This is a genomic window from Leifsonia sp. ALI-44-B (genome assembly GCF_001984125.1).
In the GTDB taxonomy this organism is placed as follows: Bacteria; Actinomycetota; Actinomycetes; order Actinomycetales; family Microbacteriaceae; genus Okibacterium.
In genome coordinates, this window is sequence record NZ_MTQL01000006.1 from 1 (window position 1) to 57,671 (window position 57,671).

Consider the following 57,671-nt stretch of genomic DNA (forward strand, 5'->3'; position numbering starts at 1 on the left):
TCTCAGCGCCGATGGTACTGCAGGGGGGACCCTGTGGGAGAGTAGGACACCGCCGGACTTAACATTGAAAATGGCCACCCAACGTTTGGGTGGCCATTTTCGCTTTAACACCACCAGATAAGACAAACTGGTACTTACACCTCAACAGCGACCACACCACCTCGGGAGAGAGCTATGTCCGATAACACAGACAACGAGCGACGAAACGATCGCACCAACCGAGGAGACGGCGAGCGACGCGCGGGCGGCGAACGCCACGGCGGCAACGCCGGTGGTCGATCTGGCGCATATGGCACGGGCAATGGGGCCCGCGGCGAAAACAACGCCGGTCGGGGTGGGTACGGTGCCACAGGCCGCGATAGTCAGCGCAACGACCGGTCGAGCGGTTCGGGCGGTCGGGACGGTCAGCGAGGCGAGCGTTCTTACGGAGCGCCACGTGACAATGGTCGAAGTGAACGCCCGTCCGGGGGAGCCGGGCGTGATGGACAACGTTCGGAACGTTCTTCCGGCGCGGGCCGAGGCGGAGAGCGCAACGAACGGTACTCGGGCGGTCAGGGCGCGCCCCGATCATCCGACCGCCCTTCGTGGGGTGACCGCGATGGTCAACGCGGGGGTCGTTCGCACAACGGTTCGGACGGGAATCGGTCCTCTGGCGGAAACGGCGCCGGGCAGGGTTCAGGTCGGCCGAACGGTGCCGGACGTGACGGCGCTGGTGCCGGTCGCTCCTACGGCGAACGTGGCGGGCAGGGCACTGGCCGCACGTTCGGCGACCGCGACGGTCAGGGTGCGGGACGGAGCTACGGAAGCGGCTCGCGTGACGGTGGGCGCGGTGAGCGTTCGTATGGCGGCGGTGCACGTGACGGTGGCGGTGCTCGTGACGGGCAGCGCGGTGAACGTTCATACGGTGGCGGCGGACGTGACGGGCAACGCGAAGAGCGGCCCTACAGTGGCGGCTCGCGTGACGGTGGACGCGGTGAGCGCTCGTACGGCGGCGGCGGACGTGACGGTCAGCGCGCTGGAGGCTCGTTTGGTGCCGGTCGTGATGGTCAGCGCGCAGGGGGCGACCGCGACGGTCAGCGTCCCGCTCGCTCGAGCGGTGCACGAGACGGCGACCGCGGACCACGTTCATTTGGTGGTGCTCGCGAGGGGGAACGCTCCGAGCGTTCGTTCGGTGGCGGCGCACGAGGGGGAAGCGGAGAGCAGCGTGGCGGTGACCGTTTCCCCCGTCGCGACGACCGGGGCGGGCGCGATGACGCGCGGCGTTCCGATCGTCCGAGCTATGGTGACCGCGACGGTGGACGTGGGCGCGACGATCGTGGCCGGGGGAAAGACTCCCTGTGGACTCGGGACGGGCGCCCCGCGCGTGGCGACCGCGATGCACGTGCCCAGGAAGAGGAGCTGACCGAAGAGCAGAGAATGGCTCGGGAGCTGCGCTCGGTTCGTACCCGGCACGATGACCCCGACATCCCGGACAGCGTGAAGCCCGACGATCTCGACCGGGTTGCTCGGAACGAATTGAAGACGCTGACCAAGGAGAACGCGGAGTGGGTTGCGCGTCATCTGGTCATGGCCGCAACGCTGATTGACGATGACCCGACGCGCGCTCACCAGCACGCCTTGTCGGCAGCACGTCGAGCCGGTCGCATCGGTGTCGTGCGCGAAACGCTCGCGATCACCGCGTACGAGACGGGCGACTATGCCCTCGCGTTGCGCGAACTGCGCACGTATCGACGAATCACGGGGTCGAACGACCAGTTGCCCCTCATGGTGGACTCCGAGCGTGGCGTGGGGCGTCCGGAGCGGGCGCTCGAGCTCGGGCGCACGGTAGATCGTGCGTCGCTGTCGCCGGCTGTGCGCGTGGCACTGTCGATCGCGATGTCGGGTGCTCGTCTCGACCTGGGCCAGTCCGATATGGCTCTGGCCGAGTTGCAGATTCCGGAACTGGACCCCAACAAGGCGTTCGAGTGGAGCCCCGAACTGTTCGCGGCCTACGCCGAGGTTCTGGGCGAGCTGGAACGTAGCGACGAGGCTGCGGTGTGGCGGAAGCGCGCGATCGTGGCCGCCGAAGTTCTGGACGAGCGTAACGGTGTGTTCGAGTCCGAGACGATGGACGTGTACGAGGAAGAGCTTGACGGTGACGAGGAGGACCTCGACAACGAGCAACTCGGCGACGACGAACTCGGCGATGAGGAAGAACTCGACGGTGATGAGAAAGAGCTCGACGGCGACGCGGAGGAACGCGACGACGAGCAACTCGGCGACGACGAACTCGACGGCGACCACGACTCTGTGGACGAGGACCGTTCCGAGGGCGTCGAAGCGGTCGTTGACATGCAGGGCGCGGACGACGAGTCTGGCGCTGCTGAAACGGGCTCTGAAGCATCCGTGGGCGTGCCGCCCGTGAGTGATGAGGATGATCTGTCGGAGGCGGGGGAGCCCGTCGCCGTGAGCGCGAACGATGCGTCTTACGTCGACGAGAGCGAAGACGACCTGAGCGCGGATGACCTGCGCGACGTTCATGACGGTGACGTTGAGGGCAGCGTTGTCGACGCCGCGGGCGAGAAGGATGAGCGTCGTGCTGAGAAGGAAGACTAAGGCTGTGCGGGCTCCGCTGGATGGGGTTGACGTTGTGCTGGCCGATCTCGACGGGGTCGTGTATGCCGGGGCTGGTGCCATCCCGCACGCTGTCGAGAGTTTGAATCGAGCCGCTGAAACCGTGCGCGTGGGGTACATCACGAACAATGCGTCCCGGACCGATGCGACTGTCGCCGGGCACTTGAACGAGTTGGGGCTGCACGTTGCTCCCGAGGAGATCGTGACCAGCCCTCAAGCCGCTGTGCGGTTGCTCGCTGGGACGGTCGAGCCCGGAGCGACGATTCTCGTCGTCGGCGGCGACGGGTTGGTGCGTGAGATCGAGAAGGCCGGTTATCGCGTGACGCGGTCGGCCGAGGATTCGCCCGCGGCCGTGATGCAGGGATTCGCCCCCGAGGTGGGATGGACCCAGCTGGCCGAGGCCGCCTTCGCTCTGCAACGCGACGAGAAGCTGCCCTGGATCGCGACCAACACGGACTGGACGATTCCTCAGGCACGGGGCATTGCTCCGGGCAACGGAACGCTCGTGTCCGCTGTGCACACCGCCATCGGGCGGCTCGCCGTCGTTGCCGGCAAGCCGGAGGTTTCGATCTTCGAGGAAGCCAAGGTACGTTTCGCGGCGACCAAGCCGTTGTTCATCGGCGATCGTCTCGACACCGACATCCTGGGCGCCAACCGGGCGGGGATCGATTCCGTGCTCGTTTTGACCGGCATCGACAAGGCGAAGCATGTGTTGGCGGCGGACAAGTTCTCGCGGCCGACGTACATCCTCGAGGATCTGCGGCAGCTGCATGAGCCCTATCCGGAGACGCGACTGTCGAAGGATGGCCAGACGGCGACGGTGGGCTCGGCGACCGTGTCGATCGAGGGCAACGATGTCGTGATCGTCGGCGAGGGCGATGGCGGGATCGACCTGCTGCGAGCCGCGTGTCAGGCGATCTGGTCGTCGGGGCGCGCGATCTACGGTTTGAACGTGCCGGAGCGGTTGTACGCCTGACAGCAGTCCGACCTGTCTCGGCGGCGAGGGCTCGCGGTGGTCGTGCCGTCGTCGAGGCGGCGGGCTGGTTGGACGCAGTCGGGAAGGCCTGGCGGTCACAAGCAGTCGGCATGGGCGCGCGGTCACCTGCCGTGGGGATGGCCGGGCGCCCATCCGCTGTCGGGATGGCGGCCGAACGTGACGGGGACTGTTGCGGGCGGGCGGGCGCGGACGGCGGTTCTCCACAGCGCTGAGAGCTGAAATCTGTCCACAGGCGGGCTGCTGCGGCATCCGGATGGGGCGGAAGAGCTACGCTGTTGAGTGTGATGGAGACCAACGAAACCCGCGATGACGATGGACTCGTGTCGCGCCTTCGTTTGATCGAAGACCGGCCCCTGGAAGACCGTGCCGGTGCTTACGCCGCCGTGCACGAGGAGCTGCGCGCAGTGCTCGAAGGGGGCGATTCTCCCGCCGGCGGGGGAGCGTCATGACCGAGCGGCTCGACGTCGCGTTGGTAACGAGAGGACTCGTGCGTTCACGCACTCAGGCAGCCCAGGTGATCAGCAACGGGCTCGTCTCGGTGAGCGGCGCGACCATCCTGCGTGCCTCGCACAAGGTGGCAGAAGCCGACGACGTGACCGTCGATGGCATCGATCATTACGTGAGCCGAGCGGCGCACAAGTTGCTCGCGGCGTTGGACGTGTTCGGTGTCGACGTGGCCGGACGATCGGCGCTGGATGTCGGCGCATCGACGGGTGGTTTCACGCAGGTCCTGCTGGAACGCGGAGCTCGCTCGGTCATCGCTCTCGACGTGGGTCACGGTCAACTCGCAGAAACCATTCGGCAAGACCCTCGCGTGACCGTCGTAGAGGGGTTCAACGCCCGCGAGCTGTCGGCCGAGGCCGTCGAGAAGATGGCCCCCGATGACGAACGGCCCTCGGTGGTCGTCGGCGACGTGTCATTCATTTCGCTGACCCATCTGCTCGGGCCGATAGTTCGCAGCGTGAGCGAAGACGCCGACCTGTTGTTGCTGGTGAAGCCCCAATTCGAAGTGGGTCGCGAGAGCATCCGAGAGGGTGTCGTCCACCGGCCCGCGCTGCGCGAACGTGCCGTGTGCGACGTGCTCTGGGCCGCCTGGGATGAGGGGCTCGGCACCGTGGGCGTGGCTGAATCGCCTCTCGTCGGCAACCACGGCAACCATGAGTACCTGATCTGGCTGCGCCGTGTCGAGGCCCCGCGTCGTTCAGGTGTTGTCGCCCAGAATCCGACAGAATGGTTGGAACGCATAGCAACCATGACAGGAGTGTGAACGCGTGACCGACGCTTCTGAGCGGTACATCCTCGTGGTGTCGCACACCGGCCGAGCCGATTCGATCGACGCCGCCGTGCAGGTGGTCGAACAGTTGCGCGCCGCCGACATCACGCCCGTCCTTTTCGCCGCTGAACGAGACGACATTCTGGAGCGTGTGCCCGACCTGGGATACGTGGCCATCCTTGACCACGACATCGTTCCGTCCGAACTCGAGCTCGTCATCGTGTTGGGTGGCGACGGAACCATCTTGCGCGCGGCCGAGATCGTGCGCGGGTACTCAGCGCCCCTGCTCGGTGTGAACCTCGGACACGTCGGCTTCCTCGCCGAAAGTGAACGCGACGATCTGGCGGATGCCGTGAAACGCGCCGTCGCCCGCGATTACCTCGTCGAGGAGCGGATGACGCTCTCGGTGCGGGTCAAGGTGGGCGACGAGGTCGTCTACAGCAGCTGGGCGCTCAACGAGGCGACGGTCGAGAAGGCGAGCCGCGAACGCATGCTCGAGGTCGTCATCGAAGTCGACGGGCGCCCCCTGTCCTCCTTCGGCTGCGACGGCGTCGTCGTGTCGACGCCTACCGGCTCCACCGCCTACGGTTTCTCGGCGGGCGGGCCCATTGTTTGGCCGACCGTCGAGGCGATCACGCTCGTTCCCCTGAGCGCGCACGCCCTCTTCGCTCGTCCCATCGTCGTCGGCCCCGACTCGCCCCTCGCCATCGAGGTGCTCGAGCGCACCGACGGCACGGGCGTGCTGTGGTGTGACGGGCGGCGCACCCACGACCTGGCTCCCGGAGCGCGTGTCGTCGTGCGCAGGTCATCGACGCCGGTGCGACTGGCGCGACTGCACCAGGGCCCCTTCACCGATCGACTCGTCAACAAATTCGAACTCCCCGTGACCGGATGGCGGGGGCCGGCCTAACGTGATCGAGGAAATCGACATCCGTGACCTCGGAGTCATCGCGCGGGCAACACTGCCGCTCGGCCCCGGGTTCACGGCCATCACCGGTGAGACCGGCGCGGGCAAGACCATGGTGGTCACGGCGCTCGGGCTGTTGTTGGGCGAACGGTCCGACAGCGGTGTCGTGCGGTCGGGTGCGAAACAGGCCAGCACGCAGGGGCGGTGGCTCGTGGCATCCACGGGGCCCGTCGCCGAACGCGTGCGGGAAGCGGGCGGCGAGCTCGACGACATCGACGGTGGACGCGCGGAGTTGTTGCTGGGACGTAGCGTGTCAGCCGAAGGGCGCAGTCGAGCGACCGTCGGTGGGCAAGGGGCTCCCGTCGGCGTACTCGCCGAGGTCGGAGCGCAACTCGTGGTGGTGCACGGGCAGTCCGAGCAGATCCGGCTGAAATCCGTGGCGGCGCAGAGGCAAGCACTCGACCGCTACGCCGGCGCGGGATTGCACACCGTGCTCGATGAGTATCGACACGTCTATCGACGGCTCAACGCCAACAGGCAAGAGTTGGATCTCATCGTCGACGAGCACGATCGTCGGCAACGAGAGGCCGACGACCTGCGGCTGGCCATCGCCGAGATCGAGGCCGCCGCGCCGCAGCCGGGCGAAGACGCCCAGTTGACCGAACGCGCGGAACGGCTGACGAACCGGGAAGAGCTGCGCATCGCCGCGGCATCCGCTCGGGAGAGCCTGTCGGCCGAGACGATCGACGCCGTCGACGTCGTGGCGTTGGTCGATGGGGCGCGGCGAGAGCTCGAACGCGCCTCGGCCCACGACAGCGAACTGGCGGCCCTTGCGAGCCAGATCGAGGGCATCAGTTTTCAGGTGAGCGAGATCGCCGGCGAGCTGTCGAGCTACCTGGCCGGGCTCGACGAGGACGGGGCGCGCGAACTCGAGATCATTCAGGAGCGGCGCGCCGAACTGAACAGCATCGTGCGTAAGTATGGGCCGTCGCTCGAAGACGCCCTGGCGCTGCTCGAGACCGGCAGCGCACGGTTGCTCGAACTCGACAGCGACGATGAGCGCATCGAACAACTGCGGAACGACATCGCCGAAGACCAGCAGATCGCCGACGCGTTGGCCGGCCAGCTCAGCGCGCTGCGCCGAGATGCCGCTGCCGCGCTCGGAAAAGCCGTGAGCGATGAGCTCAGCGCTCTGGCCATGGCCGGGGCTCAGTTGGTGGTCGATGTGACGCCCACCGACGACCTCGGGCCCGACGGGCGAGACGCAGTGGCCATACTTCTCAAGCCGCATTCGGGAACCGAGCCGCGGCCCATCGCGCGCGGCGCATCGGGAGGTGAGCTCTCCCGGGTGATGCTGGCCCTCGAGGTCGTGATCGCCGGGACCGACCCCGTGCCGACATTCGTCTTCGACGAGGTCGACGCCGGAGTCGGCGGAGCCGCCGCGATCGAGATCGGGCGGCGGCTGCAGGAGCTGTCCCGGACGTCGCAGGTGATCGTCGTGACGCACCTGGCCCAGGTGGCGGCATTCGCGCAGAACCACTTGAGCGTCGTGAAGGGCAGCGACGGCTCTGTCACGGCGTCGAGCGTTCGGCAGCTCGAGGGTGACGAGCGCGCGGCCGAGATGGCCCGCCTGCTGTCCGGGTTGGCCGACTCCGAGAGCGGACTCGCACATGCGCGAGAGCTTCTCGAGATGGCGCACGCCGCGACTGCATAGCGGGCCGGCGGTTGTAGAACGCAGACCGGCGAGCGGCCACTGAAGACTGCAGAACGCCGACCGAACCGACGACCCGCGAATGGCGACCGGCACTGCGGGCCGCAGGCTGTACCGACGACCGAGGACCGACGCTCGACGACCGAGGACCGAGGAATGTCGGCTGCAGGGCGACGATTGCGGCAGGGGACGGCGGCCGCGGACCATGTTTTCGGCGGCAACTGAGGCCGCGTGACCCGAACCGGGGGAGTGGACGGTATCGGCGGCGGCCGGTCGATGATATTGTTGAAGCCCGTGGTGAATAAAACTAACGCGGGCACATCGAACGGCATTACCAAGCACATTTTCGTGACGGGTGGTGTCGTTTCTTCATTGGGTAAAGGGTTGACCGCAGCGAGTCTCGGCAACCTGCTCACGGCGCGGGGACTGCGTGTCGTCATGCAGAAACTCGACCCCTATCTGAACGTCGACCCGGGAACGATGAACCCGTTCCAGCACGGCGAAGTGTTCGTGACCGACGACGGCGCCGAAACCGACCTCGACATCGGGCACTACGAGCGCTTCCTCGACATCAACCTCAACCAGGCCGCCAACGTGACGACCGGTCAGATCTACTCGACCGTCATCGCCAAGGAGCGCCGCGGCGAATACCTGGGCGACACGGTTCAGGTCATCCCGCACATCACCGACGAGATCAAGCGCCGCATGCGGCTGCAAGCCACCGAGCCCGCCGCCCCCGGCGAGCCGCTGCCCGACGTCATCATCACCGAGATCGGCGGAACGGTCGGCGACATCGAGTCGCAGCCGTTCATCGAATCGGCCCGCCAGATTCGCCACGAGCTCGGCCGCGCGAACTGCTTCTTCGTGCACGTGTCCCTCGTGCCCTACATGGGCGCATCGGGCGAACAGAAGACCAAGCCCACGCAACACTCCGTTGCCGCCCTGCGCTCGATCGGCATCCAGCCCGACGCGCTCGTGCTGCGCAGCGACCGCCCCGTCTCGGACAGCAACAAGAAGAAGATCGCGCTCATGTGCGACGTCGACGAGGACGCCGTGGTGAACGCCATCGACGTGCCCTCGATCTATGACATCCCGACCATGCTGCACGACCAGAACCTCGACAGCTACATCATCGAGCACCTGGGCCTGCAGACGAACAACGTGGACTGGTCCGGCTGGGCCGACCTCATGAAGGCCGTGCACGAGCCCAAGCACGAGGTCACCATCGGGCTCGTCGGCAAGTACATCGACCTGCCCGACGCCTACCTCTCGGTCACCGAGGCCCTCAAGGCCGGCGGTTTCGCGCACGACACCAAGGTGAAGCTGCAGTGGATCCCGTCCGACGAATGCGAGACGACGGATGGCGCCGCCAAGGCCCTGGCCGACGTCGACGGCATCTGCGTGCCCGGCGGCTTCGGCATCCGCGGCATCGAGGGCAAGCTCGGCGCGCTGAACTTCGCGCGCAAGCAGGGCATCCCCGTGCTCGGACTGTGCCTCGGACTGCAGTGCATGGTCATCGAATACGCCCGCAATGAGGCCGGTCTCGCCGGAGCCTCATCGTCGGAGTTCGACCCCGACACGCAGTTCCCCGTCATCGCGACCATGGCCGAACAGGTCGAGATCATCGCGGGCGGCGACCTGGGCGGCACCATGCGCCTCGGCCTCTACCCCGCCGCGCTCACGGCCGGTTCGATCGTCGCCGACGTCTACGGCTCGACCGAGATCTCGGAACGCCACCGCCACCGCTACGAGGTCAACAACCAGTACCGCCAGCAGATCGAAGACGCCGGCCTGGTCTTCTCGGGCACGAGCCCCGACGGACACCTCGTCGAATTCGTCGAGCTGCCGCGCGAGGTTCACCCCTACTACGTGGGCACTCAGGCGCACCCCGAGCTGCGTTCGCGCCCGAACAACGCGCACCCGCTGTTCGCCGGACTGGTTGAGGCGGCCCTCGAGCGCCAGAAGTCGAACCTGCTGTTCGACGTGAACCAGGACTAGGTTCGAACCACACGAGAATACGCCGCCTGCTCGCTCTGCCACCGTTATCGGTGCCGGCGAGCAGGCGGCTTCTTCGACGGACGGGAACGAGGAGAGCGCGATGGGCGACGAGCAGCACGGCACGGCACCGGTGACGACGGATGGGCACAGCGACACGCCTCTGAGCGACGACCGCGCCGATGTGACGGTCGTGTCGTCCGAGACCGCCTTCACGGGCAAGGTGTGGAACATTCGCCGAGACGTCTTCGAGTATTCGGGGGAGTCGATCACGCGCGAATACATGGAGCACACGGGGGCGGTGGCCGTGCTCGCGCTCGACGACGAGGACCGAGTGCTGCTCATCAAGCAGTACCGGCACCCCGTGCGCGTGCGCGAGTGGGAGATTCCGGCCGGGTTGCTCGACATCGAGGGTGAGGACCCGCTCGTGGCCGCGCAACGGGAGTTGGCCGAGGAGGCCGACCTCGAAGCATCCGAGTGGCACCTGCTGTCGGAGTTCGCGAGTTCGCCCGGCGGGAGCGACGAGCTCATCCGGGTCTACCTGGCGCGGGGCGTGACAGCGACCGAGGAGGCGTTCGAGCGCACCGAGGAAGAGGCCGACATCGAGGTGCGGTGGGTTCCGCTCGACGACGTGGTCGACGCCGTGCTGGCGCATCGGGTGCAGAACCCGTCGCTGACGATCGGCGTGCTGACGCTGCTGGCCGTGAAAGAGCGGGGGCTCGACACGCTGGCCGACGCGCGGACACCGTGGACGCGGCATCCGAAGCTCGGCGACAGTGCCGATCGGTGAGATGACGCTGCGGCGCGAGCTCGACCGGTATCTGCGGCACGTCTCGATTGAACGGGGCCTGTCGCCCAATACGGTGGCCGCCTACCGCCGCGACCTCGGCGCCTACCTCGACGCGCTCGAGGAAAAGGGCATCACCGAACCGGATGGCGCAACCGAAGCCGTTGCCGCCGACTATGCCGCCGAACTGGCCGCGCCGTCGGAGCATCCGCTGGCCTCGTCGTCGTTGTCGCGCAAGCTGTCGTCGGTGCGCGGGTTCCACAAGTTCCTCGTCGACGAGGGCCTGACGACCACGGATGCCGCGCAGCGCCTCGCGCCCCCGAAACTGCCCACCCGGCTGCCCAAGGCCCTCACGGTGGAGCAGGTTCAGGCGCTGCTCGACGCGACGGGCGGCGACGAGCCGCAGGCCCTGCGCGACAAGGCGCTGCTCGAACTGCTCTACGCAACGGGCGCGCGCGTGACCGAGGCCGTGAGCCTCAACGTGGACGACGTCTTCGACGAGGACATCGTGCGGCTGCGCGGCAAAGGCGACAAAGACCGGATCGTTCCGCTCGGCAGCTATGCCCGCCGCGCCATCGACGACTACCTCGTTCGGGCCCGGCCGATTTTCTCCGCACGCGGTCAGGCGACGCCGGGCCTGTTCCTCGGGTCGCGCGGACAGCGGGTGTCGCGCCAGAACGCGTGGCTCGTCATCCGCCGCGCCGCCGAGCGTGCCGGGATCACCGAGGACGTCTCACCACACACGCTGCGGCACTCGTTCGCAACGCACCTGCTGCAGGGCGGCGCAGATGTGCGGGTCGTGCAGGAGCTGCTGGGGCATTCCTCGGTGGCGACGACGCAGATCTACACGCTCGTGACCGCCGACACGCTGCGGGACATGTACACCACAGCGCATCCGCGGGCTCGATAGGGACGCGGGCCCACGCGGTGCCGGGCGTGGCCCCGACTGGGAAGCGCCCCGGCCCGCTAGAATCGGGGGCGGACGGTCTGCTGACAGACCCGACGAACGAGGAAAGACGAGGACTCAGCCAGTGGCGAAGAAGAACACGACTCAGATGCTGGATGGAATGCCCGAGACCCCGACGCTCGGCGCGACCGGACGGCCGCTGAGAGAGTTCGCCGAACCGCAGCCCCTCGCCCAACACGGGCCCGCCCGCATCATCTCGCTGTGCAACCAGAAGGGTGGCGTCGGCAAGACGACGACCACCATCAGCCTGGGTGCCGCGCTCGCCGGCTATGGCCGCCGCGTGCTGTGCATCGACTTCGACCCGCAGGGCGCCCTGTCCGCCGGTCTCGGCGTGAACACGCACGACGCCATCACGATCTACGACCTGCTACTCGGCTCGGCGAAAGACCCCAACGCCGCCATCCAGCGCACATCGACGCCCGGCCTCGACATCATCCCGGCCAACATCGACCTGTCCGCCGCCGAGGTACACCTCGTCAACGAGGTCGCCCGCGAGCAGATCCTCGCCAGCGTGCTGCGCAAAGTCTCGGGCGATTACGACGTCGTGCTCATCGACTGCCAGCCCTCGCTCGGCCTGCTCACCGTCAACGCGCTCACCGCGAGCCACGGCGTGCTCATCCCGCTCGAATGCGAATTCTTCGCCCTGCGCGGCGTGGCCCTGCTCATCGAGACCATCGACAAGGTGCGCGACCGCCTCAACCCGGCGATCGAGCTCGACGGCATCCTCGCCACCATGTACGACTCCCGCACGCTGCACTCGCGCGAGGTGCTCGAGCGCGTGGTCGACGCCTTCGGCACCGATGTGCTCGACACCGTGATCGGCCGCACCGTCAAGTTCCCCGACGCCTCGGTGGCCGGCACGCCCATCACGCAGTTCGCGCCCGAACATCCCGCCGCGAAGGCCTACCGCCAGCTCGCCCGGGAACTGGTGTCCCGTGGCGCCGTCGCCTAGCGCGGCCGACGCCGACACCGGTTTTCGCGTAGCCGTCAGCGGGTTCGAGGGCCCGTTCGACCTGCTGCTGTCGCTCATCACCAAACACGAGCTCGACATCACCGAGATCTCGCTGTCGAAGGTGACCGACGAGTTCATCGCCTATCTCTCGGCGCTCGAGTCCGACAGCGACCTCGACGAGGCCTCCGAATTCCTGGTCGTCGCCGCGACCCTGCTCGACATGAAGGTCGTCGGGTTGCTGCCGCAGGGCGAATTGGTGGATGCCGAGGATGTCGCGCTGCTCGAAGCGCGCGACCTCCTGTTCGCGCGGCTGCTGCAGTATCGGGCCTTCAAGCAGGCCTCCGAGTGGTTCCAGGAGAACCTGCAGCGTGAGGCATCCCGGCATGCCCGCACCGTGCGACTCGAGGAGAAGTACCGCGCGCGCACACCCGACCTCGTGTGGACGCTCACGCCCGCCGACTTCGCGGCCCTCGCGGCTTTGGCCATGGCGCCGCGCGAGATCCCAACCGTCGGGCTCGACCACCTGCACGCGCCGCTCGTGAGCATTCGTGAGCAGGCGGCCATCATCGTGGCCATGCTGCGCGACGGAGAACCGAAGACCTTTCGTCAACTCATCGCCGGCGCCGACCAGAAGGGTGTCATCATCGCGCGCTTCCTGGCGGTGCTCGAGTTGTACCGCCGGGCCGCGATCGGTTTCGAACAGATCGAACCCCTGGGAGAATTGACCGTGCACTGGAGTGCGGAACACTTCAGCGACGAGAACCTGGCCAATCTAGGAGCCGACTATGACAACTGATCGAGACGCGACAGCGGATGTCGCGATGCCCGACGTTGTCGAGCCGTCCGAGGGTGCCGAGCGGCAGTCCGAGACGCAGCTCGAGCCGCAGCAGGTTGACGCCGGAGCGGAATCCGAGTCGGCGCCCGCGCCCGTGACCGATCTGCCGCGCGCGCTCGAGGCCATCCTGATGGTCGCCGACGAGCCGCAGAGCATTGTGTCGCTCGCTACGACCGTCGGCCGCCCGGTGAGCGCCGTGAAGCAGGCGATCGCGGCGCTCGTGCGCGACTACGACGGGCTCATGGCCGGGCCGAAACGCGGCTTCGAGCTGCGCGAGGTCGGCGGGGGCTGGCGCCTCTACGTGCGCGAGGAATACGACCGCATCGTGACCGACCACGTGCTCACGCAGAATCCGTCGCGGTTGTCGCAAGCGGCACTCGAAACGTTGGCCGTGATCGCCTATCGCCAGCCGATCACACGCAGCCAGGTGGCATCCATTCGCGCGGTGAACGTCGACTCGGTCGTGCGCACACTGGCCGGGCGCGGGCTCATCACCGAGCTCTTCACCGACAGCGAGACCGGCGCCATCAACTATGGAACGACCGAGCTGCTCCTCGAGCAGCTCGGAATCAACACGATCGACGAGCTGCCGCCCATATCGCCGCTGCTCACCGACGGAACAGAAGGGTTCGACAGTGACATTCGCTGACCACAACGGCACCGACGACGAGACGGCCGGCCGCGCCGACGACCTGCGGGCAGAGGCCGAGCACACAGACTCCGGCCAGACCAACGCTGATACCGAGCAGAGCGACGCCGAACGCGGCGACGCCCGCGACTACGCCGACGCCGAGGTCGACGTCGAGCTCGACGGCTCGAGCTTCGGCGAGTACTACGACGAAGACGACGAGGAATACGACGCCGAGGCCGCCGAGCGCAAGGCCGCCATCGTCGAGCACACGGGTGTGCGCCTGCAGAAGGTCATGGCGTCGTCGGGTGTCGCCTCGCGGCGCGTCTCCGAAGACATGATCGCCGCGGGCCGCGTGCGCGTGAACGGCGAGGTCGTGCGCGAGCCCGGCCGCCGCGTCGACCCCGAGAAGGACGAGATCCTGGTCGACGGCACCGCCGTGCAGGCCGACACCTCGAAGCGCTACATCATGCTCAACAAGCCCGTCGGCATCTACAGCTCGCTGCGCGACGAGCGCGGTCGCCCCGACCTGAGCCGCTACACCGACGAGTTCGAGGAGCGACTGTTCAATGTGGGGCGACTGGATGCCGAGACATCCGGCCTGTTGATTCTGACGAATGACGGCGATATGGCGCACGTTCTGGCGCACCCGTCGTTCGGCGTGACCAAGATGTACATCGCCAAGGTCGAGGGGCGCATGACGCCGCAGACCATCGCGCGTCTGACCAAGGGCCTCGACCTCGAGGACGGCTTCATCGCGGCCGACAAGGCGCGGCTGCTCGACGCCTCGGCCGACGGCACGAGCCTGGTCGAAGTGACGCTGCACTCGGGCCGCAACCGCATCGTGCGTCGCATGCTCGACGAGGTGGGGCATCCGGTCATCGACCTCGTGCGCCGCCGCTTCGGACCGCTGCACCTCGGCACGCTCGCCCCGGGCCAGATGCGCGACCTGACTAAAGTAGAGATGAGCGAGTTGCTCACCATTTCGCGGCAGGCGGCGAAGGACACTCCCGCCGGTGACGTCGCCGACGCGAACACCGACGACGCGAACACGGATGCTTCGGCCGACGAGTAGACCGCGTCGCCGAGTCTGAGAGACACCATGACCGACACCTCGAGCGCTCAGGCGCGCGACAACGCGACAGCCGAAACCGGCATCGCGCTCGTCGGCGACGGCTGGACGAAACCGGCGGGCCGCACGCGCGGTCCCGTGCGCATCGTCGGGGCCGGGCTGTTGGGCGCGAGCATCGGTTTGGCGTTGCGGGCGAACGGCGTGGATGTCGAACTCGACGACGCGTCGCCGTCGCAGCTGCGGTTGGCCGTCGACTACGGGGCCGGCACCGCGGCGGTCAGGGCTGGCGCGGGGGCCACAAACGGTCATGACGCAGATGGTGTCGAGGCCGACCCGTCGGCATCCGCGTCGGCTGCGGCAGCCGCGCCCGTCGCGATCGTCGTCGTGTGCGTGCCGCCCGATGTCACGGCCGATGTCGTCGAACGTGAGCTGGCCGCGCACCCCGAAGCCGTCGTCACGGACGTCGCGAGCATCAAGCTCGAGCCTTACCGCACGCTGCTCTCGCGCGGCGTCGACCTCACGCGCTACATCGGATCGCACCCCATGGCCGGGCGCGAACGCGGCGGAGCCATCTCGGCGCGCGCCGACCTCTTCTATGGGCGCCCCTGGGTGATCTGCCGCGACCACGAGACCCCCACCGATCTGCTCGCGCTCGTCGAAGGCCTGGCCCTCGACCTCGGCGCGACACCCATCGAGATGACGCCCGAGGAACACGACCGCTCGGTCGGGCTGGTCTCGCACGTTCCCCAACTCATCGCCAGCCTGCTCGCCGCGCGCCTGCGCGATGCCCCCGACGCCGCCGTGCGCCTGGCCGGGCAGGGTCTGCGCGACACCACGCGCATCGCGTCGAGCGCCCCCGAGCTCTGGGTGCAGATCCTCGGCGCCAACGCGGCACCGGTCGTCGACGTGCTGGATGCCTTCGCCGACGATCTCGAGCAGGTGACCGAGGCCCTGCGCCATCCGGATGCCGCCGGCTCGCGCCGCCGTGTCGCCGAAACCATCGCCGCCGGCAACTCGGGCGTGGCCCGCCTGCCCGGCAAGCACGGCCAGGATCGCCGCTTCGACAGCATCGTCGTCATGGTCGACGACACCCCCGGCCAGCTGGGCCGCCTGTTCACCGAGTTCGGCGAGATCGGCGTGAACATCGAAGACCTGCGCCTGGAGCATTCTCCCGGCGCCCAGATCGGGTTGACCGAGATCTCGGTGCTGCCCGAAGTGACAGAACGAACCATCCGCGATCTGGAAGCGCGCGGCTGGCGGATTGCGAGTATCTGACCTATGACCGACATGATCGTGGCCATCGACGGGCCCGCCGGAAGCGGCAAATCCAGCGTGTCCAAGGCGACCGCCGCGCGCCTGGGCTTCGACTACCTCGACACCGGCGCCGCCTACCGCGCGCTGGCGTGGTTCGCCCTCGAGTCGTCGCGCGACACCACCGACAGCCAGCAGGTGATCTCGCTTCTCGTCGACTTCGACTACGAGATCGGCACCAACCCGGGGGAGTACTTCGTGCGCGTCGGCGTGGACGATGTGACCGAGGCCATCCGCGAACCCCGCGTCACCGCGGTCGTCAGCGATATCGCCCGCGTGCCCGAGGTGCGCGCGTTCGTGACGGAGCTGTTCCGCTCGATCATCCGCTCGTCGTCCGCCGCCGGCATCATCGTGGAGGGCCGCGATATCACGACCGTCGTGGCACCCGACGCGCCCGTGCGCATCCTCTTGACCGCGTCGCCCGAGGCCCGCATGGCCCGGCGCGCGGCCGAAGTGACCACCCAGACGGCCGAAGATGTGGCCGCTCAACTGCACAAACGCGACAGCGCGGACTCGCGCGTCGTAGACTTCATGACGGCTGCGCCCGGCGTGACGACCCTGGATTCGACGGACCTCGACTTCGAGGGAACCGTTCGGGCAGTGGTCGATGTGATCAACGGCGGCACCCCGCCGAACAAGGAGAAAAACCATGGCTGACTTCGAAGAACCTCTGGAGTCGGACGACTCACTCGCCGAGCGTCTCGGCACGCTCGACGACGACCTGGCCACGCAGCGGGCCAACGCGCTGCGCTCGGGCCTGTCCGACTACGACCTCGATGACGAAGACTTCGATCTGCTCGAGGCCGTCACCGACGACCCCGACGCCATCACCTACCTGCCGGCGCTGCCCGTCGTGGCGATCGTCGGCCGCCCCAACGTGGGCAAGTCCGCGCTCGTGAACCGCATCCTCGGCCGCCGCGAGGCCGTCGTCGAGGACACCCCCGGCGTCACGCGCGACCGCGTCACCTACAAGGCCGAATGGAACGGGCGCCCGTTCTCGCTCGTCGACACCGGCGGCTGGGAGCCCGACGCCAAGGGCATCGACGCGTCCGTCGCCATGCAGGCCGAGGTCGCCATCGACCTGGCCGACTCGGTCATGTTCGTCGTCGACGCCAACGTCGGGGCCACGAGCACCGACGAGCAGGTCGTGCGCATGCTGCGCAAGGCCGGCAAACCCGTCTTTCTCGTCGCCAACAAGGTCGACGACGTGCGCCAGGAGCCCAACGCCGCTGCGCTGTGGTCGCTCGGCCTGGGCGAGCCCCTGCCCGTTTCGGCCTTGCACGGCCGCGGCGTCGCCGACCTGCTCGACACCGTGCTCGAGAAGCTGCCGCTCATCTCGGCCGTGGCCAAGCAGGAAGTGGGCGGGCCGCGTCGCGTCGCGATCCTCGGCCGCCCCAACGTGGGCAAGTCGAGCCTGTTGAACCGCGCCGCCGGCGAAGAACGTGTCGTCGTGAACGAGCTCGCGGGCACCACGCGCGACCCCGTCGACGAGCAGGTCGAGATCGCCGGCGAGGTGTGGCGCTTCGTCGACACCGCCGGCATTCGTCGCCGCGTGCACCTGCAGCAGGGTGCCGACTTCTATGCGTCGCTGCGCACCTCGGCCGCGCTCGAAAAGGCCGAAGTCGCCGTCGTCATGATCGACGTCTCGCAGGCCATCAGCGAGCAGGATGTCCGCATCATCGACCTCGTGCTCGAATCGGGCCGTGCGCTCGTGCTGGCCTTCAACAAGTGGGACCTGCTCGACGACGAACGTCGCCGCTACCTCGAGCGCGAGATCGAACAGGACCTGGCCCACGTGGCCTGGGCCCCCCGCGTGAACATGTCGGCGCGCACCGGCCGCCACCTCGAGAAGCTCGTTCCGGCCCTCGAGCTCGCGCTCGAGTCGTGGGACACCCGCATCCCCACGGGCAAGTTCAACGCGTTCCTCGCCGAACTCACGGCGGCGCACCCGCACCCCGTCCGCGGTGGCAAGCAGCCGCGCGTGCTCTTCGGCACGCAGGTTGCGTCGCGCCCGCCGACATTCGTGCTCTTCACGACCGGGTTCCTCGACCCGGGCTACCGTCGCTACATCCAGCGACGCCTGCGCGAGATCTACGGCTTCGAGGGCACGCCCATCGTGGTCAACATGCGCGTGCGCGAGAAGCGGAAGCGCACCTAAGCGATGACCCGGGACTCTGGCGACGCGTGGGTGGAAGGCCCCGGCGGCATACGCCGTTGGGGCGTCTACGGCGCTGCCGGGGTGCTGGTGTTCGACCCCGCGCGGGGCGTTCTGCTGCAGCACCGTGCCGAGTGGAGCCACTTCGGTGGCACCTGGGCGCTGCCGGGCGGGGCTCGCCATCAGGGTGAGTCGGCCGTCGACGGGGGGTTGCGTGAGGCGGCCGAAGAGGCTGCAGTTCCGCGCGATGGTGTGCGGCTGCGCTCGGCCATCGTCGTGGACCTCGGGTTCTGGACCTACACGACCGTGATCGTCGACGTCGTGCGGCCGTTCGAGGCCGTCGTCGCCGACCCCGAGTCGATCGAGCTGCGGTGGGTGGCCGTCGACGACGTCGAGGGGTTGCCGCTGCATCCGAGTTTCGAAGAGGCGTGGCCGACGTTGCGCGCGCTGCTCGGCGAACACACGACGCTCGTGGTCGATGCCGCCAATGTGGTGGGGTCTCGGCCGAACGGGTGGTGGAAAGATCGGGCGGGGGCGACATCCGCTCTGCTCACGCGCATCGAGGATGCTGCGGCGGGCGGATTCGATCTGGGCGACGGCGTGATTCGCTGGCCTCGGGTTGTGGTCGTCGTCGAGGGGCAGGCCTCGAGCGTGGCCGAGACGTGGGCGGGCGATGAGGCGCGCGAGGCGTTGCTGCCGGCTGTCGAGGTGCGCGTTGCCGAACGGGATGGCGACCAGGCGGTTGTGGATGTCGTGGGGGAGCTGTTGGCGTCCGGCGATGCCGATGCCGATGCCGATGCCGATGCCGATGCCGATGCAGGCGCGGCTGCGGGGGCGGGCGCAGGCACGAGTGTCGTGACTGTGGTGACCGCCGATCGCGAGCTGGTGGAACGCGTCGAGATGCTCGGGGCGACGACGCTCGGGCCCGGCTCGTTCTTGCAGCTGCTTGACCCTGCCGGGGCTTGAGAGTTAGACGCTGCTGAGGCCTGAGCGCCCAGTCGCGCAGCTTGATCGCCGCGCGAGACGTTCAGCGCGCGTTCATGCGATTGCCGGGCGACACCCGGCTGGGTTTCGGCCTGCGGGGGAGAAGCTGCGAGCATAGACCAGTACTGGTGAACGACGGCGTTCGCACGACCCCGACAACCGTGACCCGTGAGTGGAGCCATCCGTGCAGGAATTCTTCGACAACGTCTTCGTGAGGGCTGGCGTATCCGCCGCCCTCGGAGCACTCGCCGCCGTCGTGATCACCGCGATCGTGGCGTTCGTGTTCCGGCGCATCGCGCGGCGGGAACGCTGGGTGCAGCGCTTCGTTGACCGGGTGCGGCGGCCGTTCCGCATCGTGCTGCTGATCGCGCTCGTGTGGGTGGCGCTGGCCATGGCGGTCAACGACGCCGACTGGCGGGGCTCCATTGATTTCGTGGCGCGCATTCTGATGATCGCTGCGGGTGCGTGGCTTGTCGCATCCCTCGCGCTGTTCTTCGAGGATGCCGGGCTCGACCGTTATCGCATTGACGTGGCCGACAACCGGGTCGCTCGACGCGTGCGCACACAGGTGTTGATTCTGCGGCGCCTGACGGTCGTGGTCATCGTGATCGTCGCGATCGCGTCGATTCTGCTCACGTTCCCGGGCGCGCAGGCCGTCGGTGGCAGCATCCTGGCGTCGGCCGGTGTGGTGTCGATCGTGGCCGGTCTGGCGGCGCAGTCGAGCCTGGCAAACGTATTCGCGGGCATGCAATTGGCTTTCAGCGATGCCATCCGCGTGGATGACGTCGTGATCGTCGAGACCGAGTGGGGCCGGGTCGAAGAGATTACGCTCACCTATGTGGTCGTGCACCTGTGGGACGACCGCCGCATGGTTCTGCCCTCCACCTATTTCACGTCGACGCCGTTCCAGAACTGGACGCGTCGCAACTCCGAGCTGCTCGGTGCCGTCGAGTTCGACCTCGACTGGCGTGTTTCTCCCGCGCAGATGCGAGAAGAACTCGACCGCGTGCTGGCCGAAACCGAGCTGTGGGATGGTCGCGCCTCGGTGTTGCAGGTGACGGACGCCGTGGGTGGCTATGTGCGCATCCGCGTGCTCGTGACCGCTGTCGACGCCCCGACGCTCTTCGATCTGCGCTGCTACGTGCGCGAGGCTCTGGTGACCTGGCTGCACGAGACGAGCCCGGGTGCGCTGCCGCGCGAGCGTGTCGTGATCACCGAGCCCGGCGAGAAGCGGGCGCCGACGCGCGAGAAGAAGAACGTGCCGACCGACGCGCACGGGTTGTTCTCGGGGGATCAGGCGGCCGAGGAGCGCGCGAGCTTGTTCACGGGGCGGATCACGACGATCAGCCCGGAGGAGGCTGCGTTGGCTGCGGATGGTTCTGACCGCGGCTACCGTGCTGAGCGTTCCGAGCGTTCCGACCGTGGCGACGTGTGGGACGACCGGGCGGACGATCGTCGAGAGTAAGAAGCGGGCTGCCCGTTACGAGCGTCGCGGGCAGCGGTCTCCGCTGCCGCGGCGGCAGGTCTCGGTCGTCACGGCCCGTCACCGACCCCGTGAGTCGGGCCGCTTAGGCCGAGACGGGCGCCGGCCACCAGGCCGGCAGGAGCGACATGACGGCCGCCGCATAGGCCTCGGCGTCGGTGTCGTCGCCCAGCGCCCACTGCTCGATGGACGCCATGGTGCCGCCCGCGAAGTAAGCGGCGGCGATCTCGGCCGAACCCGCCGGTGACATCTCGACGCCGGCCTCGCGCCAGAAGTCGAGGGCGATGGCGATGCGTTTGTGCAGCGTCGACACGAGGATGCGTCGGAATCCGGCATCGTTTTTCGCCAGGAACAGCGCGCGATAGGCGGGGCGCTCCTCACTCACGTGGGCGAGGATCTGGCGCAGCGACTCCTGGTAGCTGGCGCTCACGACCGACGGGTGCGCGAGACTGTCGCGGGTGACGTCTACCGTGGCGAGGCGATCGACGATGCGCCCGAAGATGTCGGCCGCCAGCTCTTCGATTCCGCGGTAGTGGCCGTAGAACGTGGTGCGGTGCACATCGGCCGCCCGGCACAGCTCGGCGACGCCGATGTCGTTCAGGTCTTTGTGTTCGAGCAGCTCGAGCAGCGCCGTGGTGAGGGCGCGCAGGGTGCGTGCGGTGCGAGGCTCGTCAGACGGCGGCGTGCCGATATCGCGCAGAGAAATGATGGATGCGGTCATCTCCCCATTATCCGACGGGGCTGCGGTGGGCTCGCCGTGGCCGTGGCCGTGGCCGTGCTCGCGCCGGCGCTCACGCATCGTCAAGGGACGTCACGCGTGCGCGCATCGGTGAACCGGTCTCGACATAGGTCTTCAGGTTGCTGAGCAAGTAGGGCCAGCCTGCCGCAACCTCCTGCGCCCGCTCGAAACCGCCGGGGATGCCCGTGTGGTCGAGGCAGACGCGCGTGAGCCCGCCCTCGTCGGTGACCGTCCACGACACCTCCCCGGCCGGTGCGACCTGTTCGGAGCCGTCGCGCGACCAATGGGCCTCGAACGTCATCGACCAGGAGTTCGGCTCGTCGTAGGAGGTGATCACTCCGGCGATATCTACGGTGCCATCGTGGGCGAGATAGTGGATGGGGCTGCCGACCGCCCAATCGGTGCTGATGTAGCTGTCGAAGAACCACCGCTCGACGCGATCGGATTCGACGATGCTCGCCCAGACCTCGGCGGCGGGTGCGGCGATGACCACCTCGTAGTCGCAGTCTGTCGTCGAGAGCGTGTCGTTCGTGCGCCAGGTCATGCGTCCTCCTGTGGAGCGTGGAGTGCTGCGAAAGTTGCCGTTGGTCAACCATACGGCCGCCTGGAGGTCGCACGGGACGACGGCATGGCCAGTAGTCGGTTAACGCGACCCCCAGGCCGTGAGGAGCTGAGCTTCATCGGCGTCCAAGAGACCCGCCCGCGGGTTGTTACGTGCCGCGGTGTCGGTGTCGGTGTCGGTGTCCTTGTCGGTGTTGGTGTCGGCGTCCTTGTCCGACTCCTCGCCCGTGACCGCGCTGGAGGCTGCCGGAGGAGAGCTTGCGGCCTTCTCGGCGCTCAGGATGTCGGTCAGCGTGTCGGCGAGGGGGCGCAGCTGCATCCCCGCCTCGAGGGCTCGCGAGACGTCGCGGTCGTTCATGCCCCACCAGTCGCGGTCGTCGATCCAGAGCGGGAGGCTGCGCGGGCCGGCCCACGGGGAGACGCCGTGGTCGAGCAGCCAGCGTTCGTCGACCTCCACGACCGGGCCCGTGTAGTCGGCGACCTGGCGCGCGACCGCGAGGTGCTCCGAGAAGGGGAGGCCGGGGCTGGTTGCGTTGAAGACTCCTCGGATGCCGCGCTCGACGACCCTGACGATGAACTGGGCGAGATCGCGCACATCGATGAGGGCCGTCGGCAGGTCGGGGACCGCGGGTGCGAGAACCGGGCGCTGGGCGCCGGTCGGGGGCATCCGCTCGTTGTCGGACGGGTGTGCAACCAGCGTCGTTGTGGACGTGCCTTCGGCCGCGCGCGCGAAACGGGTGGGCCAGTAGGTGCTGCGGCCCGTCGGATCGCCGGGGCCGCCGATCAGGCCGGGGCGGATGAGGGTGCTGCGGTCGGGGCCGAAGGCTGCCCGGACGGCTCGCTCGGCGGCGGCTTTCGCGACGCCGTAGGGCACGTCGGCGGCAGGGGTTGCGGGGTCGGGATCGGGGAAGGTGGCGGCATTCTCGTCGGCGTTGCGTTCCGATTGGCTGGCGTAGGCGCTCGTCGAGGAGACGAAGAGGTAGGCGTCGGCGTGGGGCTCGAGGGCCACGACGGCGGCTCGCACCTGTTCGAGGGAGCGGGAGAGGTCGATCACCGCATCCCAGCGTTCGGCCGATGGCGCGGGAGCAGAGGACTCGGGAGCAGAGAACTCGGAGGGAGGGAACTCGGAGGTAGAGGGATCGGAGGCAGAGGGGCTGCCGCTTGAGGAGGCATTCGCAAGGTTGGGGCGCGGCTCGGATGTCGGGGGCACGACGCCGGCGTAGGCATCCGGCTGGTCGCGGTCGGCGCTGATGAAGCGGGCACCTGTGGGCACACGACCCGACTCACCGCGAGCGAGGCACGTGACCTCGTGCCCCGAAGCGAGTGCCGCCGTGACGATCTCGCCGCCCAACCAAGCCGTTCCGCCCAAAACGAGGATTCTCATGGGGTCAGTCAAGCAAGGTGCGGCGTCGGTCGGGGCCCGGTTCGCTGACGGCAGACCTAGCGCGGCGCGACCGTTGGCGGCATAGTCGGAGCATGGATCACAAGGAACAGCTGCACGGATATCTGAAAGTCAGGCGGGCCGACCTGCTCGGCAAGCTCGACGGGCTCAGTGAATATGACGCCCGGCGGCCGCTCGTGCCCACCGGCACCAACCTGATCGGCCTCGTCAAACACGTCGCCAGCACGCAGCTGGGCTACTTCACCGATGTGTTCCGGCGCCCCGCCGACCGCCCGATCGCGTGGGACATGACGACCGACGCCGATATGTGGGCCACGGCCGACGAGTCGCTCGCCGAGATCATCGAGTTTCACCACTACTCGAACGAGCAGACCGACGCTACCATCCAGGCCCTCGACATCGACGCGCCGGGCCGCGTGCCGTGGTGGCCGGGGGAGCGCGGCAAGGTGACACTGCATCAGATTCTCGTGCACATGACGGTCGAGACGTCGCGTCACGCGGGGCACGCCGACATCCTGCGCGAACTCATCGACGGCTCGGTCGGCAACGGGCCTAACGACCCGAACATCTCGACGACGGATGCCGCGCACTGGGTTCAGATGCACGCCAAGATCGAGCGTGCGGCGCGCGAGGCGGCGGGGCGGGTGGAATAGGCGCGCTCGACGCGGCCGAAGCGGCGGCTGACGGGCCCTCCCGACGAACAGGGCACAACTACCCCTTCCTCAACCACCCGCTCCCTGGCACTCTGAGTGCGAGCCCCGATCGGTGGGCTCATTCGGACCGTCACGTCTAAAGGGGAACGCTGTGAAGAGAAGGTCTCTACAAATTTTGGCCGCGGGGGCTGCCGCTGCTCTCACCCTGGCCCTCGTGCCAGCCATCGCCGCCACCGCGGCTACGACGATCACGAGCAACGGGAACATTTATCACGGCTACGGATACACCATCAAACCGGATGGCACGTCGACAGGTATCGCGAAGTACGCGGGTGCCACGTATTACGACCAGAACATCTCGTTCTCGCCCGACGGCGGCCGCATCGTCTTCACGTCTCAACCGGCGGCTGGTCAGCCGACGAACGTAGTCACCGCCAACGCGGACTACACCAACCGCAAGACCATTTTCAGCGGCGAAAGCTTCAGCACCAACTATCCGCTGGCCCCCGTCTGGTCGCCGAACGGCGAGCGGATCGCCTACGTCGTGAGCTCAGATAACGCCCAGTCGCGGATCGTCACAACAAACCCCGACGGCACGGCCAAGAAGGAAGTCACCAACGTCGCTGATATGCCGAGCGTCTCCCGCTACGTATCGTGGTACCCCGACTCCGACCGCGTGCTGTATGTCAACAAGACGAACCAGCTGTGCACGATTTCGACGACAACCAGCGCGAAGACCTGCGCCAATCTGCCGAGCCAAGCGGTGACGGGTGCTGAATCCAGCTCGCCGTTCCGGGCACCGAAAGTCTCGCCCGACGGCTCCTCCGTTCTCCTGACACTGTGGCGGGGCGAGACCACCCAGCGTCTCGACGTGGCCCGTGTCTCGGTCAGTGGAACAAACTTCGTGAACCTCACCGCGGCCATGAATCTGCACCAGGCCACCGACCCGGTCTGGTCACCTGACGGATCCTCGGTTGCGTTCACGTACGCCCCCGCCGTGCAGGCCCAACCCCAGCAGGTCGCGGTCATGTCGAAGAATGGCACCAACCTGCGCTTGCTGGCGGCGACAACCGGTTACGCGAGCTCGATCGCCTGGCAGCCGAAGGTCACCGCCGTCAACGACCCCAGCGCGCTCGCGGTGACCCGCGTGGGCTACTGCGGCAACGATGGTGGAACCGACGCGTGGCTCAACCTCAAGGCGACGTGGAAGGCGGACCCGAAAGCATCCGTCGCCACCTACCGCCTCTATGAAAACGGCACGCTCATCAAAAACATCCCGAACACGCGTCTCAACGTGGGCACGCTCTCGACGAGCTTCTCGAGCACCCACTGGTGGGCGATGGATGCGAAGACGCTCGTCTACACGGTGAAGGGTGTCACTGCCGCGGGGGTTGAGACAGGGCCGTCGAACACTGTGACGATCAACGTTCCCGCTTTGGATTGTTGAGCGGTTGAATCTCGGGCGAGCCCGGCTGACGCGCAAGGCGCCGGTCGGGCTCGTTCTTGTGTGCGGGATGTGCCGGTCAGAGTGTCGGTCGTCGGTCAGACATCCGCCTTGTCATCTCGTGTCTGCGGGGCGCCTGCTTTGCTCGTATCGGCTGGGGATCGCCGGCTTCCCCCGTCGCCGCCCGTGCCGACCGTTGCTGGCCGACGAAGACGCCGAGAAGGACCAGGATGACGCCGCCGATCTGGATGAGCGTCAGAGGTTCGGCCGCGAAGATCGTGCCGAGGAGCACGCCCGTGACGGGGTTGAGGAGGCCGATGACGCCGACCGTTCCGGCGCTCAGGCGTTTGAGGCCCGTGAACCAGCACCAGAATGCCAGGGCCGTCGCGATCACGCTGACGTAGGCGAAGCCGAGGATGGCTCCCGTGTCGAGCGCCGGGGGAGCGCCCTCGAATGCGAGCGCCGCGATCGTCAAAGCGCCTCCTCCCGCGAGTAGCTGCCAGGCCGTCAGTGACAGGACGGGGATGTCGCTCGCCCACCTCTTCGAGAGTACGTAGCCGAGCGCCGACATGACCATGGCGCTCGCCGAAGCGACGACACCCCAGGCGTTGACCCCCGTGGACGAGGTGGCGACGATGAGGAGCACGCCCAGCATCCCGATCACTGCGCCGGCGACCACGCGGGGCACGGGGCGTTCCGAGGCGAGGGCCCAGGCGAGGCCGATCATGACGAGAGGCCCGGCGGCCATGATGCTCGCGGCGACGCTCGAGGGCAGCAGTTGCGCGGCCACATAGAGCAGCACGAAGAACGCGCCGACGTTGAGGATGCCGAGCACCGCCGATCTCCACCACCACACGCCGCGCGGCCGGCGTCGGGCGAGCAGCATGAGCAGGACGCCGGCGGGGAGTGCGCGGATGGCGGCTCCCCAGAGCGGGCTGTCGGCGGGGAGGAGTTGTTTCGTCACGAAGTAGGTGCTGCCCCACGCGATGGGTGCGACAGCGGTGATCAGGACCCAGCGCCATTTATCTTCCATGGAAGTTAATATACCTTCCTGGGAAGGTATAGTGAACGCATGAGTGTGAAATCGGGTTCCCCGCGCGATGATGCCAAGGACCGTGCTGGGCGCGAGGGGCGTGCTGTGCGCGACGACCGTGCTGAGCTCGAGGTACGTGACGGCCGAGGCGACCATGTCGCCCGCATCCAGGCCGAGTGGGAACGCGAGCGCCCTGACCTCGACGTTTCGCCGCAGGGAGTCTTCGGGCGCCTGCATCGACTCGCGGCGCTCCTGACGGACGAGATCACGGTCGTCTATCGCGAACACGGCCTCACCGAGGGGGAATTCGACGTGCTGGCCGCCCTGCGCCGCGCCGGTGAACCCTTTGAGCGAGCACCCGGCGAACTCGCCCAGCACACCATGGTCACGACCGGTGCGATGAGCAAACGCATCGACCGGCTCGAGGGGGCCGGACTGGTCACGCGCCGGGCCTCGTCCGAGGATGGGCGCGGGCGCGTGGTGGCCCTGACGGTCGAGGGGCGGCGCGTGATCGACGCGGCGTTCACCGACCACATCGCGAACGAGCATCGCCTGCTCGAGGGCATGTCCGCGGCGGATGTTACGCAGCTCGAGTCTCTGCTCGCACAGTGGTTGGCCCGCGTCGATGGCTGAGTACCCGCCTCGTTACAATCTCGAGCGTTTTCCCGCAAGCATCCCGCCCCGACACGCCGACGCGCTAGTGTGCTGATGACATGAGGGGGAGTCATGAGCGCATCTGAGCGCCCGAGCGAGGCCGCACTGTGGCGCGCCGGGTGGCGGCTTGCCGCGGGGTATGTGCCCTACGTGCTGCGGGGGCGTCGGCGGAAACTGGCGATCGTGGTGGGTTTCGCGGTCGCGCTCTTCGTCGCGGCTGCATCCGTCGGATTCGATGTGCTCCTATCGGGTGGGCTGAATGCGGTCAGCGTGGGATGGGCTGCGGTTGCAGCCGGGGGAGCCGCACTTGCTGCTGTGTCCCTCACGATCAGCAGTGCATCAATGCTCGAGTCCGAACTGCAGCCGCTTCCTCGAACGACTTCGCCCGTAGACCGGGCGCGCAGTCGCGCTCTGCGTCGCAACCCCTTCACCGCGCCGCAGTCTGACGATGCGACCCTCATGCGGGTTACCGATTCGCTTCGGGCGCATCGAGCGACACTCTCGGCGGGCGTCGCCGGCAATGGCGTGTTCATCGGTTTGTGGGTCGTGCTCGTTACGACAAACGTTTCGGCTAGTGGCGAGATCAGCGTGGTCGGCTGGGTTTTGGCAGCAACGGTTCTCGTCTTTGTCGGCGTCCAGGTGTTCAGCGTTCGAATGCTCGGTCTCACGGCCTGGCGTCTCAGCGTCATCGAACCCGTCGCGCGCCAAAGATTCGGCCACCCATCCCCAGTGACGAGTGGCTGAACGGATGCCTAAGCGCGCGACTCGAGAAGGGACCGCGATGTCTCGCAGTGACGTGTCGCCGAGCGGTTGGTGGAGCGAGGGTTGGCGACTGATCGCCGTTTACGTGAGACGGGTGTTTCCGCATCCGGCTGGTCGACGGGTTGTGATCGTTGGAGCGGTCGGAGCGCTGGTCGGTGTCGTGGGCGGGTTGCTGTTGAGCGGTCTGTTCGCCCGGATTGACTCGTCTAATTCATCGATCGTCCAGTCGGTCGCAATGGTCGTGACGTTGGGTGTGTTCTTCGGTGCACTTGCGATCACCTGCGCCGCATCCATCCGCCTGATCGGGGCAATGGAGAGGGACACCAGGCCGCGAGCGCTCGAACGCGCCGAGGAACGCCAGGTGCGGATGCTGGTGGTGCACCCCGAGAGGGGCCAGGATGCTGAAGCGGGGCTCATCGACGTTGCCCGAGACCGTTTGCGCATGTCCCAGCGCACTGCGCCGAGAGGGCTCATCGCGGTTGCGCTCGGGCTCATTCTCTACACGTCCTACAACGTGATGCTGCTCGTTCAAGATGACGCTTCGATGTATAACTTGCGCCTCGTGGCGGGTGCCGTGCTCATCGTGGTCGGGGGTGCGAGCCTCTTCCTGGGCTTCCGCTCGCTCGGTCGCTCAACGGCCCGCATCGCTGCGCTCGAGGCGCTCCTCCACGAGAGATCAGCGTCGCCCTCCGCATCCGAAGCTTCTTCGACTACGGCGGAGGGGGAGTCTCGACAGTGACGCAAGATCCAATTTCATCCCGGTCTTCGCGCTTCGAGGGTCCGCATCATTCCAGCTTCTGGAGGCGCGTCCCACCTGAATACCTGGTGGGCGCAATGGTCACCACCGTCGTGCTCATCGTGCTGAACCGCATCAACCCCGATGTTCACCTGTCGCTCGTGGTGCTGCCAGTCCTGCCCCTAGTTCTTCACTACGTCGTGGTTCGCCGAGCCGACCGCCAACGCGGACCCGGGTCTGAGCGACCCAACATCGAGCCGCGGCGCCTGCACGTCAGCCTCGCCCTCGTCGCCTTCTCCGTCGCTGCGGTGACAATCGGCAGCAGCATCATGGTGGGCGTATGGCTTGCGGCGACCTCGTCATCATGGACGGCCAACGCCTCGGCTTGGATGTGGGCGGGCGCCGCAACGTTCGCCCTCGTCATCCCGGCGGCGATCGCGCTCTGGGCAGTGAACCGCCGCGCAACCGCACCCTCGTCTGAGAACCCGAGCAGCGCCCCGGCTTCGGGCGGCAGCCCTCACGATCACAGGATGGTCTGAACCATGACTTCGAGCACAGACGGGCAGCCTCGCAAGCCCGTTACGGGCAAGAATGCCCCGTTCGCTTCGATAGTTCGACCCCCGATCGCCGTGTGGTGGCGCGACGGGTGGCAGCTCACCGCTGCGTCTGTTCGACACACGCTGCGTTCCCCGCGGTGGCAGATCGGTCTGGCCGTTGTGACCGTTGCCGGAGCTGTGGGTGGATTGTTCGGCTGGTGGCTCAGCTCGGCTCTTCCGGGTGCCGGTGACGAGTCCGCCGCATTTTTCGTCGGGCTGTTCGGTTTGTTCACGGGTCTTGTCGCCGCTGTGCTCACCGGTCTCATAGTGAGCCGGCGTGACCGCACCGCGCGGAGGGTGTCGCGTATCGCGCCGGTCGAGAGTCGCCGCGTCTTCTCGGGCGAGACTGACCCGGCGCTCGCCGACCTTCCGACCCAGACCTACGTTCGAGGACTCGTAGCCGATCTGCGCGAGCGCCTGCCGCTCTTCATCCTCATCTACTTGTCCGTTTCGCTGCTGATGCTCCTCGCGGCGAGCTACGGTGTCGTCACGCGAGGCTCACCGATCCTTGTTGTCCTGATGGCATTGATGGCCATCTCGAACGGAACCTCGAGTATCCTCGCCCTCAAGCTCCTGGGCTCCCACGGCCCACTCCTCAGCCGCCTCGGCAGCGCCCGGCTGGACACCACCCAGCAGGGCCCATCTCATGACTAGCGCTCACCTTGACCATCCCACAGCCGCCCCGCGCAACTGGTGGTCCGAAGGCTGGCGCGTCTACGCACGCAGCGTGCGCCAGTTCTTCTCGGTGCGCCGCATCCTGACCCTCCTCCTCGTCGTCGCGGCATCGGCCGTCGTCGGCGGGCTCGTGGGCGCCGGAATCATCGCGCTCGCCGCCAACCCCCGCCTCTCGGCCAGCACCCTCATCCTCATGCTCGCGGCCGCCGCGGGAGGCGCCTCGATCGTCATCGCACTCGGCGTCTGGTATCTGCGCGACCTCCGCGCCGACGCCCTCTCCTGGACCCCGCTCCCACCCGTCATCGCCGCCCTCGAGAAAGCCCCCATCCCCGACGGCTACCACGTGGATGCCGACACCAAAGCCCTCGTCATCTCCATCGTCCGCCGCCGACGCCGCTCCTTGACCTTCGCCGTCACAGCCCTGATGTCCGTCTTCCTCGTCGGCCTGACCTCCGGCATCACCATCCTGTCTCTCGGCGAAGCCATGACACCACGTCAGATCCTCATCTTCCTTCAGTGCTTCCTGTTCCTGTTCCTCGCGCTCTCGGCTGTGCGGTCGCTCGGCCAAACCACCACGCTCCTCGCCCACACGTTCAGCGGCACCATCCCCGACGTCTCTATAAGCACCCCGCCCACGAAAGCAGTCGGATGATGTCACCCCACGTCTCGAGCACCCCAGACGCCCCGCCGCCCAAGCCCACGAGCGCGCAAACGCGACAAGCCGGACGGCGCAGCCTGCGAGCCCTGCTCCCCAACTGAGCCCCACCGTTCACCGAAAGGATCCCTGAGTGACCGACACGCACCGCATCACCTGGTGGCGCGAAGGATGGCGCGTCTACCGCGTCGCCGCGCCCCTCTTCTTCACGCGCCGCCGCGTCGTGACCGGGTTGGTGAGCGTCGTCGCTGTGTCCGCCCTCGTCTACGGTGTCGTGTCGCTGATCCCCGTGCCCGAGTCGGCGCCGCTCTCGTCGGACTTTTTCGCCAGCATCCTCGCCGGTATCGCCGCATTCTTCGTGATCATAGGTTTTGGAGCCACCTGGTTCATTCGCGACAACCGCACCGACGGCCTCACCGCGGGAAGCATGCTCCCGGACGAACTCACACCCCTGCAGAAGGCGCCACCGGCCGCGGGGGAGAGGATCGACCCAGCCCGCCGCGCCCTCTCCATCTCGGTCGCGCGACGCCAACGCCGCAACTACGTTGCCGGCCTGACCATGTTCATGCTGGTCACACTGGTGCAGATCACCGGGTTCGTCTTCGCGCTCACGACCCCTGGCTCCCAACTGTTGTGGCCGCTCACCACCATCGTGGCCGCGCTCGCTGTCGAATGCTGGATCCTCAACGCGCTGGCCCAAACATCCGTGCTGCTCGAAAACGCAACCGGCCACCGCGACCCTCCCGCCGAACCGATCGCGCGGTAACCGGCCCTGGCACACAGTCGCCCAAATTATCCGCTAGGATTATCAAGTTGTCTTCGCCGCTCGCGGTGGATGACTTCGGGCTGTGGCGCAGCTTGGTAGCGCACTTGACTGGGGGTCAAGGGGTCGCAGGTTCAAATCCTGTCAGCCCGACAAAATCCCTGGTGAGAGGGAACTCTCACCAGGGATTCGTCGTTTCTGGATTTGGTCATTGTCTGGTTCACTCGCTCGATCTGATCGAGCCTTCGGTAGACGGAGTGGACAAAGCCAGATCAGGCTCGCCGCCCGTGGGCTGGACCAATATGGCCGCCGACTGCGCGTTCTTCCTCCTCGCCCACGACCGCCACGACGCCCGAACTGGTTGACGTCCACCGCTTCGTAAACTAAGGGGAGAAGATCGCATCCCTCGATCTCCGCCACAGCCGCATCGAAGCGATCGACACCTACGCAGACCACGACCGCATCACGGGCGGCGACACCGAGACGATGATCGACACGGCGTACACAGCCTGGCGCACCGACACCGTCGCCGGGATCACGACCGTGCTGATCGCCGACTCGAACGAATCTGTGCGCGCCCTGAACCAGCGCGCCCGCGCAGACCTCATCTGCGACGGAACCGTGAACGCGGACGCTAGAGTGGTAAGCATGGCGGGATCAAAAGCACCAATTTACCAGGACCCTGACGGGCTCGAACGCGCACTCATCGACCTAGTTAGGGTCGGTGCGCGCGGGCATGCAGCTGGCGTGCGCCAGCTCGCCGGTCGCCTGGTGCGCGCGGTGCCGCCTGCAGTTGCCGATGCGGGTGCCTTCCGCATCGCGGTTCACGATGCGCTGTCTGCCGCGAATCCTTCCAAGGGCCTTCGCTTCGACAGTGGGGCGATCCCAACGGATGCCGATGGCCTGCACTCCCTTCTGAACGTTGACGCTGTTCCTGTTGCTGACGAGTTTGTCGCAGACGAGAGGCTCAGCTCTGAACTGCAGGAGATTGTGGCTGAGAGAGAACGTGCTGATGAGTTGGCACGTGCGGGAGTCTCCATGAGCCGAACGGTCCTCTTTTCTGGTCCCCCGGGTGTGGGTAAGACGCTCGCAAGTCGATGGATTGCTCAACAGCTCGAATTGCCGTTGGTGACGCTTGATCTCGCTTCCGTGGTTTCGAGCTATCTGGGGAGTTCTGGTCGGAACATCAAGTCTGTCCTGGATTTCGCGAAGTCTGGACCCTGCGTGCTGTTCCTGGACGAGTTCGATGCCGTCGCCAAACGTCGCGATGACGACACCGACATCGGTGAGCTGAAGAGAATCGTCAACGTGCTGCTTGTAGAACTCGACCGGTGGCCGGACACGAGTCTCTTGGTAGCCGCGACGAATCATCCCCAGCTGCTCGATGAGGCGATCGATCGCCGCTTTGACCGCGTTCTGAAGTTCCCGCTTCCTGGAAGAGCCGAAAGGCGTGCACTCCTAGCAGGCGCGAACCACGGCGAGGTGTCTGTCAAGGTCATCGAGCTTGCGGCGGCAGCATGGGAAGGCCGAAGCCACTCCGTCATCATGCGCTTCTGGGAGCTCTGTCGGCGAAAAGCGATCCTGCACGATCTAGCGCTTGAGTTCGTCGTCGTAAGCGAACTAATCGAGCAATTTCCGACAAATGAGCTGCGAAACTCCGTGTGGCGGCACGCTCATGACGAGCTGGACATGTCTAATCGTAAGATCGCGACGCTTGCAGGCGTCAGCCATCCGACAGTTGCGACAGGTATCAGGCAAGCAAAGGACACGAAATGACAGATGCCGGGGGAGTGGGCAATGTCGCCCGCCGCCTACTTCTGAACGGAGAAGCTCTCCGACTGGATGTGGAGCCGGCACCGACCGGAGGCGGTCCAAAGTACGAGCCCTTCACCTCTGAACAAGCCCGAGAGTGGCTCCTCCCACAGATACGTTCCGCGCGTGCTGCGATTCAGGAGCTCCCTGAGGTGCTCCGAGCGCCCGACCGCGTTTACGTAGAAGCGAAGCTGCTGCCCAACTACATTGCCCCGAGCTACTACCCAGAGTCTCTCCTTGGTTTCATAGGTGCTGTTCCGGTGGGTTCGCGCGCCGACTCGGGTACGCTCCGCACAGCATCGAAGGTGCAGCAGAGTGGCACGCGACGCCTAATCCTTGCGGTGGACAACACAGCCCTGGAAAGGCTGGAAGAACTTGTCAACTCGCCTGGCACTGGCCGAAGCGCGCTGCAGGCCTTTGCGCAAATACGACGACTAGAGGAATTCGCCTCGCCAGCAGTAAGCACAGTTCTACGAACCAGTCCTGAAATTGACGTCGCGGGGCACGAGAATTCCGTGTGGGAAGCGGTTCTACACCCCCGCGCAGTGCGTTCCGGGGAGCCAGTACCGATTGACGACGAGGCCCTGGATCGTTGGGTCGCTCTCGTTGAGTCGCGTGGCGGTGAAGTGCATCGAGACTTCTTCCGTCAGGTGGGGGGACTCACGTTCGTGCCGATTCGCGCGTCGCGGTTAGATGTGCCGGAGCTTGCACGGTTCAACCCGCTGCGGGTACTTCGGCCGATGCCCGCTATCCGGCCCCGCCCGCGCTTTGGACTCCGAAGTGGAAGCCGAATTACCCCGCCGGCCGTTCCGGGCGCGCTGGCGGATGTGACAACGGTGGCGGTGTTTGACGGGGGTGTCAGTGACACGGGCGGCGGCGGCCTGTTTCCGATATCACTCGTTGATTTGACCCCAGAAGCCGCAGACGCGGACGATCTGGACCACGGCACAGGAGTGACCGGCGCCGTGCTGTACGGGCTTCTGGAGTCGGGCGCGCAGGCACCGCAACCGCCGCTGCCGGTGGAAAGTTTCCGAGTCGTGCCCGCTCCATACAGCCCTGGGGATCTGGACGGGTACTGGATACTTGATCGCATCAAGGAGACCTTGTCCGAGGACCGGCACAAGATCGTGAACCTGAGCCTCGGACCAACACTCGCCGTCGAAGACGACATGGAACCGAACCGCTGGACAGCCGAGCTAGACCAACTTGCGTGGGAACGGGACATTGTCTTCGTCGTTGCGGCAGGAAACGACGGAAACCAGCATCCGGATACCGGATTGCACCGAGTTCAGGTCCCCGCCGATATGGCCAACGCCGTATCGGTCGGAGCTTGCGACGCGCCCGCCCCGGATCGGCCATGGGCGCGGGCTCCCTACTCTTCGATGGGGCCCGGGCGACCGGGTAGCCGAATACAGCCCTTGGGCGTTCAATTCGGCGGAGTCGATGACCGCTTGTTCAACGTGTTGCGCTCCGACGGAAGCTTCCTGGAGGCCAGCGGGACAAGCTTCTCGGCACCGATTGTGACCCACGCCCTCGCGGACCTTGCTAGCAGGCTACCCCGCGTAAACAGCAGTGTGCTTCGTGCATTCGCGGCCCACTTTGCTGAGCGCCACCGCGCATACAAGGCAAGGCAAGATGAGCTTGGATTCGGACGTCTGCCGCTCTCATTCGCTGACGCCCTAGATTGTGGGCCTGACGAAGCACACGTCCTGTTCGTCGATCAGATCGCGCGCGGCGACATCCTCGGCTATCAACTGCCTGTGCCGGGAACCTTTTCGAGCGCCGCGAAGATCTCAGTCACGCTCGCATATGCCTCTCCCGTGGAACCAACCCAGCCGACCGAGTACACCTCTGCATCGCTAGAGCTCACATTGCGCCCCCATCGCAACATCTTCCGGTTTTCGCCGCCACGAGGCTCGACGGAGAAGGCTAGGAACGTTGACTTGACGTCGACCGAAGCACGAACGTTGCTAACGTCGGGGTGGACGAGCAGCCAGGAGCCGGTGACGAAGACGCTTACAAGCGCAGCGAGCTTGAATGAGGCAGATCTTCGAGATTCAGGCAAGTGGGAGACACTGCGACACCATCGAGTCAGTTTTGCCGCCGGTGAGATCAATGACGCACGGCTCGAATTGCGATACTTCGCCCGCCGAGCAGGTGCTCTCGACGGGTCGCCAACCGAAGTACCCTTCGCAATACTTGTCTCTGTCTCGGACCCCAATTCCAGCGGGACGCTCTATGACGAAGTCGCTGCGCAGTTTGCTGCGCTCCGCCCTGTACAGCGGGTTGCCGGACGTGTTCGACTGCGCAGCGGTCGCCAAGACGCCTGGTACTAGGACGGACCCCCGGTATGACGACGACACTGATTCGGGACGAGGCACTAGCCCGAGGAACACTCGGGATATCCGCGCTAGCGATGATGCGAAGCGTCATGGCAGAGCAGCTGCCAAGATTCCCTGGTCTGCGCGATACCGACTCAGTCGACGACTTCGTCAACAGCTTCTTCGAGGACAAGGCCGCCGGTTACGCCAACGTAATCACTGCCCTTCCTGACGACCGGGCCGCCAAACGGGAGACCCGAAAATGGGTCGAACGGTGGCTCGTCGACCTCACACGCAAGCAGCCGTGGGGTGCGCTCCGGAACCGGCTCGAGAAGCGGCTCGAACGTTCCTCCTTGTTTAGTCCGTCAGCGGTTAAGCACTACTGGTTCCTCACAGACGGCGAGGACATCGACCGGCAGGCCAGCGAAGCCGCCCTTCGAGAGATCGCAGCCAGCGCCCAAGTCGAGATATCAGTCGCCGCCGGCGATGGCTCAGTGACGTTGGGGAGCAAGGGGCAGCTAGAGGAGATGCTGCGAAGAGTGCTCGCGGCGGCGGGCCGACTGCATGTGAGCGATCTCACCAAGATCTGCGCAGACCGATTCCCGTCGCTGCTGGAGACGGGGGATGTCCTGACATCCACAATTGATGCGGACTGGGACAGTGTCGAAGAGAAAACCTCCGCTGTTTACAGTTCAGAGGTCACCGAGATAAAGGTCGACGACGAAAAGTTCGCCCAGCGGTTGATGCCGCAGCTCACTAAAACAGAGCTCGCAGTCATCCGTCACGGGGGAGACGCCGCAGCGCTGGTAAAGGAACTTGGCGTCGGGCGAACCAGCGCATACAACGCCATTCAGAAACTCCGGGCTCGGCTGACAGAACTTGCGGGCGACAGCACACGAAGCCAAGGAATTCTCGCTGCCTTGCTCCGTCTCGTATTGGACGATTCGCCCAATGTCCCGTCATTACACAGTGAGGATATGGAGGACTCCAATGTCGTCTGAGGCATCAGAGCGCTGGATGGCGCTCTCCCAACAATTTCCCATAGGCCCGAAGCGGAGGAGCGGCATGCTTCGAAGCGCCGAGTCAACCGATGCTGTTGTCGTTGGGCAGTTGCGGCACGCCTACTGGGGCGACGCTAGCCTTGTGGTGGTCGTCAACGCGATCGACGACGCCGCAGCAGTAGCTTCCGTGCTCCCGGCCACCTTGGAACCTGGGGTCGAGAATAGCAAGGCCGTCGTCATCGAAGATGAAGCTAGCCCTTTGCATGGGTCTGTGGCAGTCTGGCCAGCCGCCCAGGGCCTAATCCCTTTCGCAACGCTCGGCGCGATAATCGCAACGATTCCCAAGCCTCAGCTTCGAGCAATCGAGTCAGCCCCTTCAAACGACACGATCCCGGGCGGGCTTCGTCGAGGCCACGCGGAGCCGGCACTTGAATCTGGTGATGCCCTCGCTCTGGCTGACCTTTTCGATGCGTTTGACGTCCTTCAAAGCGCACCACGGCTGCATCCGGCGGTCTCAGATAGCGCGGGCGTCCGGTTACAGATTCCACTTGGGACCATCATGAGCGCTTTACAAACGTCACAGCCGCGCGCGATGGCAATCCGAATGGGTAAAGAGTCGCTCACAGCCGAGGAGGCCAGTCGCCTCGCTGCGGCAGCAGAAGTCCCTGTAGGTGAAGTTCTCGGCGCGATTGACCCACTACCGACGGACCTCCAGCGCGAATTGCAAGAGCCGCGTTGGCGTTCCCGCATCCGGAACCGAGCAATTGACGGCGACGAGGACAGCGCCCGCACACGCCTTGGATATGAGGCATACCAGCTCGCAGCTCGCGAAACAGGCCAAGGCCGTGAGCTCTGGCGGCAGCGACTGGACACAGTCCTCGCTACAGACAATCGATAGCCCATGCGCGCCTCCTTCGACGACACTCCGGCTCAGGTCGCAGCGATGCTTACCGCATGGGAAGCTCTGGGCGGATCTCTCGAAGACTTGACGCTCGATTCGTTCGCGGCCCTGGAACAGCGCAGCGATCTCACGGTGCTTCGGGTGCCTGAGTTCGTTCCGGCAGACTCGCAGCTTGGATGCTCCGTCGCCGGCGGGTACCGCTGGGAGCCGCCAACACTGGTTGTGACTGAGTCGATGTCCCGCCGTCGCCAACAGTTCACGCTCCTGCATGAACTCGGTCACCACATTCAAAAGACAAACATTGATCTCGGCACAAAAGTTGTCGAGCACCGGGAGCCGGAGGCATTCGAAGATGCCTGTTGCGATGCTTTCGCCGCACAGCTACTCCTCCCGGACGTCCTAGTCAACTCGCTCATCTCCGATCGTGGTCCTACTGTCACCACTGCCCTCGAGTTGTTCGAATCTTCGAACGCATCGCGTGCGGCGATATGCGTCCGCCTTGCCAACCGCCTCCAGTCGCCCGGCGCTGTCGTTGTTGTCGATGAAGGCGGAACAGTGACCTTTGCGGCTGGTCGAGGTGGCCTGTATCCCCCAGCCCGCGGTAGCAACCAGACCGAGAACCCACTCGTGCGCGCAGCACTCGATGCAGAGGGCGAACGCCGGACGTTCGCGCGCGACGACGCGCAGATCTGGTATCGCGATGGCCACACCTCTGAGCGGCTATACGGTCAGGCGGCATGGGCAGGAGACCTGCTGTTCCTCGTCATGGTCGAATACAGCGCGCCGTGGCTGGCCATGTCTCCACCCAGAGACGGTACCGCCCAGTACACGACCGACCGTTGGGACCAGTGCGAGCACTGCAGCAAGTCATTCGTCATCGGCTTCATCTGTCGCAAGTGCGGGCAACCTCGCTGCCCATCTGGGCACTGTGGATGCACCTCCAAGACGCAGAAGACGTGCCTGGAGTGCTTCCTCCAGAAGCACTCCAACCAGTTCGCTCCCGACTCGACTACGTGTCTGGAATGTGCGAGTTGATCACGGTGTGGACGATTCGTGAGCTGTCCCGTCTCTAACTGTTGAGCAGGCAACCGGCCTGCCACACAGCAGTTAGGAGCCCATCGTGGCACCCATGGAAAAGGCCCGAATCTACATCGACAGCGAGCCGATTGACGTTAAGGAGCGGCGCCTCACCGGCGCCCAGCTTCGCGCGCTCGTCACACCGCCAGCCGACAACCTGTGGCGCGACATCAATGACGCGCAAGATCACCTTGTCGAACCCACCGAGCCGGTGGCAATCGAGAACAACATGCGATTCTTCACCGACCGTCCTCGCGTGATCTACATCGATAAGGTCCCTTACGAGGTTCGCACAGCGGCGCTCACGGGGACGCAGTTGCGCCACCTCGCTACGCCGCCCGTGCCCGCCGGTCATGGAATTTGGAAGGACATCCAGGATGATCTCGACGACCCCATCGAGACGGGCGAGATCGTCGCGGTCATCAACGGCGATCGCTTCTTCACGAAGCCGCTGCCGCTGAAAAAGATTCACGTCACCGTCAACCGTCGTCCCGTTACCGTCCACGGTGCGGAACAGACCGGCCTCTCGATCAAGGAGACCGCGATCGCCCAGAGCGTGCCAATCAAGATGGACTTCCTCCTGTCTCGCAAGGACGGACTGAGGTTCAAGCCGGTTGGCGACACCGAGAACATCCGGGTCCGCAAGGACGACGAGTTCCGCGCAAACGACGGGGACGACAACTCGTGAACCCGACAACAACTACCGCGGCTATCGCAGAAGCGATCGAAGAGCTGACTGAGACGTTTGCAGAAGCGAACATCACGACCGAAGATGACGGAGCGGGCGGGGCCTGGGTCACCATCAGCGATGTCCCGCTTGGGCCGGTGTACGAGCAGGAGAGTTCCTGGATTGCGTTCCAGATCACTTTCCCGTACCCGGAAGCGGACGTGTACCCGTTGTTCGTGCGCCCCGACCTTCGCCGGAAGGATGGCGGTGCTCACAGCGAAGGATTCCAGGCGGTCCAGTGGGGGCCGCGGGCCGAGGCCGGAACGCAACTATCCCGCCGTAGCAACAGGCTCGACCCTGCGATCGACACTGCCGCTACGAAAGTCCTGAAGGTACTCAAGTGGATGAGCGAACAGTGAACGACAGCTGGTCGGTCGTGATCACCGGGGAGCAGTGGGCCGCCTTGCACGGACATCTGTTCCCCGGTGACGGGGGCGAGCACGGCCTCGTCCTCCGGTGCGGGATTGCGCGTAGCCCTCGTGGAATTCGGCTCCTGGTCCGCGACGTTGTGCCAGCAACCGACGGCGTCGACTACGTCGAAGGCAGCCGGGGCTATCGCAAGCTCACCGCCGAGTTCGTCGCAGACAACATCGATGTATGCGCGCAAGAGAAGCTCGCCTATATTGCAGTGCACAATCACGGCGGGCGCGACCGCGTTGGTTTCTCCGGAACAGACATGGCGTCTCATGAACGCGGATATCCAGCGCTGCTGGACATCAACGACGGAGTCCCCGTCGGCGCACTAGTGTTTGCCAACAACGCCGTAGCGGGTGACATCTGGACTAGCGACGGGAAGCGTCGCACCATCACTAACTTGTGGGTTGCGGGGCGGTCCCAGCGCACGCTCACGCCCGAGCCTGTGTCTGCCAAGGTCGCGGACCCAACTTACGATCGGCAAGCGCGCATCTTCGGCGATCGTGGCCAGGCGATCCTCGCTGGATCTAAAGTCGCCGTTGTTGGGCTTGGCGGAATCGGCTCGCTCATTTCGGAGTACCTCGCCCGGCTCGGAGTGGGAGAGCTTCTACTCATTGACCCTGATCGACTCGATCCGACTAACCTGCCGCGCGTTGTTGGAGCCCGCCGATCCGACGCGATGCCTCTACTCCAGAACGACGCTCGGCCCCGGTGGATGCAACGACTCGGCGCTCGTCTCGCGACCTCCAAGGTCAAGATCGCAGCGAGAGTCGCTCGCCAGGCCTCCCGGAGTGTGCGGATCAGCACGGTACCGCGCTCCGTTGTTGAGGCGGACGTCGCGGCGCTTTTGACGGACTGTGATCACATCTTCCTCGCCGCGGACTCTGCGCTGGCGCGGCGCTTGATCAACTCGATCACCCACCAGTACCTCATTCCTAATACTCAGGTCGGCTCGAAGGTCACGGTCATTGATCGGCAGGTTGCCGACATATTCTCCGTGTCTCGAATGAGTAGCCCTGGCAGCGGCTGCCTGCAATGCAATGGTTTGATTCCCGCGTGGAAGCTGACAGAAGAAGCCACGAGCGATATCCAGCGCCGCCGGCAGCGATACGTCGAAGACGAGGACATTCACGCACCGAGCGTGATCACGCTCAACGCGGTAGCCGCATCTCGCGCGGTCGATGACTGGCTCATGGCCATCGGCGGTCTCACGGAAACGGAAACGACTGCCGACCATTGGGTCGAGTATCACCCACTCACCGATGAAGTAGTAGAGCACGAGCCCGCGAAATCGCCCGAATGCCGACACTGCGGTGCATCTCGCTTCGCCCGCGGAGATGGAGTGCCGCTGCTTGCGAAGCCATAGGGAAAGAAAATCGACGAAGTCGGTGAGGTTGATGAGCGGTACGCTGCGCCACCTCGTTCCAGCACCTCGTCAATCTAATTGGTCTTCGGGCGGAAACTCTAGGTGTTTGATATGACACCCAGTGAACTCCCGGTTCTCAACAGGCGTGGCGAGTACGTGTTGGCCTTCGGATTTGTCGGGGGCGACGACTAAAGTCGGATTTGGGAGGTTGCCGTCGACTGCGGTTGCTTCGCGGACATGCGAGGTCTGTGACGCACAAAATCAACGGAGGGGAGCCCGGTGGCATCGTACAGCGAGTGGCATCAGAGGATTATTGACGTTCATGATGCCGCAAGCGATGCTGGTGCCGCGGCCCAGGAAGTCCTACGCCTCGGGCGGGAAACCTACTCGGACCTTAGCGATTTAGAGCGGGCTGGATTGCGATTCACGTGTTCATCGCTCGCCATCAACACGGGTGCGACTATCGGCGATGTCGATATCTTGTCCCGGGGCAAGGAGCTCGCGCGGGGAGCTCAGCGGGATGTGCCGACGGACCACCCGCTCCACTTTCAATGCATGTACAACGTTGCGAACGCCACTCTGGAGATTTGCGACCTTGGAATGCCGACGAACGGACCCTGGGAGGAGCAGCTCGCTGGAATTGCGGAGATTCGGCGAGTTCACCGGTCTGAGCTCCGAGACGCGCGTCGCATGCTCCACGAGGTCGGATCGTCGCCGGTCGCGGATTCTCACACGCGATCGGCGGCTTACTGCAATCTGGCGAACTGCCTCGACCACTCTGGTCGCTGGGCTGAGGCTTACGACTTCTATTTGCGCGCGCTCGACGCAGACCCCTCGAACGGCAACGCAGCTGGCAATCTCGCCAAGTTGCTGATGAATCGAGTGATCTCCGGGGTCGGGCAGACCGGGCACCTTGCGGCAGTCCATGACAAGTATGCGAAGCTGGCACGGTTGCTCCGAACCGGAACCATTGCCTTCGCAGGAGAGGAAACCGCGGCGAGGTGGGATGACCTTAGAGAGACGGAAAGTCCTGGCCACCTCGCGCATGGGATGGACGGTCCTGACCGCGAGTACCGCGAGTGGGTTGCAGCGCATCGGCTTGCGCTTTCTGCTGCCGTCGAAGGCCTCGGGACAGAGGAAGCGCACTGGGACGGCGCAGCAATCGAGATCCTGTACGGGACCACGTTAGACGAGATGTCGCCACCAATCCTGGCGGAGATGAACGTACTGAAGTCTGACTACCTGGTCTCGCGCCGTCTCGCATTCGACGGCTATGTGCACGTCGCCGAAGGCCCAGAACAGAAAGCAGATGACTCCGGGTTCTACGTGGAGACGCTCGACTACTCACTGTACGGAACTCAGTACTCAAGGCTCCTGCTCGCACAGCGATCCGCACTCGACGTGCTGGACAAGACAGCGGTCGTTGCCAACGAGCATTTCGCCGTCGGAGACGAGGCTCGACGGGTGTCCTTCCGACAATTCTGGTCAAGCAAGGACGGCCGCGTCCGCTCTGAACTCCAAGAGAATCCCCAGCGTAGTTTGGCCGCTCTTGCACTCTCCGAGCTTGCCTACGACATGGACAATGGTGGCATGTATGCACCCTCACAGGCTCTGCGCAATGCCGGCACCCACCGGATCGTGCACGCAGCCATCATCGACACCACCGGGGTTACAGTCAATGCGCGAAGCCGAATCGACATCTTCGAGCTTGTCGATTCGACCGTATTGGCGCTCCAAGCCACGCGATCTGCCTACCTCTACCTCGTCGATCTTGTCGCGGGCTGGAATCACCCAATCGATCATCCGGACGCCTATCTTCCGTTTCCCTCATACGAGTACATGAAGTTCCCTGAGGAGCCCGGAGACAACTCGACGCCTGATGGGACTGATCCTGCGCCACAGAATCAAGAGGATGGTGAGGGGAGTCGCTAGATGACTTTTGCGCCTCGCTCGATTACGAGGTAGGCGAGATTTCCGGGGCCAAGCTATGGGCTGAACGGTGTGGACGGTTTGCCATTAGACGATTGATGTGCTCCACGAGACGGATCACGTGGAAGGGTGAGGGATGGCGAACAGGATGTACTGGTGCGATCGCTGTAAGCGTGAGCACCGAAACGATTCACAAATTGGACGCGAACACTTCTACGAACGGAGCAGTCTCGGTCGGACGCCATCTTGGCCGTCGACACTGTCTAGGACGGGAAGCACGCAACGTTCATCGCACTCATCTTGCCCCACGCCAGCACCTAGCCCGGTGCGAACGCCAGCACCTCGCTCGACGTCGGTGGGGCCTCCACCACATCCGCCCTTGATTGCCCCGTCACGTATTGAGCGGAGACGTCGTCGTTCGCGGCACGTTCTCAATCGACGGACGGGTGAGGAGGTTTCGACAGCGCTTCTCAACTTGATCTTCGAGGCGGGATCTCCACTCGCGATCATTGCCGATGAGCTTCTTGAACAACTGCCGTGGCACAAACGGCGAGCTTGGTCTCATTGGTTCTGCATCCTTCTCGAGCACACCAGTGACGCGGTTTCGCCGGGCACTTACATCGCGGTGGTCCAGAAAGAGATCACGAGCCTGTTGCAAGACAAAGGAATGCCCCGGTTCGTTGCACTCTCGATTGGCAAGTCATTTGGCGCAGTGGCGAACAGGCTAGTTGGATCGCTGGGCACGGATCAGATTGTCGCGGCTCTGCGAGCCTTGGTCCTTCTCCTGTGCCCGGACTTCAGTCGGTGCCCCACGCAGGAGGCAGTATGCGCATATTTCCTGAAACCGGAAGTCGAAGAGGCCCTTAGGACGATGTTCAAAACTTCGTTGTGAGACGTCAGTTCGCGCATATTCGGTGAAAGCAGCTCAGACCAGGCGGGCCTATTTCCGCTCATGTGACTGACGAGAACTTGAAGTTGCAGCTGGTGACGCTGACCAGAGATTTACTGTTCCACTCGCGGGGTGTCTCGCAATGGATCGAGGCGTCGGCGGTCTCCTGCGGGGTGCTTTGTGGTTGTCGAGAATTTCAAGCCTGACTCCTTGCCGATTGGACGGTCCAAAGAAAATTGCTTTAAAGATGCCATCTCGATGAGCCGCCCTTAGTGCCAGCAGCAGAGTATGGAGGTGGGGGACTAAAAGGGGGCCAGAATCGTGCAAACCGTGCATTTCGCGACGTGCCCTGCACAACCTGAGGCCGGAATCGCGCGGAAATTGGAGATCATCGCGCTGAGTGGACGCCTGGGGGTCAAGGGGTAGCTGACGCGACGTGCATCGAGAATGCCTTCGGAGTTGGCCGGGAGCAACTAATGCGGGATCATCTGATCAGCCGCATTCTCGCATCACTGGCGCAATCCGTCAGCGACGACGTCGTTTTCATCGGAGGCACTGCGCTCGCGCGAACGCATCTGCCCGAGCTCCGCTTGAGCGAGGATGTAGACCTTATTGCAGGCAGTGGACGTTGTCTGAGATGCGTGAATGACGCCTGGAAGGGGCCGTTCAGGTGAGGGATTGCTCCCTGGCCATCCAAGTCTTGATCCCACGTCTGCGCGTCTACCCTGGGCTTATGCCCCTCCGCCTCGAAGAAGTTGTCATCGACTGCAGCGAACCATCCGCTCTCGCCCGTTGGTGGGAGGTGGCGACCGGCTGGCAGGTCATCGACGAAGATGAGGACGGCGCCGAACTCGCGCCAGCGCCCGGGCAGACGCCGACGCTCATGTTCGTGAAGGTTGCCGATCAGAAGCGCATCAAGAACCGACTGCACCTCGACTGGGTGCCCGACGATCAGCAGGCCGAAGTTGACCGCCTGATCGGGCTCGGCGCGACGCGCGTCGACGTGGGGCAGGGGGAGCAGTCGTGGGTGGTGCTGGCCGATCCCAAGGGCAACGAGTTCTGCATTCTCGCCGCGCGCTAGCTGGCCGTGAGTTGGATGTGCGTGACCGACAAACCCTTGTCGCGCGAGCGTGAGCGACATATCGTTGAGTATCGTTCGACATCCAATTATGCGAGGAGAACATCATGGCTAGTTCGTTCCCGACCGGTGGTTTCGGCGGAGTCAACGCCGACAGCATGTGGCAGACGATGGAGCAGTTGCGCGCCAACTTCGAGAAGCGCGTCGGCGGCGGCACTCGCATGGGTCGCGGCGACGTGCGCGCGGCCGTTCTGGCCCTGCTCGCCGAGCGTCCCATGCACGGATACCAGATCATCCGCGAAATCGAAGAGCGCAGCGGCGGCAGCTGGAAGCCGAGCGCCGGCTCCGTCTACCCGACGCTGCAGCTGTTGAGCGACGAAGGACTCATCGGCGCCGAAGAATCGAACGGGCGGAAGACGTATGCGTTGACCGAGGCCGGGCGTGAGGTTGCCGCATCCCACACCGAATCTGCACCGTGGGAGAGCGCCGCCAGCGAAGAGAAGACCGGGTTCACCGCGCTGCCCAAGGCCGGCGTCGAGCTCGCACAGGCCGCCGCTCAGGTGGGCCGCACCGGTTCGCCCGAGCAGGTGAAGCAGGCCGTGGACGTGCTCGATGAGGCACGCCGCCGGCTCTACTCGATCCTCGCTCAGGACTGACCGGGGTGACATCGGCTCGGCCGGGTCGACAACACGCCGAAGCTGACGCCGAGGCGGCGGCGAGAGCGGGCGCCGGAAACACCAAAGCCCGCTATCGCCGCATCCTGCGGTTCGCCAGCTACCACCTCGCGGTGACCTGGTTCTACGAGCTGTTCCTGCCGCGCATCGGCCTGCACAAGATCGCCGAACGCACCCGCACGCGGCGCATGAAGAAGTTTGCTCGCAAATTCCATGTGCTGGCGGTCGACCTCGGCGGGCTCATGATCAAGGTGGGGCAGTTCATGTCGTCGCGCCTCGACGTGCTGCCACCCGAGATCACCGCCGAACTCGAAGGGCTGCAAGACGAGGTGCCGCCCGTGCCGTTCCCCGCCATCCGCGCCCTCGCCGAACGTGAACTGGGTGTGCGACTCGGGCAGGCGTTCACGTGGGTCGACGAAGTTCCCGTGGCTGCCGCATCCCTCGGGCAGGCGCACCGCGCGCAGCTGACACCCATCGCCGCCGCCGACTCGGGGCTCACCCACGTCATGCTCAAAGTGCAGCGACCCGGCATCGACACCATCGTCGACGTCGACCTGAAGGCGCTGCGCAAAGTCGGCGGATGGCTGAGCCACGTGCGCCTCGTCTACGACCGCGTCGACATGCCGGCCCTCGTCGAAGAGTTTGCCGCCACCAGCCTCGAAGAGATCGACTACCTGCACGAGGCCGCCAACTCGGAGCGGTTTGCCGCGGACTTCGTGGGTGACGACCGCGTGGATGTCCCCGCCATTGTGTGGGAGCGGACGACGCGACGCGTCCTCACGTTGCAGGACGTGACCGCGATCAAGATCAATGACCGCGAGGCGTTGCGGGCTGCCGGGATCGACCCGGCTGAGGTTGCGCCCGTGTTTGCGGCTGTGATGTTTGATCAGCTGTTTACCAACGGGTTCTTCCATGCCGACCCGCATCCCGGCAACATCTTTGTCACGCCTGTTGCGCGGTCTGATTCGAGCGCTGGCGCGGGGTCGGATGCTTCCCCTGCGGCGGGCACGGCTGGAGGGCTTGGCGCCGCAGGGCTTGCCGATGCGGCAGAGGGCGTGGACGCCGCGGGTGCACGCGGCTGGAAGCTCACCTTCATCGACTTCGGCATGATGGGCGAGGTCCCTAGTAACACCCGGAGTGGCCTGCGCAAACTGCTTATCGCTGCCGCCTCCCGCGACGGCAAGGGCTTGGTCGACGCCATCCGCGATGTGGGTGTGCTGTTGCCAACCGCCGATACCAACGAGCTCGAGCGTGCGATGACGCAGCTCTTCGCCCGCTTCGGCGGCATGGGGTTCGCCGAGCTGCGTGAGGTCGATCCTCGAGAGTTCCGCGACTTTGCCGAACAGTTCGGCGACGTGGTGCGGTCGCTGCCGTTCCAGCTGCCCGAAAACTTCCTGCTCATCATCCGCGCCATGTCGCTCGTTTCCGGTGTGTGCAGTTCGCTCGACCCCGCCTTCAACTTGTGGGACTCGGTCGAGCCCTACGCCCAACGCCTCATCCGCGACGAACGCGGCAACGTGGTGCAAGACCTTGGCCGCAAAGCCCTGGATGCCGCCACCCTCGCCGTGCGCCTGCCCGGCCGTCTCGACGGCCTCGTCACCCGCTTCGAGCAAGGCACGCTCTCGGTCGAGAGCCCGCGCCTTGAGCGTCGTGTCGCCCGCATCGAACGCACGGCCCGCCGCATCGTCTCAGCCGTGCTCTTCGGGGGACTGCTCGTCGCGGGCGCCATCGTGCGCGCCGACGACGCTGTTTTCGGCACCGTGCTCATGTGCGTTTCGGTGCTGCCGTTGCTGCACGCCCTGTTCGGCGGCCGCTCTAACCGCCCATAGCTCGGCTCCATGTCCAGGCTTAGGCCGATAACCTTGGATATGGAGCGGGCCGATGACGCTGTTCGGCGATCGTGCCCAGACGTCATGTCGCGCATCCGCCCCACAATTTCTGCAATAAGTGAGAGGGCGTCCGGCGTGAGCTTGGTTCGTTTGAATGATGTCGAGGTGCGGTACGAGAACACGCAGATCCTGCGGGAGGCGTCTTTTCGGTTGGAGAACAAAGACCGCGTCGGCGTCATCGGGCGGAACGGGTCGGGCAAGACCACGCTGCTGAAGCTCGTGCTCGATCAGGTGCAACCCGACTCGGGAACCGTGAGCGTCGAGGCCGGCATCCGGATCGGCTATTTCTCTCAGTTCTCGGAGTTGGATGGCAGCGCCACGATCACCGAGGTGCTCGACGCGTTGTTCGCCGACGTGCACGCCGTTGAAGATGAGCTGGCCTCCATCGACCTGGCGATCGGCGAAGGCGCCGACGGGGGAGCGCTCGACACGCTGATCGAACGGCAGGCCGAACTGTTCGGCGAGATGGAACGCCTCGACGGCTGGGACTACACGCGCAAGATCGACCAGGCGCTCACCACGCTGGGCTTCACCGAGGCTCACCGCACATGCGCGATCGACGAGCTGTCCGGCGGATGGCGCAACCGAGCCGCCCTCGCGAAGATCGTGCTCGAGGAGCCCGACATCCTGCTGCTCGACGAGCCCACCAACTTCCTCGACGTGGCCGGCGTGGAATGGCTCGAGAACTGGTTCCGCGATTTCAAGGGTGCCGCCATCATCGTGTCGCACGACCGCAAGTTCCTCGACGCCGTCGTGACGCGCATCGTGGAGGTCGAGAACTTCCACTTGCACGAATACCCGGGCAACTTCGCCGAATACATCGTGCAGAAGCAGTTCCGGTTGAAGACGCTCGAGGCGCAGTTCAAGCATGAGAACGAGTTGCTGGCGTTCGAGGCCGAGGGCATTGCCGACCGTCGCGAGGCCGCCAAGGCGTCGAGCAAGGGGCTGGGCAAACAGCTCGCCAACGTGAAGAAGTCTCGTGCGCCGCGGCCCGTTGACGACATCATCACCGAGATTTACTCGGGTCTACACGTCAAGGATGTCCTGTGCCGCATCGTCGGGCTCACGAAGTCTTACGGCGCCCGCACGCTCTTCGAGGGGCTGGATCTCGAGATCCGTCGCGGCAACCGCATCGTCGTGCTTGGCGCCAACGGTAGCGGCAAGAGCACCCTGCTCCGCGTCCTCACGGGCGAGGAGAAGCAGGATGCCGGCAGCGCGGCGTGGGCCGGCGGCGTGAAGGTCGTCTCCTACAACCGTGTGCTCGACGAGCTGGATGACGACGACACCGTCACCCACGCCGTGAACGCCTACCCCGACAGCCTCGCCCTGACGGCGACCCGCAAGTCGGTCGGGCGCTTCCTCGATATGTTCCAGTTCTCGGAGGCCGACAAGAAGAAGCGCATCCGCGAGCTGTCAGGCGGTCAGCGGGCTCGCGTGGCCATGGCGCAATGCTTGCTTTCGGGCGCATCCGTTCTGCTGCTCGACGAGCCCACCAACCACCTCGACTTGGCGAGCACCCAGGTGATGGAGCGCGCGCTCGTGCATTTCCCGGGCGCCGTCGTCGTCGTGAGTCACGACCGGTTCTTCACCGACAAGGTTGCCAACCACGTGCTCGAGTTTGGCGCTGCCGGAGCCGAACCGGGGGAGATTGCAGTGCGCGCAGCCTAGGCAGCCGCAGCCGCAGCCGCGGTGCTAGTTACGCGACTACGGCACGAACGGGCAAAGCCGCCGCGAATTCGAGCGGCGGCTCAGCCCGGCAACCGTTAGGCCGAAGCCCCACTCAAGAACCGCTTCATCGCCTCCGCGATTTCGGGCGACTTCGTGTGATGGAGGTAGTGGCCCGCATCCAGCAGGATGAGCTCGCCGCGCTCCGCGTTGGCGGCCTGCTTTTCGTGCAGCTCGGCCCAGCCCTCGACGCCCGTGTTGTTCTGCTGCGCGAAGAGGAGGACCGGCAGGTCGGCGGGGAAGGTGCGGCTCTCGGCCTCGGCGAAGTTGGGGGCGATGTGTTCCATCTCGTTGAGCATGGTGGGGCTCATCGAGTTCTTGTTCGCGAAGAGGGCCAGCTGCTCCTTCTGAGCGGCCGTGTAGGGCGTGCCCGCGTAGGGGTCGTCGCTGAGACCAGCGATGAGGCGCACGAGCCCCAGATTCTTGAGCGTGCCGAAGAGGCCGAGCGGAAGCTCAGCATCCATGCCGGGTTGGCCGGGGACGCTGGTGTCGATGCCGACGAAAGCGGTCACCTCGTCGCGGAAACGTTCCACGTATTCGAGCGCGTAGATGCCGGCGATCGAGTGGCCCGCGAGCACGTACTCGTCCACGCCCAGAGCTGAGACGGCCTCGTGCACCTCGGAGGCGATGTTGGCGGTGGTGCGCGGGGAGTCGGTGTCGTCGCTGCGGCCGTAGCCGAAGGGCTCGACCGTGATGACGCGGTAGGTGTCGTCGAGCTGGTCGATGAGGGGCACGAAGTCGATGGCGGGGGAGGCGGTGCCCTGGCCCGGCAGGAGCACGATGGTCTGGTCGCCCGAGCCCTGGTCGACGACGTTCATCTTCTTGCCGCCGACATCCACGAGCTCGCCGTAGACCTGGCGATCGGCGGCTTCGACGTTGGTGGCGACGGCGTTGACGGTGGCGGTCGTGCCGACGAAGACGACGGGGATCGCGATGAGGACGCCGACAACGATGAGGGTGATTTTGAGAGGTTTCTTCATTGCTCGTTCCGGGTTCGGGTCTGGAAACAGAGCGCACGTATGCGCATACATCCTCACGTTATGGGCCGAGCGCGGGTGGCAGCATCCGCCCTACGATGGATATATGGGTTTTCTCGACGAGTACGACGTCCGTTCCTTCCCCGCCGCGGTTACGCCGGAAGGGGGAGCGGAGCCCGCCACGGCCGCCTGGCTCAACGCCGAGGCGCGTGGATTCCACGACTCGCGGCTCACCGGTAAGAGGCTCGACGACGCCGCGCAGGACCTCGTTGCCGACGGTCGCGAACTGGTGGGCGTGTATGCCCGCAACGTTCCGACGCACGCGCTCGGCACCGACATCCCGGTCGCCACGTTCTCGTCGTTCACGAGCACGCTCAACGTGGGCGCCCCGGAACTCTTGCCCGTGCACCTCGTGTCGAACGTGACGGTGCGCCCCACCCACCGGCGCAAGGGCATGCTGCGCCACATGATGACCGACAACCTGCGCGCCGCGGCCGACGCCGGGTTCGCCGTCGCCGCCTTGACCGCGTCGGAGGCCACCATCTACCGCCGCTTCGGGTTCGGCGCGGCCACCTGGCTGCACCACGTGAGCGTCATCACCGACTCGCGCTTCAAGCTTCTCGTCACCCCCAAGGGCCGGTCCGAGTTCGTCGAGGCCGCCCAGCTGACCGAGATCGCGCCGGCCGTGTTCGCCGAGTTCCACGCCACGCACCCCGGCTCGGTCGAGCAGCACAACCGGCACTGGGACCACATCAGCGGCGTGCGCTACGACAAGGGCGACGAAGATCTCACGGTCAACGCGGCGGTTCACTACGACCCGTCGGGCGCCATCGACGGCTACGTGTCCTACAAGATCCGCGACGTCTACAAAGACACTCAGACGCTCGAGGTGATCGAACTGGTCGCCACCAACGACGACGCCTACCTGGGCCTCTGGGACCTGCTCGCCTCGATCGACCTGAACGACCGGGTCGAATGGAACGGCGCCCCGGCCGAGGGACCCCTGCGCTGGGCGCTCACCGACGCGCGCCTCGTGAAGCCGACCGAGATCGAGGACCTGCTGTGGCTGCGCATCCTCGACGTCGTTCGTGCCTTCGAGGCGCGCAGCTATGTGGGCGAGGGCGAGATCGTGCTGGCCGTGACCGACGCGCTCGGTTATGCCGAGGGCACCTATCGGTTGCGCATCTCCGGCGGCACGGCGCGGGTCGAGCGCGACGACAACGCGAATCCGGATGTCTCACTCGAGGCCCCCGCCCTGGCGTCACTGTATTTGGGCGGCGTCGACCCTCTGACCTTGCGCGCGGCCGGCCTGCTCGACGAGCGCACGCCCGGCGCGGTCCTGCGCCTGCGCGGACTGCTCGCGCCCACCGCCCCCGTCTACGGCATCTCCCACTTCTAGCCCGCGGTTTGCGGCTGCAACCGCCGCCCGAACGAACGGATGCCCCGACCAGCAACGCGCTGGTCGGGGCATCCGTGTTTCACCCTGGGGTGTCGGGCATCGTGCTCAGCCCGAGGCCGTAGCCGCGGCTACACCTCCTCGGACGACGACGACGGCGAACCGTCCGCCGTGGTCGACGCTGCGGCCAGTCGCTGGCGTCGACGCAGCATCATGAACGCGGCACCCGCGAGCAGCAGCACGGCGGCCGCCGTGCCGAGCGGGATCATGCCGGCCGCACCCGTCACGGGCAGGCCCGACCCGCCGATGAGCACGGGCGGCTGCGCGGCCGGGTCACCGCTCACAGGGGGAGCGGGTGTCGCGCCGCCATCGACCGGGGGAGCGGTCGGGTCGGGCGTCGGCACGGCCGCGGGGGTGACCTCGATGAGCACGCTTCCCGTCGCGGTACCCACCGTCGCCGTGAGGGTGTGCGGGCTGGCCGTCGGGAACGTGACGGTGTTGCCCGCGATCACGTCGGTGGCGACCGAGCTCGTGAAGGTCGCGAGGTCGGTGACGTCGCCGAGCGAGGTGCCGTCGGCGTCGAAACCTTCAGCCGTGAGCGTCACGGTGTCGCCCTGGTCGACCGTCGTGTCGCTCGCCGTGACCTCGACCGTCGTGGTCGCTTGGGCGACCGTGAACCAGCGGGCGTAGGCCGTGGCATCCGCGGCGAGGGGCGCCGCGAAGTCGAATGGAACCGTGAAGCCGGCGTCGGCGAACCAACCCGCGAAGATGCGGTCGTCGTCGGTCGGTTCGGCGGGTTCGACGGGGGCCGAACCGTAAGCCACGGTCTGCGGCTCGATCGCCGTGCCCTGGCCGCCCAGGTCGAAGCTCAGGGTGCTGGGGGCCGGAGCGCCCAGACCCTCGGCGGCAGCGGCGGCCGCGAGACCGCCGACGACGGGCAGCGTGATGCTCGACTGCTGTGCGTCCACCGTGACGGTCGCGCTCGGCGTGCCGGCGACGAAGCCGGACAGGTTCGTCGTCACGACGACACCGATGCGGTGACCGGCGGGGAACACCTGGTCGTAGGGCTCGAGCGGCCACTCGAAATCGTACTTCTGGCCGGGCGTCACGGGTGTGGCCTGGCCGTCGACGAGCGTGTCGCGGTTGGAGGAGTCGAGCACGCCTCGGCTGGCGCGCCAGAAGTCGGCCGTCGCGGTGCGGCGTTCGACCTCGAGGTAGCAGGCGTTGTCGTACTGCGACTGCGCGCCCCAGCAGGAGCGGTTGGCGGTGTTTTGCACGCCGTCGCCCGTGCCACGCGGGGTGCGCGCGGCCGTGCCGTAGTCGACGAGCATGGCGGCCAGGTTGGACTGCCCCTGGCTGAGCGATGCCGACAGGTTCACGATGGGCGTGCCCGAGATGCGCAGGTCTTTCGTGAGCGGTTCGGACAGGAAGGTGAGGCGCGTTCCCTGCTGGCCCTCGGGGGCCGTGATGAGGGATGTCTCGTTGGGCGCGTTCGCAGGACCGGTGAAGGTCAGCGTCTCGGCGCCCGTGCCCGGTGCGAGCAGCAGATCGCCGGCGGTCCCGGCTTCGGTTCCGGCGAGGTTGACCGAGACGTTCTCGGTTCCCGGGGCGGGCCAGCTCGCGGCATCCTGCCAGACGTTCGGCTGCATCTCGACCGTGGCCTGGGGCTCGGACATGATGCCGTTCTGCACGTCCATCAACCAGAAGTCGAACCACTTGTGCAGCGTGTCGACCCACTCGGCACGGCGGGCGTCGAACGGGTCGACGTGGCCGAGGCGGGGCAGCCACACCTTGCGCGGAACGTTGTTCTCGGCCAGGGCCGACCACCATTCACCGAACTGGCTCATGCGCACGTTGTCGTCGTTGAGTCCGTGCACGGCGAAGACGGATGCCTTCACGTTGTCCACGTCGTTTTGATAGTTGCGTTCGTCCCAGAAGGCGTTCACGTCGCCGGTCTCGTCGCCGTCGACCAGGTTCATCTCGTCGCGCGTCGGTGCGCACAGGTCTTTGCGGTCGGGGTTGGTGACGTTGTTCGAGAGGCCCGCGGGGTAGTTGGTGTTGTGGCGGATGCCGTTGGTGCGCGAGTAGCGGTACCAATCGCTGATGGCCGCGATGGGAACGATGGTCGTGAGCCCGGGGACGCCCGTGGCCGCGACGCCGTTCGACAGCGTGCCGTCGTAGGACTTGCCGATCATGGCGGCCTTGCCCGAGTGCCAGGTGGCCGTTTGGGCGGCACCCTCGGAGTCGTAGCCGGGGACGCGTCCCTGCAGCCAGTCGATGACGACCTTCATGCTCTTGATGTCGCCCTCGCCGCCATGCATGGGGCAGCCCGTCGAGTTGCCGGTGCCGTCCATCTGGGCGTGGATCACGGCGTAGCCGCGGGGCACGAAGTAGTTGTCGTAGAAGAGCGGGAAGAGGTCGGCGGCGCCGTCGCCGTCGTTATCGGTGAGCAGCTGCGACTCGTTGCCGCGCCCGACGGTCGTGTAATAGGGGCTGGGGTCGATGATCGCGGGAACCTTCAGAGCGCCGTCGCTCTCCTTGGGCCGGATGATGTCGATCGCGGTGACGTCGGTGACGCCATCCCGGTCTTGGTCGACGCCCTCGACGGGGATGAAGACGCGCTCACGCACCGCGGTTTCGTAGTCGAAGATTGCCTCGGTCTTGCCGCCGACAACCGAGATGCCCTCGGGGGTCGCGGCCTGGGCGGTGATCGGGGCGAGCGTGCTGCCGATGACGGCCACGGCGAGTGCACCCACAATGGTGACGCGCCGCGCGCGGGTTTGCGGCTGTTGTTGCACCGGCCTGTGTCGAGTTCTCAATCGAGTCTGTGAAGTTCTTAAGAAAGTCATGGCTCTTGAATACCCTCAATCGGGGGTATTCCTGAGAACGTTTACCAATACGTAACACTTCGGCTCGAATGGAAACCTGGCTGGAACTTAACGGCTTGAGAATCGAGCGAAACGCGGAAGATCGGTCTACGGGACGAATCTGCGCTGCATGGGCTCGGGGCTATTCGGGAACGAGGATGTCGCGGAAGAGTCCGGCGAGGGCGGCGCCGTCGTCATCGTCGCCAGGGCGCCGCTTCGCTCAAGCGAGGCCGTAACGCGAGCGCACCCGCGCGCCGAGCTGAGACACATCGATTTCGCCTCGCACGTATGCGTCTTGGTCGAGTCTCGAGGCCTCTGTGCTTCGTGCGCCCTCGAGCTCGGAGGAGCGCCGCGCTTCGGCGACGACGCGCGCGCGGTCGTGAGAGTCGAACGTATGTGAAGTCATTGGGTGCCCCTCTATCAAGATCCCATCCTAATCCGGCGGCGGGATGCGGGCGGGAAGCGGGCGCGCGCCTCGCCCGCCAATACGCGCCGATGCGAAAAGCCCCGCCTCGGCGAACCGGGGCGGGGCTACTCGTGCGGATGACGCGACGGCTACTTGTGGCGCGGCTTGCGGGCCGGGCGTTCGCCGTCGAAGTCGCGGGCCCGGGCGGGCGAACCGCGGTCGGGACGGATCTCGATGAGCTGGCCGCTGATGCGCGTGTCCTTCAGACGGTCGAGCGTGTCGGACGACATGTTGGCCGGCAGCTCGACGAGCGAGAAGTCGGGGCGGATGTCGATGTGACCGAAGTCTTCGCGGCTGAGGCCACCCTCGTTGGCGAGGGCGCCCACGATCTGGCGGGGCTCGACACGCTGACGGCGGCCGACTGCGATGCGGTAGGTGGACATGGGGCCCGACGAACCACGCTCGCGGCGCTCGGGGCGTTCGCGACGCTCGCCGCGGTCACCGCCGCGGTCGCCATCGCGGTCGAAGCGGTTGCCACCGCGCGAGTCACGGTCGCCGCCGCGGGAATCGCGGTCGTAGCGGTTTCCGCCACGGGAGTCACGGTCGCCTCCGCGCGAGTCGCGGTTGTCGAAGGTGGCGGCGCGCTGGGCGCGCTCATCCTCGGCCGACAGCAGCAGGGGGGTGTCGCCCTGGGCGACGACGGCGAGGGCCGCCGCGACATCCGCCTCGGGGGCATCGTGGTGCTGCACGTAGTGGGCGACGATGTCGCGGAAACGCTCGATGCGCTCGGGGTCGGCGAGGGCCTCGGTGATGGCGTCGTCGAAACGCGACAGGCGCGTGGCGTTGACGTCGTCGACCGACGGCAGCTGCATCTGGGTGAGCGGCTGACGGGTGGCCTTCTCGATGGCGGTCAGCAGGCGACGCTCACGCGGGGTGACGAAGCTGATGGCGTCGCCCGAGCGGCCGGCGCGGCCCGTGCGACCGATGCGGTGCACGTAGGACTCGGTGTCGATGGGGATGTCGAAGTTGACGACGTGGCTGATGCGTTCGACGTCGAGGCCTCGGGCTGCGACATCCGTGGCTACCAGGATGTCGAGCTTGCCCGACTTGAGCTGGTTGACCGTGCGCTCGCGCTGCACCTGGGCGACGTCACCGTTGATGGCGGCCGCCGAGTAGCCGCGGGCGCGCAGTTTCTCGGCCAGCGTCTCGGTCTCGTTCTTGGTGCGCACGAAGATGATCATGCCCTCGAAGTTCTCGACCTCGAGGATGCGCGTCAGGGCGTCGACCTTCTGCGGGTAGGACACGATGAGGTAGCGCTGGGTGGTGTTGACCGACGTGGTGGTCTTGGCCTTGACCGTGATCTCTTCGGGGTCGTTCAGGTACTGCTTCGAGATTCGGCGGATGGCCGAGGGCATGGTCGCCGAGAACAGCGCGACCTGCTTCTCTTTGGGGGTGTCGGCGAGGATCGTCTCGACGTCTTCGGCGAAGCCCATCTTGAGCATCTCGTCGGCCTCGTCGAGGACGAGGTACTTGAGCTGTGACAGGTCGAGGGTGCCCTTGGCGAGGTGGTCCATGATGCGGCCGGGCGTGCCGACGACGACGTGGACGCCGCGGCGCAGCGCGCTGAGCTGCACGCCATAGCCCTGGCCGCCGTAGACGGGGAGCACGTGCACGCCGCGCAGGTTCGCGGCGTACTTCTCGAAGGCCTCGCACACCTGCAGGGCCAGCTCGCGGGTCGGCGCGAGCACGAGCGCCTGCGGGGCTTTCTGCGACAGGTCGAGGCGGCTGAGGATGGGCAGCGCGAACGCGGCCGTCTTTCCCGTGCCCGTCTGGGCGAGGCCGACCACGTCGCGGCCCGCGAGGAGCGGCGGAATGGTGGCTGCCTGGATGGCGGAGGGGTTCTCGTAGCCCACCGTCTTGAGGGCTTTCAGTACTGCGTCATCGAGGCCGAGATCGGAGAAGGTGAGGGCGTCGGTAGGTGATGTTGCTTCGCTTGTGGCGTCGGCGTCGGTTGTGCTCATAAGTCAACGGTAGTGTGTCGCGCGCCTTATCGTCTTTTCGGCCGCACCGAAAGGGCCTGATCTCTCATGATTCTTTGTGCCCGAGTGCGCGAACGAGCGCCGGAACGCGGCACGATGTGCACGTGGGGGAGCGCGCGGTGCACCTCGACTTCAAGCGTGAGCTGGCCGCGGCGGGCGAGCACGATGCCGACGATGGCGGCCGCGAGGGCCGGAACGCCGCCTGAGACGATCATGCCGATGTGGGCGCCGAAGGTTTCGACGATCCAGCCCATGAGCGGTCCGCCGATGGCCTGACCGCCGAGGAGCACGAGCACGTAGAGCGACATGACCCGACCGCGGATGCCCACGTTGGACGAGAGCTGCACGAGCGAGTTGCTGGCGGTCTGGAACAGGAGCGCAGACATCCCGACCGTGACGAGGATGGCGGCGAAGAAACCGACAGAGGGCATGAGACCCGCGGCAGCCTGCAGCACGCCCGTGATGAACACGCCGAAGACGATGGTGCGCAGGCGGATGGACGCGCGGCGGGTCGAGAGGAGCGCTCCCGTGAGCGCGCCGACCGCGACCATCGAGTTGAAGAGGCCGTAGCCGCCGGCGCCCACGTTGAACACGTCGTCGGCGTAGGAGGCGAGCAACACGGGCATGGTCAGCCCGAAGACGGCGAAGACAGCGACCAGGATGACGGGGTAGACGATCGTGGGCTTCGAGACCGCATAGCTGAGCCCCTGTCGCAATTGCCCTTTGGTGCGGGGAGCGGGTGCGATGCGGGACATCTGCGAGGTGCGCAAGAGCGTCAACATGCCCACGACGAGGATGCACGCGACGCCGTTGATGGCGAAGGCCCATCCCGCGCCGACC

General features: G+C 66.0%; 50 protein-coding genes and 1 tRNA gene (1 of these 51 running past the window's edge). 42 read left to right on the plus strand and 9 right to left on the minus strand.

Annotation, left to right across the window (positions count from 1 at the left end):
* Nucleotides 1–436 precede the first annotated feature (436 nt).
* The 18 genes from ALI44B_RS01150 (at nt 437) to ALI44B_RS01235 (ending at nt 20,652) form a co-directional block, all read left to right on the plus strand.
* Nucleotides 437–1,402: a hypothetical protein gene (locus ALI44B_RS01150; RefSeq protein WP_143458908.1), complete on the plus strand. Its 966-nt coding sequence runs from the start codon at nt 437–439 to the stop codon at nt 1,400–1,402.
* A gap of 14 nt (nt 1,403–1,416) precedes the next feature.
* On the plus strand, nt 1,417–2,595 hold the full coding sequence (locus ALI44B_RS01155) for a hypothetical protein (protein ID WP_077052974.1): 1,179 nt from the start codon (nt 1,417–1,419) through the stop codon (nt 2,593–2,595).
* Complete coding sequence (locus ALI44B_RS01160) at nt 2,567–3,589, plus strand: HAD-IIA family hydrolase (RefSeq protein ID WP_077052975.1); 1,023 nt, start codon at nt 2,567–2,569, stop codon at nt 3,587–3,589. Before ALI44B_RS01155 ends, ALI44B_RS01160 begins: the two co-directional genes overlap by 29 nt.
* Before the next feature lie 466 nt (nt 3,590–4,055).
* Nucleotides 4,056–4,877, plus strand: coding sequence for a TlyA family RNA methyltransferase (locus ALI44B_RS01165; RefSeq protein WP_077052976.1), 822 nt, complete (start codon nt 4,056–4,058; stop codon nt 4,875–4,877).
* 4 nt (nt 4,878–4,881) lie between these two features.
* Nucleotides 4,882–5,793, plus strand: a complete 912-nt coding sequence (locus ALI44B_RS01170) for an NAD kinase (RefSeq protein ID WP_077052977.1) — start codon at nt 4,882–4,884, stop codon at nt 5,791–5,793.
* Nucleotide 5,794: 1 nt separating this feature from the next.
* Nucleotides 5,795–7,504 carry a DNA repair protein RecN gene (gene recN, locus ALI44B_RS01175; RefSeq protein WP_077052978.1) on the plus strand — a complete coding sequence of 570 codons (1,710 nt, stop codon included), beginning with the start codon at nt 5,795–5,797 and terminating at the stop codon, nt 7,502–7,504.
* A 273-nt stretch (nt 7,505–7,777) separates the two neighbouring features.
* Complete coding sequence (pyrG, locus tag ALI44B_RS01180; protein WP_077053868.1) at nt 7,778–9,499, plus strand: CTP synthase; 1,722 nt, start codon at nt 7,778–7,780, stop codon at nt 9,497–9,499.
* A gap of 100 nt (nt 9,500–9,599) precedes the next feature.
* On the plus strand, nt 9,600–10,286 hold the full coding sequence (locus ALI44B_RS01185) for an NUDIX domain-containing protein (protein ID WP_077052979.1): 687 nt from the start codon (nt 9,600–9,602) through the stop codon (nt 10,284–10,286).
* A gap of 1 nt (nt 10,287) precedes the next feature.
* Nucleotides 10,288–11,193: a site-specific tyrosine recombinase XerD gene (gene xerD / locus ALI44B_RS01190; protein ID WP_077053869.1), complete on the plus strand. Its 906-nt coding sequence runs from the start codon at nt 10,288–10,290 to the stop codon at nt 11,191–11,193.
* 145 nt (nt 11,194–11,338) lie between these two features.
* Nucleotides 11,339–12,202 carry a ParA family protein gene (locus tag ALI44B_RS01195; RefSeq protein ID WP_077053870.1) on the plus strand — a complete coding sequence of 288 codons (864 nt, stop codon included), beginning with the start codon at nt 11,339–11,341 and terminating at the stop codon, nt 12,200–12,202.
* Complete coding sequence (locus ALI44B_RS01200) at nt 12,186–12,998, plus strand: segregation and condensation protein A (protein ID WP_077052980.1); 813 nt, start codon at nt 12,186–12,188, stop codon at nt 12,996–12,998. The genes ALI44B_RS01195 and ALI44B_RS01200 overlap by 17 nt, the downstream gene beginning before the upstream one ends.
* A 25-nt stretch (nt 12,999–13,023) precedes the next feature.
* On the plus strand, nt 13,024–13,686 hold the full coding sequence (gene scpB / locus ALI44B_RS01205) for an SMC-Scp complex subunit ScpB (protein WP_496507420.1): 663 nt from the start codon (nt 13,024–13,026) through the stop codon (nt 13,684–13,686).
* A gap of 238 nt (nt 13,687–13,924) precedes the next feature.
* A complete protein-coding gene (locus ALI44B_RS01210; RefSeq protein WP_077053872.1) occupies nt 13,925–14,740 on the plus strand; it encodes a pseudouridine synthase in 816 nt (271 codons plus the stop codon).
* 27 nt (nt 14,741–14,767) lie between these two features.
* Nucleotides 14,768–16,012 (plus strand): prephenate dehydrogenase, encoded by a 1,245-nt coding sequence (locus ALI44B_RS01215; RefSeq protein ID WP_083709374.1) that lies wholly within the window; start codon nt 14,768–14,770, stop codon nt 16,010–16,012.
* Between the two features lie 3 nt (nt 16,013–16,015).
* A complete protein-coding gene (gene cmk, locus ALI44B_RS01220; RefSeq protein WP_077052981.1) occupies nt 16,016–16,705 on the plus strand; it encodes a (d)CMP kinase in 690 nt (229 codons plus the stop codon).
* A complete protein-coding gene (gene der / locus ALI44B_RS01225) occupies nt 16,698–18,206 on the plus strand; it encodes a ribosome biogenesis GTPase Der (RefSeq protein ID WP_077052982.1) in 1,509 nt (502 codons plus the stop codon). Before cmk ends, der begins: the two co-directional genes overlap by 8 nt.
* 3 nt (nt 18,207–18,209) lie before the next feature.
* Nucleotides 18,210–19,169: an NUDIX hydrolase gene (locus tag ALI44B_RS01230; protein ID WP_077052983.1), complete on the plus strand. Its 960-nt coding sequence runs from the start codon at nt 18,210–18,212 to the stop codon at nt 19,167–19,169.
* Nucleotides 19,170–19,371: 202 nt separating this feature from the next.
* Nucleotides 19,372–20,652, plus strand: coding sequence for a mechanosensitive ion channel family protein (locus ALI44B_RS01235; protein ID WP_083709629.1), 1,281 nt, complete (start codon nt 19,372–19,374; stop codon nt 20,650–20,652).
* 103 nt (nt 20,653–20,755) lie between these two features.
* Here ALI44B_RS01235 and ALI44B_RS01240 read toward each other — a convergent pair whose 3' ends face one another.
* From ALI44B_RS01240 to ALI44B_RS01250, 3 genes are all read right to left on the minus strand, one after another.
* Entirely contained in the window at nt 20,756–21,391 is a 636-nt protein-coding gene (locus ALI44B_RS01240; protein ID WP_077052985.1) for a TetR-like C-terminal domain-containing protein, read from the minus strand.
* A 70-nt stretch (nt 21,392–21,461) separates the two neighbouring features.
* Nucleotides 21,462–21,953, minus strand: a complete 492-nt coding sequence (locus ALI44B_RS01245; RefSeq protein WP_077052986.1) for an SRPBCC domain-containing protein — start codon at nt 21,951–21,953, stop codon at nt 21,462–21,464.
* A 99-nt stretch (nt 21,954–22,052) separates the two neighbouring features.
* On the minus strand, nt 22,053–23,354 hold the full coding sequence (locus tag ALI44B_RS01250) for an NAD-dependent epimerase/dehydratase family protein (protein WP_143458914.1): 1,302 nt from the start codon (nt 23,352–23,354) through the stop codon (nt 22,053–22,055).
* Between the two features lie 92 nt (nt 23,355–23,446).
* Here ALI44B_RS01250 and ALI44B_RS01255 point away from each other — a divergent pair, with 92 nt between their 5' ends.
* Together ALI44B_RS01255 and ALI44B_RS01260 are read left to right on the plus strand one after the other, a co-directional pair.
* On the plus strand, nt 23,447–24,025 hold the full coding sequence (locus tag ALI44B_RS01255) for a DinB family protein (protein ID WP_077052988.1): 579 nt from the start codon (nt 23,447–23,449) through the stop codon (nt 24,023–24,025).
* 151 nt (nt 24,026–24,176) lie between these two features.
* Nucleotides 24,177–25,472 carry a TolB family protein gene (locus tag ALI44B_RS01260; RefSeq protein ID WP_179100188.1) on the plus strand — a complete coding sequence of 432 codons (1,296 nt, stop codon included), beginning with the start codon at nt 24,177–24,179 and terminating at the stop codon, nt 25,470–25,472.
* 76 nt (nt 25,473–25,548) lie between these two features.
* Here the strand turns inward: ALI44B_RS01260 and ALI44B_RS01265 are convergent, their stop codons facing one another.
* Nucleotides 25,549–26,502, minus strand: coding sequence for a DMT family transporter (locus ALI44B_RS01265; protein ID WP_077052990.1), 954 nt, complete (start codon nt 26,500–26,502; stop codon nt 25,549–25,551).
* A gap of 39 nt (nt 26,503–26,541) precedes the next feature.
* Between ALI44B_RS01265 and ALI44B_RS01270 the strand changes: the two genes are divergently transcribed.
* The 21 genes from ALI44B_RS01270 to ALI44B_RS01380 all read left to right on the plus strand — a co-directional run bounded on the left by ALI44B_RS01270 (nt 26,542) and on the right by ALI44B_RS01380 (nt 49,089).
* Entirely contained in the window at nt 26,542–27,135 is a 594-nt protein-coding gene (locus ALI44B_RS01270) for a MarR family winged helix-turn-helix transcriptional regulator (protein ID WP_083709377.1), read from the plus strand.
* A 93-nt stretch (nt 27,136–27,228) separates the two neighbouring features.
* Complete coding sequence (locus tag ALI44B_RS01275; RefSeq protein ID WP_143458917.1) at nt 27,229–27,900, plus strand: hypothetical protein; 672 nt, start codon at nt 27,229–27,231, stop codon at nt 27,898–27,900.
* Between the two features lie 37 nt (nt 27,901–27,937).
* Nucleotides 27,938–28,657: a hypothetical protein gene (locus tag ALI44B_RS01280; protein WP_143458919.1), complete on the plus strand. Its 720-nt coding sequence runs from the start codon at nt 27,938–27,940 to the stop codon at nt 28,655–28,657.
* 95 nt (nt 28,658–28,752) lie between these two features.
* On the plus strand, nt 28,753–29,193 hold the full coding sequence (locus ALI44B_RS01285) for a hypothetical protein (RefSeq protein WP_077052993.1): 441 nt from the start codon (nt 28,753–28,755) through the stop codon (nt 29,191–29,193).
* A 3-nt stretch (nt 29,194–29,196) separates the two neighbouring features.
* Nucleotides 29,197–29,904, plus strand: coding sequence for a hypothetical protein (locus ALI44B_RS01290; protein WP_143458921.1), 708 nt, complete (start codon nt 29,197–29,199; stop codon nt 29,902–29,904).
* On the plus strand, nt 29,897–30,577 hold the full coding sequence (locus ALI44B_RS01295; RefSeq protein WP_143458923.1) for a hypothetical protein: 681 nt from the start codon (nt 29,897–29,899) through the stop codon (nt 30,575–30,577). Before ALI44B_RS01290 ends, ALI44B_RS01295 begins: the two co-directional genes overlap by 8 nt.
* A 136-nt stretch (nt 30,578–30,713) precedes the next feature.
* Nucleotides 30,714–31,346: a hypothetical protein gene (locus tag ALI44B_RS01300; RefSeq protein ID WP_077052996.1), complete on the plus strand. Its 633-nt coding sequence runs from the start codon at nt 30,714–30,716 to the stop codon at nt 31,344–31,346.
* 76 nt (nt 31,347–31,422) lie between these two features.
* Nucleotides 31,423–31,496 (plus strand) — tRNA-Pro (locus ALI44B_RS01305).
* 333 nt (nt 31,497–31,829) lie between these two features.
* Nucleotides 31,830–33,119, plus strand: a complete 1,290-nt coding sequence (locus tag ALI44B_RS01310) for an AAA family ATPase (protein WP_083709379.1) — start codon at nt 31,830–31,832, stop codon at nt 33,117–33,119.
* 377 nt (nt 33,120–33,496) lie between these two features.
* Nucleotides 33,497–35,491: a S8 family peptidase gene (locus ALI44B_RS15460; RefSeq protein ID WP_179100189.1), complete on the plus strand. Its 1,995-nt coding sequence runs from the start codon at nt 33,497–33,499 to the stop codon at nt 35,489–35,491.
* A gap of 14 nt (nt 35,492–35,505) precedes the next feature.
* Nucleotides 35,506–36,477, plus strand: coding sequence for a hypothetical protein (locus ALI44B_RS16260; protein ID WP_202969350.1), 972 nt, complete (start codon nt 35,506–35,508; stop codon nt 36,475–36,477).
* 901 nt (nt 36,478–37,378) lie between these two features.
* Nucleotides 37,379–38,413: an ImmA/IrrE family metallo-endopeptidase gene (locus ALI44B_RS16265; protein ID WP_077052999.1), complete on the plus strand. Its 1,035-nt coding sequence runs from the start codon at nt 37,379–37,381 to the stop codon at nt 38,411–38,413.
* A gap of 94 nt (nt 38,414–38,507) precedes the next feature.
* Entirely contained in the window at nt 38,508–39,143 is a 636-nt protein-coding gene (locus ALI44B_RS01335; protein ID WP_353615666.1) for a multiubiquitin domain-containing protein, read from the plus strand.
* On the plus strand, nt 39,140–39,541 hold the full coding sequence (locus ALI44B_RS01340; protein ID WP_083709382.1) for a hypothetical protein: 402 nt from the start codon (nt 39,140–39,142) through the stop codon (nt 39,539–39,541). Before ALI44B_RS01335 ends, ALI44B_RS01340 begins: the two co-directional genes overlap by 4 nt.
* Nucleotides 39,523–40,962 (plus strand): HesA/MoeB/ThiF family protein, encoded by a 1,440-nt coding sequence (locus ALI44B_RS01345; protein ID WP_083709384.1) that lies wholly within the window; start codon nt 39,523–39,525, stop codon nt 40,960–40,962. The genes ALI44B_RS01340 and ALI44B_RS01345 overlap by 19 nt, the downstream gene beginning before the upstream one ends.
* Before the next feature lie 279 nt (nt 40,963–41,241).
* Nucleotides 41,242–42,894, plus strand: a complete 1,653-nt coding sequence (locus ALI44B_RS01350; RefSeq protein WP_077053002.1) for an LA2681 family HEPN domain-containing protein — start codon at nt 41,242–41,244, stop codon at nt 42,892–42,894.
* 1,362 nt (nt 42,895–44,256) lie between these two features.
* Entirely contained in the window at nt 44,257–44,454 is a 198-nt protein-coding gene (locus tag ALI44B_RS15770; protein ID WP_077053004.1) for a nucleotidyl transferase AbiEii/AbiGii toxin family protein, read from the plus strand.
* Between the two features lie 59 nt (nt 44,455–44,513).
* Complete coding sequence (locus ALI44B_RS01365; protein ID WP_077053005.1) at nt 44,514–44,861, plus strand: VOC family protein; 348 nt, start codon at nt 44,514–44,516, stop codon at nt 44,859–44,861.
* 104 nt (nt 44,862–44,965) lie between these two features.
* Nucleotides 44,966–45,514: a PadR family transcriptional regulator gene (locus tag ALI44B_RS01370; protein WP_077053006.1), complete on the plus strand. Its 549-nt coding sequence runs from the start codon at nt 44,966–44,968 to the stop codon at nt 45,512–45,514.
* Nucleotides 45,515–45,519: 5 nt separating this feature from the next.
* Nucleotides 45,520–47,361, plus strand: coding sequence for an ABC1 kinase family protein (locus tag ALI44B_RS01375; protein WP_077053007.1), 1,842 nt, complete (start codon nt 45,520–45,522; stop codon nt 47,359–47,361).
* A 165-nt stretch (nt 47,362–47,526) separates the two neighbouring features.
* Nucleotides 47,527–49,089, plus strand: a complete 1,563-nt coding sequence (locus ALI44B_RS01380; RefSeq protein WP_238591957.1) for an ABC-F family ATP-binding cassette domain-containing protein — start codon at nt 47,527–47,529, stop codon at nt 49,087–49,089.
* Between the two features lie 95 nt (nt 49,090–49,184).
* Here ALI44B_RS01380 and ALI44B_RS01385 read toward each other — a convergent pair whose 3' ends face one another.
* A complete protein-coding gene (locus ALI44B_RS01385; protein WP_077053009.1) occupies nt 49,185–50,126 on the minus strand; it encodes an alpha/beta fold hydrolase in 942 nt (313 codons plus the stop codon).
* A gap of 103 nt (nt 50,127–50,229) precedes the next feature.
* Between ALI44B_RS01385 and ALI44B_RS01390 the strand changes: the two genes are divergently transcribed.
* Entirely contained in the window at nt 50,230–51,522 is a 1,293-nt protein-coding gene (locus ALI44B_RS01390; RefSeq protein WP_077053010.1) for a GNAT family N-acetyltransferase, read from the plus strand.
* A gap of 128 nt (nt 51,523–51,650) precedes the next feature.
* On the opposite strand, the gene ALI44B_RS01395 is transcribed toward ALI44B_RS01390, so the two are convergent.
* The 4 genes from ALI44B_RS01395 to ALI44B_RS01410 form a co-directional block, all read right to left on the minus strand.
* Nucleotides 51,651–54,275, minus strand: coding sequence for a CocE/NonD family hydrolase (locus ALI44B_RS01395; RefSeq protein WP_179100190.1), 2,625 nt, complete (start codon nt 54,273–54,275; stop codon nt 51,651–51,653).
* A 331-nt stretch (nt 54,276–54,606) separates the two neighbouring features.
* Nucleotides 54,607–54,792: an antitoxin VbhA family protein gene (locus ALI44B_RS16560; RefSeq protein WP_077053012.1), complete on the minus strand. Its 186-nt coding sequence runs from the start codon at nt 54,790–54,792 to the stop codon at nt 54,607–54,609.
* 149 nt (nt 54,793–54,941) lie between these two features.
* On the minus strand, nt 54,942–56,813 hold the full coding sequence (locus ALI44B_RS01405) for a DEAD/DEAH box helicase (RefSeq protein WP_077053013.1): 1,872 nt from the start codon (nt 56,811–56,813) through the stop codon (nt 54,942–54,944).
* Between the two features lie 26 nt (nt 56,814–56,839).
* Nucleotides 56,840–57,671, minus strand: partial view of an MFS transporter gene (locus ALI44B_RS01410; protein WP_238591960.1) — the 3' portion only. It continues 578 nt past the right edge of the window; the window shows 832 of its 1,410 coding nt (coding positions 579–1,410); its start codon lies off the right edge, out of view — the gene reads right to left on this strand; it ends in the stop codon at nt 56,840–56,842.

Coding starts and splice junctions, on each gene's coding strand:
- ALI44B_RS01195 (WP_077053870.1), top strand. CDS start 11,339: ATGCTGGATGGAATGCCCGAGACCCCGACGCTCGGCGCGACCGGACGG.
- ALI44B_RS01250 (WP_143458914.1), bottom strand. CDS start 23,354: ATGAGAATCCTCGTTTTGGGCGGAACGGCTTGGTTGGGCGGCGAGATC.
- xerD (WP_077053869.1), top strand. CDS start 10,288: ATGACGCTGCGGCGCGAGCTCGACCGGTATCTGCGGCACGTCTCGATT.
- ALI44B_RS01165 (WP_077052976.1), top strand. CDS start 4,056: ATGACCGAGCGGCTCGACGTCGCGTTGGTAACGAGAGGACTCGTGCGT.
- ALI44B_RS01155 (WP_077052974.1), top strand. CDS start 1,417: ATGGCTCGGGAGCTGCGCTCGGTTCGTACCCGGCACGATGACCCCGAC.
- ALI44B_RS01285 (WP_077052993.1), top strand. CDS start 28,753: ATGGTCACCACCGTCGTGCTCATCGTGCTGAACCGCATCAACCCCGAT.
- ALI44B_RS01215 (WP_083709374.1), top strand. CDS start 14,768: ATGACCGACACCTCGAGCGCTCAGGCGCGCGACAACGCGACAGCCGAA.
- der (WP_077052982.1), top strand. CDS start 16,698: ATGGCTGACTTCGAAGAACCTCTGGAGTCGGACGACTCACTCGCCGAG.
- ALI44B_RS01265 (WP_077052990.1), bottom strand. CDS start 26,502: ATGGAAGATAAATGGCGCTGGGTCCTGATCACCGCTGTCGCACCCATC.
- ALI44B_RS01275 (WP_143458917.1), top strand. CDS start 27,229: ATGAGCGCATCTGAGCGCCCGAGCGAGGCCGCACTGTGGCGCGCCGGG.
- ALI44B_RS01335 (WP_353615666.1), top strand. CDS start 38,508: ATGGAAAAGGCCCGAATCTACATCGACAGCGAGCCGATTGACGTTAAG.
- ALI44B_RS01370 (WP_077053006.1), top strand. CDS start 44,966: ATGGCTAGTTCGTTCCCGACCGGTGGTTTCGGCGGAGTCAACGCCGAC.
- ALI44B_RS01245 (WP_077052986.1), bottom strand. CDS start 21,953: ATGACCTGGCGCACGAACGACACGCTCTCGACGACAGACTGCGACTAC.
- ALI44B_RS01385 (WP_077053009.1), bottom strand. CDS start 50,126: ATGAAGAAACCTCTCAAAATCACCCTCATCGTTGTCGGCGTCCTCATC.
- cmk (WP_077052981.1), top strand. CDS start 16,016: ATGACCGACATGATCGTGGCCATCGACGGGCCCGCCGGAAGCGGCAAA.
- ALI44B_RS01365 (WP_077053005.1), top strand. CDS start 44,514: ATGCCCCTCCGCCTCGAAGAAGTTGTCATCGACTGCAGCGAACCATCC.
- ALI44B_RS01255 (WP_077052988.1), top strand. CDS start 23,447: ATGGATCACAAGGAACAGCTGCACGGATATCTGAAAGTCAGGCGGGCC.
- ALI44B_RS01185 (WP_077052979.1), top strand. CDS start 9,600: ATGGGCGACGAGCAGCACGGCACGGCACCGGTGACGACGGATGGGCAC.
- ALI44B_RS01405 (WP_077053013.1), bottom strand. CDS start 56,813: ATGAGCACAACCGACGCCGACGCCACAAGCGAAGCAACATCACCTACC.
- ALI44B_RS16265 (WP_077052999.1), top strand. CDS start 37,379: ATGCGCGCCTCCTTCGACGACACTCCGGCTCAGGTCGCAGCGATGCTT.
- ALI44B_RS01390 (WP_077053010.1), top strand. CDS start 50,230: ATGGGTTTTCTCGACGAGTACGACGTCCGTTCCTTCCCCGCCGCGGTT.
- ALI44B_RS01295 (WP_143458923.1), top strand. CDS start 29,897: ATGACTAGCGCTCACCTTGACCATCCCACAGCCGCCCCGCGCAACTGG.
- ALI44B_RS01240 (WP_077052985.1), bottom strand. CDS start 21,391: ATGACCGCATCCATCATTTCTCTGCGCGATATCGGCACGCCGCCGTCT.
- ALI44B_RS01160 (WP_077052975.1), top strand. CDS start 2,567: ATGAGCGTCGTGCTGAGAAGGAAGACTAAGGCTGTGCGGGCTCCGCTG.
- ALI44B_RS15770 (WP_077053004.1), top strand. CDS start 44,257: ATGCGGGATCATCTGATCAGCCGCATTCTCGCATCACTGGCGCAATCC.
- ALI44B_RS16560 (WP_077053012.1), bottom strand. CDS start 54,792: ATGACTTCACATACGTTCGACTCTCACGACCGCGCGCGCGTCGTCGCC.
- ALI44B_RS16260 (WP_202969350.1), top strand. CDS start 35,506: ATGACGACGACACTGATTCGGGACGAGGCACTAGCCCGAGGAACACTC.
- ALI44B_RS01290 (WP_143458921.1), top strand. CDS start 29,197: ATGACTTCGAGCACAGACGGGCAGCCTCGCAAGCCCGTTACGGGCAAG.
- ALI44B_RS01280 (WP_143458919.1), top strand. CDS start 27,938: ATGTCTCGCAGTGACGTGTCGCCGAGCGGTTGGTGGAGCGAGGGTTGG.
- ALI44B_RS01310 (WP_083709379.1), top strand. CDS start 31,830: ATGATCGACACGGCGTACACAGCCTGGCGCACCGACACCGTCGCCGGG.
- ALI44B_RS01230 (WP_077052983.1), top strand. CDS start 18,210: ATGACCCGGGACTCTGGCGACGCGTGGGTGGAAGGCCCCGGCGGCATA.
- scpB (WP_496507420.1), top strand. CDS start 13,024: ATGCCCGACGTTGTCGAGCCGTCCGAGGGTGCCGAGCGGCAGTCCGAG.
- pyrG (WP_077053868.1), top strand. CDS start 7,778: ATGATATTGTTGAAGCCCGTGGTGAATAAAACTAACGCGGGCACATCG.
- ALI44B_RS01270 (WP_083709377.1), top strand. CDS start 26,542: ATGAGTGTGAAATCGGGTTCCCCGCGCGATGATGCCAAGGACCGTGCT.